Source organism: Phytohabitans rumicis (assembly GCF_011764445.1).
Classification (GTDB): Bacteria; Actinomycetota; Actinomycetes; order Mycobacteriales; family Micromonosporaceae; genus Phytohabitans; species Phytohabitans rumicis.
This window is the reverse complement of sequence record NZ_BLPG01000001.1, coordinates 1,664,559-1,719,197: the sequence shown is the minus strand read 5'-3', so window position 1 is coordinate 1,719,197 and position 54,639 is coordinate 1,664,559. Positions and strand designations below refer to the sequence as shown.

Genomic DNA, 54,639 nt, shown 5'->3' with positions numbered 1-54,639 from the left:
CGGTGGGTCGGTCATGCGGCGATCCCTTCGGTAGCAACGGATTCGTGGCGGAAGCCGTCCGCGATCGCGGCGCGGGTATCCCGGTCGCTCTGCCCGGCGGCCCGGCCGGCTTGGTAGAGCACGATGTAGGCGTCTGCCGGGGTGATCGCGTGCGCGGCGACCATCCGGGCGACGCCGCGGGCGACGCCGTAGAGCGTGGTGCGGCGCCGTCCCTCGGGTGCTCGGGTAAGCGCGTCGAGGTGGGCGGCCAGTAGTGCGTCGGGGGATGAGATGCCCCGCCCGCCCGTCGTCGGGGTCGGCCCGGCGGGCGGGGCGACGGCTGGCGGCGCCTCGGCGGGGCGGCAGGCGTCGATCAGCGGCGGGGGCATCTCAATCACTGGCCGGTCCCCCACCCACCGGTACGGCTGCCCGGTGGCCGGGTGGATCGACGGCGGCGCGACGACGTACCCACCGTCAGCCTTGATGTCGATCCCCGGATGCCCGTGCACCTTGCCGGCGAGCCTGCCGCCGGGGTGCTGGTAGTGCAGGTGCCAGCCGCCGGACCCGGTCCGCGCGCACCGGGTGGGCGGCATCAGCTCGGGCAGCACCGTGCCGCCGTTGCGCGGGTCGATGTCGATCACAACCCGCCCGGATGTGGTGCCGGTGCGGATGGCGAGCATGCCGCCCGGGACTGCGGCATGCATAGCGCCGATGCGGTCCGGGTCCGTGGTTGCGGCGTAGAACCCGTGACAGGTCAGACACTGGCATGCCTCGGGGTCGTGGGCCGGGTCGTCTTCGACCTTCGGGCAGGCGGGGCAGTTGGCGACCGGACGTTTGGTGCGACCGAGCCAGAACACCGGCATGCCCTCGCGGGCCATTGCGAGCGCGGCTGGTAGCAGCTCTGCCCCTGCATCGTGCCCGCTGGCGCCCTGGTTGGGCCTAAGGCACGTCGGGTGGGTATCGCAGCCGATGGCGGGGTCGACGGGCCAGCCGCAGCCGCGTGTACACATCTGCCAGCCGGGCCGTAGCGCCCGAACCGCGGCGGCGACCTCGGTTGACCGTTGGTCATGCCGGTGCCGAATCGTAGGGATCTTGGCCTCTTTGGCCAGCCTCGCGCAGCCGGTGGCACCGGGTGACCGGTCATGGATGAACGCCAGGCACAGTTCCGGCGCGGTGGCCACCATTACGGCGTTGCGGACGTGGCCAGCGTGCCGGCCGATCGACCAGTCAGCCGGCCACCGCTCGACCCGAACCCCGCGGCGACGGCACCAGGCATCCGCCATGGCGTCGGCGCCGCGCGGGCAGGCGCCGTGCACGATGGTCAACCGCCCGCCGTGCTGGTCGTGAAGCTCGTCGAGCGCCGTCGTGATGTCGTTCGGTCGTGGCCAGGTGCGGGAACCGGTGACCAGAACCCGGTACGAACGCGAGACGTCCGGGTCGGCGGCGGAGGTGGGCGGGTTCATGCCGCCGCCCTGCTTTGCTGGTCATCGGCGATGGTGGCCAGCGTCCCGGCCGCGTGCCGCAGCGTGCTGCGGATGGCCTCGGCGGCCCCGCCCGCGGTGTCGAGTGTGCGGATGACGCGTTGCCGCTGGCGGTAGGCGGAGCGTCCATCCTCGGGGTTGAGTAGCCAGGTCACCATGACCCGTTGCCGGATCGGCTCGGCCCACGAGGCTATGACGTCGCCGAGGTGGCCGGTGATGCCGGCCAGGGCGCGGACCAGCGCGGCGCCGTGGTCGGCGTCCACGGGCTGGCTCAGCGCCTCTACCGCTCGTAGCAGCGCGGGCTTGATGCTGCGGGCGGTATTGAGACCGGTGTCGGTGTATTCGGCCGGGCTGATGCTGTGCGGATTGACGCAGGTGAGCACGATCCCGACACCTCGGCGGGCCAGCGCGAGCCCCGCACAGCAGTCGTATTCGCCGCTGTGGTCGCGTTCGTCTTCGCAGGGGCAGTTGCCGTACAGCCAGTAGGCGCCGTGGTGGGTGGACAGGCTGCCGTGGTAGGTGACTGGCTCAAACTCGGCGATCATGTGGCGGCAACTGCGGGCCGCGCCATCCATGGCGGCGGCGAGGTACTCGGCATCGCGGGCGGCCTTGTCCATGTCACTGAGGAACGTGTTCCACCGGCGGTCGCGTCGGGTGCGGTCCCGTTCGTGCTCGCGCGGGCAGATCGCGTTATCCAGCGCCGGGATCGCCTCGGCGACCCCGGTGACCGCGGTAGCCAGGGCGGACAGGGCGGCCTGCCGACCGAGCGCGGTGCGGACGGCGCCCTGGTGCTGGTCGGCGGCCAGGGCGCTGAGCAGGTCTTTGACGGTAGCGGCGTTGAGTCGGGTCATGTCGCCTCGCTCCAGTCAGACGTGATCAAGAACGGGGGTGGTTACGCCGCGCGACGCGGCCGGCTGTGCTGGCCCTTCGGCGGCGGCACGAGACCGGCGGCGACGTCAGCGGCGTACTTGTCTTCGCCGTGGTCGGTGCACAGCAGTAGCTCGCCATCGGGTCCGATCCGTCGCCGCCGTGCGGTGCGGATGTCGATGGGGCCGCCGCCACGGCGGGCGTGAACCACGGCAACGCAGTGCATGCACTGCACACGCCCGACGGAGCGGTAGCTGTACCACTGGACTTTGACCACGGGCGGCGACGGGACCGCTGGCCGGTCGGGCTCACCGAACAGCGGCAGGGTCTCGAACGTGTTCACGAGGTTTCACCGCCCTTCTCAGCGCAGGTGGTAGACGGCGGTACCGAGGACGCCGGCCAGAGCGACGACGAGGCCGGCGACGGCGGCGCGGGGCAGGCCGGCGGATAGTTCCCACCGGTAGCGGCGGGCCAGCCACACCGCGGCGGCGAGGGTGCCGGCGAGGACCGCGAGCATGGTGAGCCGGGGCAGCCACCACGCCGCGGTGCGGACGGCGACCCAGCCGGCGACCGCGAGTGCGGCGAGGATCAGCAGGGTGGGCAGCACCCGCCGGATCAGCCAGCGGATCAGCTCGTACGCGGCGAACCAGGCCCAGAGCCGGCGGCCGAATTCGTAGGCGGCGCCGCGTCGGGCGAGGCGGAACCAATCCATGATCGGGTGTCACTTTCTGTAGATGGTCCGGGTGGCTTCACGGACTTCACTTCACGGACTTCACGGAGGCTTGCGCGCGCGCACGCGCACGCGTAGCCGCGGGTTCCGGGCGCTCGCGTGAAGTCCGTGAAGCGCGTGAAGCGCATGCAACACACGCCCGCACGCGTGACGGTGCGTGACGGGTGCGGGTGGGTGCGGGTGTGGGTTAGCCGTTGCCGATGCACTTGCGGCAGCCGCCGCCGTACCGGTGGAAGTACCGCGGCGAGCGCCAGTGGTGGCAGTGCGGGCAGAGCATCTTGACGATGCGGGCGCCGGGCCGGGCGCCGGGCCGCCACGCGGCGACCCGGCGGACCCGGCTGGTGATGGTGGGCGTGCGCATGCGGCAGCCCTCCTTTCGGGCCACAGGGTTTCGGAAGGTGTGAGCGGCGCGCGAGCTTAGGCGGCCGGGGCGAGCGCTGGGCTCGGGCTACCCTCGCTCGGGAGGATCTCGTAGACGCCGCGATCGTCGGACCGGCGCAGCAATGGCTGCGGTCCTTGGCAGAACTCGCCGAGGATCTTCGTCAGGGTGGGCGGCTTGAGTCCTTCGTCGCCGACCTTGTCCACGATCGGGGCGAAGTTGGACGGCCGCACCTGCCGCACACCCTGGTCGTAGGCGGACAGGATCGCGGTGCGGACCAGCCGCCGGATCTCCACAGGGCTGTACTGCCGGCCGTCCTCCGGGTCGAGGCCGAGCGGGATCCGCTCCCGCGCGGGGACGGTGATGGGCTCGTACGGGTCCGCGTCGGGCAGGCAGTCCGGGTCGACCGGCGGCGGCGCCAACTCGGGGTCCTTGTCGACGTCCGGGTCGTCCGCCTCGTCATCGTCCGTCCGCTGCGGCATCGCCGCGCGGGGCATCGGGGCAGCCGGCGCCGCGACCGGGATGGTCTGGCCGGCACGGGCCAGGTGAGCGACCAACTCGGTGATGACCGCTTCGCGGTCGGGGCGGTAGGTGCGGCCGGGTAGGGACCAGTCGTCCGGGTCGGTGCCGGGCAGCTCGGCGTACAGGGCGCCGGGCTTGCGGTTCTTCCACCCCGGGTCGGCACCGGCCTCGATGGTCTCCTCCGAGAGCACGCGGGCGCCCTCGCCCACGTCGCGTACGCCCATGCAGATCACACCGCCGACCGTGGTCCGCACACTGGTCGGCATCCGGTCGCCGGTCGCGCGCTGGATGCCCAGCAGGACGAACTCGCCGACCGAGCGCACCGACTCGGCCAACTCGACGAGGGTGTCTTCGGACTCGACGAACTTGCTGGCCTCGTCCACGATCACGACCCGGAACGGCGGGCACCGGCGGCACCCGGCGGTCCACTGCTCATGCCCGTGCCCGCCGATCTGCCCGGCCCGTATGGCCACGTCCGGGATCAGGCCGTCGAGGTAGCGTTCGCCCTCGTCGGCGCGGTGGATGAACACGTGCATCGAGTCCCGGAACGCCGCGGGTAGTTGCAGCCCCTTGCGGCCGTCGATGTAGACGACCTCCGCGTCCGCGCGGGAACGGGCCTCGGCGGCGAGCATGAGTTGCAGCTCGGTCTTACCGGACCCGGACTGCCCGAGCAGCAGCATTACCCCGATCGGGTTCTGGCCGGCGGCCGGGTTACCGGGCAGCAGCAGCGGGATCGGTGAGCCGGTCTGGTAGACCGCCAGCCGGATCGGTAGGCCGATCGTGCCGCCGGGGGCGGACAGGCCGGGCCAGGCCGGCGGGTGTTCGAGCATGTCCACCGGGGACACCTCCATCCGCCCCACCCGGGGCGTGTTCCGGTTACGGACCATCCGCACCCCACCCGGCGGCACGTCCAGCGCCGAGGCGATCGCGGTGCGAACTTCGGCTTTGGCCAGGTTGTTGAAGTCGGCGCCGGGCACCATCTCCGTGTGCGTCACGATCCGCCCGTCGACGACCTTCGGCCGGCCGGTCTGGCCGATGTCCTGCAACTCCTTGACCCGTTCGCCGAGCTCGCCGAACACGTTCGCGCGGGCGTCGGCGCCGTCCCCACGTAGGAGCTTGGTGGTGGCGAGCAGGATCGATGCGGTGACCATCACCAGCAGGTAGACCAGCACCGAATCGCGGGACCAGCCGCGGAAGGTGAGCACAAACAAGCCCACACAGGAGCCGGTGGCCATCAACAGCGACGCCACCCGCAGTTCCATCTTGCGGGCGCGGCCGACACCCCAGGTGGTCCACACGATCGCCGCGGAGCAGCCGAGCACGAGCGCGGCCCGCCACGCGACCTCCCACACGGTGGGGTCGGCGTAGGCGCCCCACATCAGCGACAGCACCCCGGACAGGATCAGATTGGTCACGGCGGCGATCGGTGGGATCACGTACGGCCACGGGCTGTGCGCCACTTCGCGGTAGGCGCCTCGGGCCACGTCGCCGCCGCGGATACCGCGGCTTTGCCGGGGCATCAGGCAGCCCTCCGACCGCTGTCGCGGGAGCGGACGGTGAACTCCCCGGCGCCGGGCTTCTCGTCGTCCAGCGCGATCAGGAACGCCTCGAACCGGTTGCGGCACACCCGCGCGTACGCGGCGACCGCCAACATCTCGTCGGCGGCGCGCACGAGGGGCGGGCGACCTGGCGGCCCCAGAACTTTGCCCGGATCCGGGACAGGCCGTTGCGGCGGCCGTACCGCTCGATCTTTACCCGGATCAGCCCGGCCAACTCGTCGATCTCGTCGTGTCCGGCGAGCCCAACGGCACGGATGCCCTCTAGCAGGTTCAGCAGGTCTTCGTCGTTACGGATGTCAGCGTCAGGGATCAGACGGCGAGCCATCAATGTCCTCTCGAAGTCAGCCCATGGGCGCCGGATCCAGGGTTGGATCCGGCGCGTTGAGCAGGGAATCGGGCGGGGATGTTTCGCGGGGACACGCCGGCCACAGCGCGACGGGTCCCCGCGTAGGGGTGTCAGCGTTCGCAGTAGAGCTGCCCGGTCTTGGTGGTCCGGACGATGACCGCGTTGATCCACACTTCGGCGTCGCCGGGCAGTATCAGCTTGGCGCTACCGGTCCACGACTGGCGGGCGTTGCCGAGGTCAACGGTGTCGTCGTCGGTCAGGGCGTAGAGCGTGCCCTCGCGGTGCAGCTCGGCCAGATCCTCGAACAGGATCATGCCGAGTAGGTAGGTCAGGGTCAGGCCGTGACTGGTCTGGCCGAGCGCGCGCAGCACGCGGTGCGGGTCGTTCGCGTAGTAGCTCTCGCCGGCCTTGGACAGATGCAGGTACATGTTCCGGCGGTGCGTCTTGATCAACCCCGGGGTGAGGTCGATCTCTTCACCGTTGAGCCTGGCGTGGATCAGGCCACGCTCGGCCAGGTCGCTGACCGCTTCGGGGCTGGCGTCCTGCGACTTCAACATGTGGTTCAGTCGCGCTCGGGCGCCGCACAGGGAGATCAGGCGTCCCAGAATGCGCCACTGCTCAGGCTCCAACGTCTTCATCAGGCTGCGCTCTCCGATCGATTCAATAGCGCGTTCGGTCACGGCCGTCCGAACGGCCGACAGCAGGCGTTCCCGAAGGTGAATGTCTTGCCGGATCTTGTGCAGTTCGGCCACCGGTGCGCGGGCGGCGGCCCGCCGGTCGTACCAGGCCCACGAATCGGCGATGAGACCACGCGTTGTGGACATCCACTCCTCGGCCACGTCGACCTCGATAAGCCCTCGGACGTAGCCCGCGATGAACCGCTCACCGAACGCGTGCGTCCTCTGGCGGCAGGTTTGGCAGATGTCCCGATCGGCCGGCAGGTCCCCGCCGAGGGCGAGCACCGGGGCCAGGCAGTACCGCGCATCCCGCCCGTCCCGGCCACCCGGAAAGAAGTTCTGGCACTGGCCGACGTGCGGCCCGCCCGGCGCACCGATCAACGCGGTCACCGCACCACCCGCCGCCCACTCGACGCGTCACTCATCAGAACGGCGGCTCGTCGCCGAACGAGCCGCCACCGGTGGCGGCCGAGGCGGCCGGCGTCGACCACGGGTCGTCACCCTGCCCGGCCGGCGAAGCGGCGGCGTTGTTGGCGCCAGTGCCGCGGGTCATCCGCTTCACCGCCACGGTCGCGTAGCGCAGCGACGGGCCGATCTCGTCGACCTCCAGCTCGAACACGGTGCGCTTTTCGCCCTCGCGGGTCTCGTACGAGCGCTGCCGCAACCGACCCTGCACGATCACGCGAGTACCGCGCTTGAGCGACTCGGCCACGTGCTCGGCCGCGTCGCGCCAGACGTTGCAGGTCAGGAACAGCGGTTCCCCATCGCGCCATTCACTCGACTGCTTGTCGAAGGTGCGCGGGGTCGAGGCCACCCGGAACTTGGCGACCGCGGCACCGGACGGGGTGAAACGCAGCTCGGGGTCGTCGGTCAGGTTCCCCACGACCGTCATCACAGGTTCGTTAGCCACTGTGGACAATCCCCCTTTCAAGGGGTCGGAACAGGTGCGGGCGCAGCCGGCAGCCACGCCCGCACACGGGCGGAACAGAATCGACTGACTAGGCGTCCCTTGTGGACACGCGGGCGACGGCGCCGATACCGGTACGTTGCGCCGGTGGGCGTCCCTCCCGCGCTACCGCGGCGGCGATGACGCGGACACACGAGCCGCAGCGGGCGGTGTTACCGCAGGTACAGGTCTGCGCCGGGGTACGGTTGGCCATCGGATCGAATCCCCTTTCGGGTTCGTGATGGTGGACCGGCGGCGCGGCACGGTTTCTCAGGCCATGGGCCGCGCCACCGGGCAGGGCTACTCGTTGCTGCCGGGCACGTTGCGTACCGCGGCGGCGTGGTCGTACGGCCGCTCGGGCAGACCGAGGCGACCGGACCATGCGTGGATCCGATCGGGGCCGGTCTCGCTGACCCATGCCAGCGGGTCACCACAGACAGCGCAGCGACCGGGCTGGGCGGGATACATCGGCGCGACCAGGACAGGGGTTGCAGCGGTGCCGTCAGACATACGGGCCTCCTTCGGGGTTATGCGGCGACCGCCAGGGCGGCGAGCGCGGCGGCGAGCAAGACAGCGACGGCGGCAAGGCGGATCCCAGCGCGCTGCCAACCAGCGGCGAGGGTCCACCAACCCCAGGTGAACACCCAGGGACGGCGGCGGATCCTGGCACCGCGGCGCCAGAACGTCGCGTCCGAGTAGCGGCGCCCGTCCATCGGCTGGCCAAGCAGGAACCGCCAGACCAGACGGCCCCGCTGCGGCGGGCGCGGCGGGTACGCGATCGGCGGCGGGCCATCACGCGACCGCCGCGTCACGCCGCTCAGACAGCTCCACCACGCGGCCCGCCCGGGTCTTGTCAGACTCGACGGCGGTCGACACGCTGTCGACAGCCTGTCGACGGTGCCGCCTGACCGTCGCCTCCGACAGACCGAGCCGCGCGGCGATCGTGGCGTCACTGGCCCTCGGGCTACGCGCGATCGCTTTCGCGACCCGATCAGCCGCACTCGGCTGACGCTTCCCTGTGGCCCGAGCCGGCTTGACCGCTTCCGCGGCCTGCTCAATCAGCCGCGCGGCCTGAGCTTCGGCCTCGCCGAGCCGGGCACGCAGTTCCTCGTTCTCCCGTACCAGCGCAGCCGATGATTCAACCGCCCGTGCCGTCTCCGCCTCCGCCGCCTGGCGGCCCTGCCGAAGGTTCGCGACCTGCGCGGCGAGGTCGTTCAGGCGGGCGTCGGCGGCGGCGCGGCGTTGCCCCTCCGCGTCGGCCCGCGCCAACGCCGTAGCGGTCTCGGCCTCCGCCGCGGCGCGGCGGTCGTGCTCGGCGTTCAGCGCCTCAACCGCGGTAGCGACCTCGGCCGACAGCCGGTCGGCTTCCGCCCTGGCTGTGTGTGTGGCGGCTCGCGCGGCGGCCTCGGCCTCGCGCGCCTGCTCGATCTGTGCGATGAGGTCGGCGTCGGTGTTGACCAGCCGGGTCGGGTGCAAATCGGTCCCGATGAGCAACGTCAGGGCGTCGTAGTCCGCGCTCGCCGCGAGGCGGGCGGCGACCTCGTCCATGCTGTAGGTCGCGCACGCGATGTCCGCGGTCAGCGGGTCGACCACGGCGCGGATCTTGCGATGCAGCACCTTGGCGATCGCGGCCTGCCGCCGCTCCGCCCGGACCTGCGTACGGGCCGCGTCAAGCGACGCGTACAGGCCGAGGTCGGGGTTGGACTTGGCAAGGCTCTTGGCCCGCAGGGTCAGCGCCGGGTGCCGCAGCCAGTGGCCGAGCAGCTCGTACGCGGGTGTGGTCGGTGGCAGGTCGCCGGTCGCGCGGAGCCGGTCCCGGCGCTGGTTCTCGGTGTGCATCAGCCACACCAGGTAACCCAGCGCGGACATGCCGGCGAAGAATGCGGCCATCAACGGGTTGCTGTGGCTGACCAGGTTGAACGCGACCGCGCCGGCCGCGATGAGCGCTGACAGCAGCCGGGAAGCGGTAGCACGTTCGCCGAGCCGGCGACGTACGTCCGCGTTGGACAACACGACGATGCCGCCCAACTCCAACGCGGCGACCGCGGGGATCGCGAACCCGATCGGGATGCCGAGCGCCTCGTGTGCGCCCAACACCTGACCGGTCAGCGCCACCAGCAGCACCACGACGTAGAAGACTTGCCGGACAACGGATGTATGCCGGGCCGCGCGGGTCAGGTCCGCGTCGACACCGGCCGCGTACGGGTTACGGGTCATCTCAGGTACTACCTCCAGTCACTGCCGGGACATCGAGCCGGCTGGTCACCTTTGCCGCGCAGGTGGCCATGACGTCGGCCGGGTCACAGCCGAGGGAATCGATCGCTACGAGAGCGGCGAATGCGACGTCGGCCAGCTCTTTGGCCACGTCGCCGTAGGTGTGGGTGACGCCCTTGCGAGGGTTTCGCCCCGTCGCGCCGATCCACGCGGCGGCGACCTCGCCCGCTTCCTCGGTGACCTTGAGAATTTGGGCCATGAGTTCGGCGTCGCCGCCGCCGTTGTGCTCATCCAGCCAATTCGCCGCGGCGTGCACCGCCGCGTAGACGTCGGCGGTCATGACAGCCGCAGTTCACTGGCGTCCCGGAAACAGGCCGGGAATAGCGGTTCGCCGTCCGGGTCGTCCGGGTCCGGCTCGGCCAGCTCGGGCAGGCCATCCACGACGAGGTGCCACTCATCCGGCCCGCACTGCCCCAACACGTGACCGGCCACCCAAGGCCAGTCACCGCGGGCAGTGCCGTCCGGCGTGCTCGGCAACGGGAATCGGACCAGCACGGCGGCCTCGTCGGGGAACCGCCCATCGTTGTCCGCGTAGAGGCTCATCAGGCGGCCGGGCGCAGGTCGGCTGCCGGTCGGGTCGCTCGGGTCGCGGTACGGGTCAACCGGGCAGCACTGCGGCGCGTACGGCGCCAATCCAGCTCGGTCGGGCCGCCACCGTCCGCGGCGGACAGCGCGCGGATCTCCGCGTCCAACTCGGCCAACTCGGCCTCGATCTGCGGCCACTCGACCTCAATCGCAGCCAGGTCGCCGGGCGAGGGTTCGGCGTCGTCAAAGTCGATCAACATCGGTCGGGAAGTCCTTCCGGATCAGGCGGCCCGAGCCGACCGGCGGCGCGTGACGCGCCGCGATCCGGGTCGGCAGGCCGGGCAATGGGTCTCATCCGGCGCCAGCGCAGCAAGGCCGGTACAACCGGTGCACTCGCGCCAGCAGGCGCCCTGACGTGCGGAAACTCGAAGCAACTCAGCGAAAGCAGCCATGGCGATGCACCGCCTAAACATCGAAGGGAGCGCGGGGCACGACGCGCAAGGCGCCGTGTCCCCGCAAAGCAGCAAAACGGCCCGTGAACAGGGCAGACATCTCGCGACCCTCGGTTGGGCGGGGCGGGCGGACAAGTCTTGCGGCCGGACAGGTCAAACAGCCGACACCCGCGCGCCACCCCTAGATCGCACGCATCGGGACCAATCGGGGAGACGGATCTCCCTGTGTCCCGGTCCACTATGGAGTTTTCACGTGATCCGGCAGCCGTAGGCGCAGCAGAGCCGCCTTCCCGGAGATCCACTTGATCACGTAAGACGTAAGACGTCTTGTCGATAGACGGTAGCGGGCACGCAGGGAACACGCAAGACGTCTTACGTGTTTCCTTGTGAGGTGATCATGTTGTCGGACGCGTAGGGTGACTCGTAAGACGTCGTACCAGGAGGGAAGTGGCCTGAGTTGGCCATGGTTGAGACACCGAAGTCGCAGTACGCTCAAATCGCGGATGAGCTGCGAGCACGCATCGATGGCGAGACCTACGCGCCGGGAAGCCCGTTGCCGAGCGAAGCTCGCTTGGCCGACGAGTTCGGCGTCTCTCGCGTCACGATCAATAAGGCGATCACGCTGCTGCGGGCGTCCGGCGACGTCAAGGTGCGACGCGGGGCGGACACCCGCGTACGGAGCCTGCCGCGCATCCCACGTGACGCCAAGCGGCGCTACGCGGCCAGGCAAGAGGGCACGGGCGCGGGTGAGGTCGAAGCACGCAAGCTAAGCCTTGAGTCCACGACGACATACCGCGAGATCGCGCGGGTGCCCGTGCTTGCCGGGGCGGGGTCGCTAAGGCGCTCCGGCTGCGCAAGGGCGAAGACGCGCTCGTGCGGCGTCGCGTGCTCTACGCCAACGGCGAGCCGACGCAGATCGCGGACTCGTACTACCCGTGGTCAATCGTCAGGGGCGACAAGGCGCTCATGCGTCCGGAGGTGGGCAAGGGCGGCTCGTACTCACGCCTCGCCGAACTTGGGTACGGTCCGGTCCGCTTCACCGAGGACGTCACCGTGCGCGTGCCTGACGATGCCGAGCAGCGAGCCCTCGAACTCGAAGCCACGCAGCCTGTTTTCGAGATCTGGCACGTCGCGTACGCGGCCGACGACGTACCGGTGGAAGTATGCATACACGTGATGCCTGGCCATCTCTGGACGCTCAAGTACGACTGGGACGACGTCTCGGCGCAGGACGGACCGTGATGGAGGTTCGCTTCGCCACCGAAGCGGCGCCGGGGCGGCCGGTCAACGAAGACGCTGCCCTTGCGGTCGGCTCGCTTGTGGCGGTGTTCGATGGCGTCACCCAACCAGACGGGCTCGACACCGGCTGCCCGCACGGCCCGGCGTGGTACGTGCAGCGCCTTGCCGCGCGACTGGTCGAGGCGTACCTAGCGCGGCCCGTCGAGTCGCTGCCGCACTTGCTCGCTAGCGCGATCGAGTCGGTTCGGGCCGATCACGGCGGCGGTTGCGATCTCAGCCATCCCGGCACACCCGCGGCGAGCGTCGCGGTGCTACGCGATGCCGGCGACCGCGTCGAGTACCTGCTGCTCTCGGACACCGTCGTTGTGCTCGATCGTGACGGTGCGTTGGACGTGGTCGCCGATGGGCGGTTTGAGCAGACCATCGCACAAGTCCGCCGAGCGGCACTCGTGCCCGGCGCGATCGGCACCGACGACCACGCTGCGCGTACCCGGTGGTCGATCGAACAGAAGTGGCGGCACACCAACCAGCCAGGCGGGTACTGGATCGCTGCGGCCGACCCGCAGGCCGCGCTCGAAGCCGTCACCGGAAACGCAGTTGTTCGCCGGGCGGCCCTCCTAACGGACGGCGCCTGGTGCGCTGTCGAACCGTTCGGTCTCTTCGACTGGCCGGGCGCACTGGACGTGCTCACACAGCGCGGCCCTGCGGAGTTGATCCGGCGGGTGCGGGCGGCCGAGTTTGCCGATCTCGACGGTGCGGCACAGCCTCGGTACAAACGCCACGACGACGCGACGGCCGCAATCTGCATCTTCGACTGGGAGGTCCAATGAACCAGAACACCCGGCACTCAGTCAGCGTCGCAGCCGTGGTCACCGACGACGAGGGCCGCGTGCTGGTCGTGCAACGCCGCGACAACGGCGAGTGGCAGATCCCGGGCGGCGTGCTCGAACTCCACGAGTCGATCCATGCTGGCCTGCGGCGCGAGGTCCAAGAGGAAACCGGCCTGCTAGTGGAGCAGCAACGGCTAACCGGTGTGTACAAGAACCTTCGCCTTGGCGTCGTGGCGCTCGTCTTCCGCGCTCACGTGATCGGGGGAGCGGCAGGGCCAACCGAGGAGAGCGCCGCTGTCGGATGGTGGACCGCTGACGAGGTAACCACGCGCATGGGAGAGACCTTCGCGGCACGCGTGCTCGACGCGTTGGATGCGGCCGAGGTTGCCGTAAGGCTTCACGATGGCGTCCGGCTACTGACAGAGGACCTGTCCCCGGTGCCGCCGGACATGCCCTGACTTGCGCAAACGCTAGATCAATCCGGGGGCACCTTGATCACGGGGTGTCCCCGGATGGGTCCTGACCTGCGAAACGTCAAGGGCGGCGGCCCGCGATCTAGGGCCAGGGGATCTGAAGAAGCTCAACCGCAGCGGCAGTGCCAGCGGCCTTCGCGAGACTGTCGCGCACTGTCGCGCCGATGGTCTTCAGAATGGGCCACCGAGGCGCCGGCTTCTCCAGCTCGTGGCTCATCATGGCCAGGTCCGCCTCAGCTTCAGATCGCGTGTCCTGATCCATGGCCTCGTGGACAAGGAGCTTCCGGGCGGCTGCGACGAACGCCTCGGCGCTCTCTCGCTGGTTGATCTCGAAGTGTCCCGTCTGGCTTGAGCCAGGACTGCCCTGTTGCAACTGCGAACCGATCACAGAGCCCTGGATGTTAGTGATGTTGACGAGGGGCACGAAGTGCTCGGTCCGTTCGGTGGGCGCGGAGTGGGCCTGCTCCATCTCGCGGATACCCTCGTGGGTCAGCTGGACTGACGGCAACCCGCCCATGGTCCAGTGAGCCTTGATCAGGTATTCGCCCTCCAAGTACCTGACCACGTCCCTGATGTCGGCCTCAGTCGGCGGCTCTCCGGCCCATCCATCCGGCACCTTGAATCCGGCGGGACGCCCCAGCTCATCCTGGCTACCTCCCGTGGTCTCGAACAGCCAGTTCATGAAAGCGGTCCGGAGCTTGCGCTTGGCATTGATGTCCATTGGTCTCCTGACGATTTGGGGAGGGATGTGACCGTCTGTCCTTTGGCACAGACGACCAACACCCGATCATATGTTCGACGTGTGCCGCGAGCAGGTAGCGACACACGCTGACCTCTGACCAGCGGAAACCGTGAGACGAAAGGGGGCGGGTGGGATGGGCACACATCCCCCGCAAGATGTGTCCCTGGTGTCCCTGAACATGCCTTGATCTGCGCAGACGCTTGATCAATCCGGGGGCACCTTCATCGCAGGTGTCCCCGATACGCCCTGATCTGCGGAAACGCCCCAGGGCGAAGCTGAAACAGGAGGGGCCGAACCCGCGCACTCTATGTTTCAGCCTGCATATGACCGGCCCGGATCCTTGCGCAAGATCAACAGCCGTACTTTGAATGAGCGTGGGAAACGGCCCACCTCGGGCGCGGCGCCCGCAGGTCAGGGGCGGGTACACGGTTGGGCTGTAAGTCCGCCTACCAACGACTGTCGGATACGCGTCGTTACCCGAGACACGCCTGAATGCGGTTAGGCAGCATGACCTCCGTGGCTTGGGGAGTGGCTGTCTCCGGCGGCGACTGTCGTTGGCGCGTTGGCAGGAGCCAGCGTTTGGTGTGGTGGGAATTCTGGTGGGGGCGCGCACGGCCCGCCGTGGTCAGGAATTGCAGCAGGAGGGGCGTCCGGATTCGCCCGGCCCACCGTAAAAAGCCGTGGCGCGGTACACGATCTCAAGCCATCTGAGCCCGGCAGCGGGAGGGTGCCTGTGCGGCCATTCAAGCGACTTGTCGGATGGTGGATGTCCTTTAGTCTCCTGTTAAGGAGGGTCGCCTTGGCGCTGTGGGCGAGCGGCACACTCTTGGCGGCGTCGGGTGTTGTTGGCGACCGGCGGGAGTGGTGGACGGAACAGCCCTTCCTCACAAATCTCGTCTCGTCAATAACTGGAGCATGCTTCGGAATCCCAATCGCGTTGTTGGTCCTTCAGGCCCTGTCTGCTGCCCATGCAGAGAGGCTTGAGATGCGAAGCACGGCGCGCCTCGCTTTACGAACAGTCAAGAACATGTGCCGATCCTCGCGGCGGTTGTTGCCCAACGGTGAATCGGAAGGTGCGGGGCACATAAAAACAGCGTTGTCCGAGTTACGATCAATTTCAATAATCGAGCCGCTTAGGTACAAGGGAATCGCTGATATCCGCACGCTGGAGCAGGCGATGATGAGGATCGTGACCTGCTTTCCCGAGAAGGGAGACCTGACCGTCTCGGTGCACGAGCTTCAACGTACCTGGGACTTTTTGGTCAGCGATATTCGATACCGTCTTGCCGAATTGGATTTGCCCTGGCTACCAGCGAAGACCGTCGCCGATATGGATGCATTGCTAAATACCATCACTATCGGTGATTTCGCTTGGCTGGTAGAGCTTCAGGGTGAGGGGAACATCAGTAGCTACTTCAAGGGAGTAAAGGAAAGCCGTGTTCTTGAAATAGACCCCCACGCATGGGAGGTTCTGCGCGAGATCGAGGGCCACTTCGAGCAAGTGGGTCGCTGTTGCGGTGCGGCTGAAATGCACGTGGCTAACGTCCAAATGCTGGTGAAGATGTGCGACGCCATCGAAGATGCCATAGGGGAGGCATTGGCCGGATACTTGTCGGCTCATTCCGGCATTTAGTAGCGTAGTCAGATGCCCATTTGATGGTTGGCGTGCCGCATCTGTGCAAGATGCGCCGAGACGGTATCGGGGGAGCGGCGAGGACTTTCGAGTTCACGAACGAATCCTGTCGACGCCGACTGAACGGCGCGGGAAACCGCGCTCGTACGGACCTGTAGCCAGCTGCGGGTACCTGGGACATGCCGAGCTGCGCCCGCGGGGACCACGGGGGACCACACGCTGTGCGCGATGCTGAACGTCGAGCGTTCGACTATACGTGAGGAATGCTCATGAACGCTACTTGAGCTGCGAAAACGACTAACCCAACGTCCTGGGGGTCAAGGGGTCGTCGGTTCAAATCCGGCCGTCCCGACGCAGCTCAGAGGGCATAATCCATTGATGGATATGCCCTCTTGTTGTTCCTGTGTGACTAACTGGGTGACTAAGCATTCTCCCCAGCCCCGAAGATGTCATCCATGGCGACGGCGCCGGTCAGGAGCACCGGACGGAGCTGGTGGCGGTACACGCGCTCAGTGACGGTCGTGCCGCTGTGGCCGCAGAGATCGGCAATGTCTTCAATCTTGACGCCGTTGTCCGACAGGAGCGAGACGAAGCTGTGCCGCAGCTCACGCGGGGTCCATTCCCGGGCGTTGAGGCCGGCCGCCTTGGCGACGCGGCGGAAGGCGCGTAAGACGTTGTGCCGGTCAAGCTCGGTGCCTTTCGAGGTGGCGAACACGAGTTGGTCGCCGACCGGTTCGCGGTGACGCTTGTGGTGATCCTTGAGTGCGACGACGCACCGCAGGGGAGCGCGAGGGTGCGACGTGACTTCCTGGTCTTGGTGTCGCCGTGCTCGCGGACCGAGCGCCACACCATGATCGATGGCGGTACGGGCGGATCGTCGTCCGGTTTGCCGTCCAGGTCGACGTGTGCCCAGCGAAGCGCGCGGAGCTCCTCGGTGCGTGCTCCGGTCAGGAGCGAGACGACGACATAGGCACGCATCATGCCGGTCTCGTTCTCGGCCGCGACGAGGAGCGCCTTGGCTTGGTCCAGGTTGAGGGACTTCGACTCCCGGCCGGCGATGCCTTGGGGGATCTCGCATAGCGCGACGACGTTTCGCTTGACCTTGTCGCGGGCCATGGCGCGGGTGATCGCGCGGTTGAGGATCGAGTGCAGCAGGCGCAGTGTTCGCGTGCTGAGCGACTTCTTCTTGGCGGCAAGCCACTTGTCGACGTCGGTAGCGGTTAGGTCGCGAAGCTTCCGGGCGCCGAGCGCGGGATGATGTGCCCCTCGGCGAGGTTGGTGTAGTTGTCGATGGTGCCCGTGGACTTGCCGCTGAGCCCGTATGTCAGCCAGTCGGTGACGGCGTCGGCGACGGTATATCCACTGTGGGCGATCAGGAGTCCGTCTTCGTACTCCCGGATCTTCTGTCGGAGCTTGTTGTGAGCTTCGGTCTTGGTCTTGCCGCTCGCCTTGCGAACGATGCGCTTGCCGGCCGGGCTGTAGCCGACGGTGACTGAGGCGATCCAGCGTTGCCGCTGCTCGTCCCAGTGCAGGCCGCCGTCTCCCCGGCTGCGGCGTTTGGTCATCAGGCAGCTCCTTCCAGGGTTTCGGTTTCGAGCAGGGTGACGTACTCGGTGATGGCGGTGGCGGGTACGAGTCGGGTGCGTCCGCGTGTGACGGTGCGGAGCCGACCGGCCCGGATCTCTTGGTAGATCACCGATCGGGACAGGCTGAGCAGCCGCATGGCTTCCGGAATGCGGTAGAGAGCCTTGGTGTGGGTGAGCGTGATCACCTCCTGTGTGGACGGTGCGGGCATAACGTGGAGCCTCCTTTCGGGTCGAGGATCAGGCGACCGCCAGCAGGGCGCCGGCGATGGTGGAGCCGATTTCGTGGGCGAGTTCTTCGCGGGCGGCTTGGTGTCGGGCGCGTGCCATGGCGGCGGAGGTGTTGGCCAGGAGGGCGTCGCCGGTGGTGTGCCAGCCGGATCCGGCGTAGGTGAGCATGCCGACGGTCAGCGTGGTTTCCTCGCTGAGATGGTCGGCGAGGCGGATGACGCCGTCGGCCTGGTCCTCGTGGTGTTCCTGTTCGCGGCGGAAGGTGATGCGTGTGTCGCGCAGGAGTTGGAAGGTGACCGAGTAGCGGCGTGCCTTGGTGAGGAAGTGGCCGCCGAAGCCGAGCATGTGTGCCCATCGGCGTAGCCCTACCCAGATGGTACGGCCCTGGGTGTTCGGGGTTTTGGTGTCAAGGCTGGCTTGACGCTCGGCGGCGCAGTGTGGGCAGGCGGCATATCGGGTGTGGGTGCCGCAGACGCGGCAGGTCCAGGGGCGTAGAAGCCGGGCTTGGGTCGCTGTAGTGGGGGCCGGTCGGCGAGGCGGATGACGTCGGCGGTGTGGTCCTCGTGGTGCTCCTGCTCGTCTGTCTGGCCGTCGTCGCTATCGTTGTCGTCATCCGCCTCGCGGGTGCTGGTGGGTCCACCGAGGCGCCAGCAGGCGTCGATGAGGCGGGCGGTGTGGTCGCCGTCGGGGTCGGCGTGGTGGCCGACGGTGTCGGCGTCGAGGCGGGTGGAGGTGTGGCCGGTGGCCTCGGTGGATTTGGTGGCGTACTTGGCGAGGTAGCCGGCGACCATGCCGTCGGTGACCTCTCCGCGTCCGGTGAGGCTGATGTGCCGCACGTCGACCTGTTCGCCCCAGGTGATGGGCCAACCGCCGGGCATGTCGGGGTGCTCGGGTGTGTGGAACGCGACCTGTTCCACGGCGTGCCGGATGGCGTCTTCGAGGTCCACTGTGGTGATTCCGGCCGGTGGGGGTACGACGGCGGTGGGGTCGGCCGGGTTGACGCCGTCGAGGCGTAGCAGGGCGTGGAAGTGGACGGCGCCGCGTGCCTGGAATTCGGCGGCCTTGCCGTGTGAGATGCGGACCGGTGGGAGACGGCGAATCTTGCCGGTGCTGGTGACGATCGGAACGGTGCGGATGCCGCGCGTTTTGGCGAGCCGGGCGAGGAACCTTTCCGCGGCTTGCTTGGTGCGTCGCCACAGCTCGCCCGCCATGAGGTTCCAGACGACCTGGTGGTCGTACTGGTAGCAGTCGAGGCACAGCGGCTGTCCAAGGACGGCGTCGGTGGGTTCGTGGCGGGCCCAACACACGGCCGGCCGGTGGTGTTCGCAGAGGCCGGTGTCGCGGCGGGCGTGGCAGGGTTCGGGCCGGCAGTCGCAGCGTCGCCGGTTGGTGCACGTGTGCTTGCGGACGGTGCGGGCGTGCACGGTGCCGAAGCCGGGCGCGGTGAGGGTGGCGAACACGGCCGGGTGCCGGGAGACGGTGTCCGGGACGCCTTTGCCACCGACCAGACCGGCCCGCAGGAGTTGGTAGGCGTCGGCCTGGTAGGTGCCGGCGCAGCCTGGGCAGACGCGGGCACGGCGGTTGCCGCATGCCTTGTAGATCGCGGCGTCGGGCATACCAACGGTGTGCGCCCGGGACAGCCGCTCACCCGTTGCGCCGTCGATGGTGTCGATGGCACCGACCAAGCGGATGGGTCGGGTGCAGCCGGCAGCCGCCCGGACATGAGTGAGCCAGGCGGGGTAGTCGGTGGTGCCGGCGCGTTGCAGGGCGGAGCCGGCGGCGGTGTAGGTGTGGATGGGTGCCGTTTCGTCGTAGGCCGTCGCACCCCGGCCCGGGTGGGGTCGGGGTGCGGGGGTCAGCGTCGAAGCGGTCACGCAGCGACCTCGGTGTGGAGGTGGGTGCTGGTGACGGTGTGTTCGGTGACGATGATCCGGCAGGCGCCGCATTGCCGCTGGCGCGGTTCGTGGCGTCCGCAAGGGATCTGCACGGTGGTGTTGCCGCAGCGGATGGTGACTGGTGTGCGGCAGGGGCCGCCGTCGAGGATGGCCAGCACGGTGCGGCGGGTGTCGATGACGTGCGGGTCGGGGTCGGCTGGGCAGGTGTGGGTGGTGTGGTGGACGGCGATGACGTGGATGGTCATGACCGATCACCGCCGATGGGCGGGTACTGGTTCCAGGTTTCGCCCAGGAGGGTGCGGCCGGCGCGGGTTTTGCCGTAGCGGGCCATGTAGACGGCACCAGGGGGTGCCGGCTGGTCGGGGGTTATCTGGTGGCGGGTGCCGTCCGGGGCGAGTACGGCGCGGCCGGTGCCGCGTCCGGGGATGCCGCGGTCGGGTGCGACGGGTGCCCAGGTGCCCCATTGCTTGAAGAAGAACGGAATCCGGGCGCCGACGCATTGGTTGCGCAGGTTGATGGCCCAGGCGGGATGCATAGGTCGGGCGGCCGGACCGGACTCGCCGCCGACAACCACCCAGTCGATGCCGCCGTCGACGTATGCGTCCTTGTCGGTTCGGTTGAGGTCGACCGGGCCGAGTAGTGGTTCGCAGGACAGCCAGCGGACGGCGGCCGGGGTGTCGAGCAGGGCGGGCACGCGTAGGTCGGCGCGTTTCTGGTCCTCGACGGAGACGCCGAGCCAGACGTGGGGTAGCGGCCATGGCGGCGTCCAGATGTTGCCGTGCGGGCTTGGTGTGGCGGTCCAGCCGTCGCCCATGCCTTTGGTGCGAACGCCGGACCCGATCATTTCGGAGGCGGCCTCGGCGACCTGGTTGAGGAAGTCGGGGCGGGACAGTAGTGAGCGCATGCGGCCGTGCCGTTTGGTCAACAGTTGGTAGGTGTGCTGCCGTGCCAGGGCCATGGCGGCGAAGACCTCGGCGATGAAGTGGTCCGGTACGCGTTCGTGGAACAGGTCGCTCATGGAGTTGACGAACACGCGTCGGGGCCGGCGCCAGCGAAGCGGGTCGCGTAGGCGTTCTGGGCGCAGGGTGAGCGTGAAGCCGTTGGGGAAGGCGGGGGTGCCGGCGAACCGGGTGGCGATGGCGTCGGCGTAGCAGTGGTCGCAGCCGGCGGACACGGGGGTGCAGCCGGTGACCGGGTTCCAGGTGGTGTCGGTCCACTCGATGCCGGTGCTGGTGTTGGTCATGGGTGTCCTCCTGGGGATGGATGGGGTGCGGGGTGGGAAGCCCACACCGGTGTGGGTGGGCTTCCCGTACTCGCGTATAGGTGTTAGTGATCGGCCGGGAGACGGGCGCCGTTGACCCGGGCCGGCAGCGCCGGCATGTTCGGGGTGGCGGGTTCGCCAAGCTCGGTGAGGAGCTGGCCGGCGATGTCCGGACTGATGCTCAGTCGGGCGCCGAGCTCGGCGGCCGTGATGGGCTGGCCGGTGGTCTGCCGATGGTTGACCATCGCGTACCGGGCGGTCGGCAGCAGATGCATCGGGACGTCCGGCGTGAACGCCGACACTGGGGTAGCAGCCGGTACGAGTGCCGGTTCCGGTTCAGTAGCGACCGTGCTGGCGTGCGGAGCGTCCTCAGTGGAGTTGGCCTCGTGGACAGTCGTGGCGTCCGATGTGGAGGTCTTGACCGGGGCGAGGACGAGTTTGACGAGGGCCATGAAGGCCAGGGCGGGTACGGCGGACAGCAGCCAGCCGGAGGGGCCGACTTCGCCGACCGCGACGCCGAGTTGCGCGGCGAGGGACAGGCCGGCAGCGAGGACCAGCAACGCCATGGGGTAGAGGATCGGTCCGCCGGTTCGCTTGCGGCGCCGGATGGTGAGCAGGGCGGCGATGGGGACGAGTTCGGAGATGACGGCGTTGGCCCAGCCGAACCAGGCGCCAGTACCGGTTGGTGAGTTGTCGAGGGTCCAGTCTTTGACGTGGGTGAACGAGGCCGCTCCGGCGGCGGTGCCGACGGCGATGACGATGAGGACCAGGACCACGCCCTCGAACCGCTGCGCGCGGCCGGGGTGGTTAGTGGTGGTGGAGGACATGGAGGTTCACCTCCGGTGGGGTGTGCATGTTGATGAGGTCGACCACGCCGGAGCAGGTGGGGCAGAAGACCGGGGCCAGGTGTTGGCGGATGAGGTTTTCGACCAGGCAGCCCAGGCAGGCGTAGTCGGCGGGGAACAGGCCGTAGCCCCGGCAGCCGTTGCACTGTGCGAAGCAGTAGGGGCAGGGGATGTAGACGGGGCCGAGGAGGGGTGGATGCCGGCGGGGGTGTTGCCCTCGAAGCACCAGTGGCAGTTGGGCATGTCGGGGGTGGTCATCAGTTGACCTCCGGGTTGCAGTCGAGGCATTCACCGGAACGGCGGGGGATGTAGTAGCCCTTCACCTGTTCGCAGGTGGGACAGGTACGCCGGGCGATTAGCGCTTTGGCGACGGCGGCGAGCTGTGCCGGGGTGGCGACGCGCTTGGGCTTGGCCAGGTCCCGCCGGTAGAGGTAGGCGTGGCGGGTGTTTTTCTTGTGCCGCCACAGGATTTGCGCGATGACCGGCTGACCAGCAGGGCGTAGGCCGGCGGCGCGAAGCTGGCGGCGGGTGACCAGGCCGTCGGGTGCGCAGTGGTAGGGGAAGGTGGGGAACCCGAACCGTTTGCCGTCCGGGTCGTAGAACTCCAGGAAGAAACCCTTGTAGTCGACCAGGAAGTCCAGGTCCCGGTTCCGCAGCATCACGCCGGCCATGACGGTCATGGGCGGTCACCGCCCGGTGTCGCCGGCTGGGTGTCGAACTGGTCGACCAGACGCCGGATCTCGGTCAGTGCCTTCACTGCGCTGATGGGCGGCAGGTTGGGGAAGCAGGGGTCAACCTGGGTCAGGTCGAGCCAGCCTCGGATGCTGCCGATGAGGCGGGCGTAGTTGCAGGCCCGCTCGAACGTCGCGTCATAGAGGCCGGCGTGAGCGTCGTGGGTCATGGTTTGTCACCGCCCCAGCGCTGTTGGGCGGCTTGGCGGGTGATGCCGAGTCGGGCGCCGATTTCTGTCCAGGAGTAGCCGTGTTGGCGTAGGCCGTTGACGGCGTTGGTGATGGTGGTGTCGAGGAGGGTGGACAGGGCTACGAGGTCGGTGAGTGCTTCGACGTCGCCGGCGGCGACGCGGCGGCCGTGAGCCTTGATGATGCGCTTGGCGAAGGCGGCGAATTCGTCGTTTTCCACGACCATCCGCCGACGCGGCCCGGACGTCCGGGCGGTCAAGGTGGGCTTGACGGTGTTCATGCGTTCTCACCGCCCGGCAGGGTTAGGACCGGGAGCGGTGCGTGGGTGCGCTCGTATTCGTCGGCAGCGCCGAGGAGCGCGGCGTGGACTTGGGGTAGGGGCGGCCGGGTTCGTCGTTCCAGTCGCCGACCGTGGGGCCTTCCCAGTCCTCCTGGTCGTCGGTGGGTCCGGGCTTGGCGCCGGTCATGGTGAGGTAGTCGGAGAAGAAGTTCGACGCACGCTGGTAGTCGCGCCACTCGGCGCGGTGGTTGTGCTCCATAGCGTCGGCCGGGATGCGCTGGCCGAACGCGGCCATTCCGATCCCGCCTTGGATGCACGCCGCCGGGGTCGGGTTGGTCCGGTCGTCGGCGTAGAGGGAGCCCTGGTGCCAGCCGTGCCGCTGGAGGTAAAGAGCGGCGCCGCGCAGGATGACGGCCGGCGTCGCCTCGGTGACGTCGGCTGTGGCCGAGATATGTTCGACCGTGATGCCGAGAAGGCCGGCCAGGCGGGGCGGGCGGGGTCCGTTGACGTTGGTGGACTGTTTTTGCGTAGGCTTCATGGCAGCCACGTCCTTTCGGGATGCGGTGGAGGTCGACAGCGCCGGGTTTGCTTGCTAGGGCTTGGTCCGGTGCTGTCGGCCGGCTTGCTTTCGGGCAGTGAGTGGGCCGGCTATGCGGCCTTGTCCCAGTCGCCGCGAATACCGATCGGTTCGGTGAGTGCGGTGGGGCGGCGGATCCATTCGGCGTAGTCGACGATGTTGTAGATCTGTTCGTCGGTCAGGTAGGCCGTCTTGATGAGGCGGGGTAGGCCGCCTTCGGCGAGCAGCAGTGCGGCGCCCGGGTTGGTGGGTGGGATGTCGACGGCGTTGTAGCCCCGGTCGGCCCAGTCCTGGCCCAGGACAATGTCGGAGCTGTTGCGGCTGGTGCACCGGTATGCGGCGCGGTAGCCGAACTGGTCGCGCAGGCTGGCCGGGATGATGTCCCACGACGGGCGTTGGGTGGCGGCGACGACCGGCATGGCGCAGGCGCGGCCGAGGAAGACCAGACCCCTCAGTAGGGTGGCGAACTCTTCCTGTTGGGCCTTGGTGCCCAGCAGGGTGCAGTACACGGCGAGTTCGTCGATGATGGTGAGGATGACGGACAGGTCATCGGTGGGTAGGACCTTGCGGCGCCGTTGACCGAGTAGCCAGGTGTAGCGGTTGTTGGCGACGGTGAGCAGTCGACGCAGGACGGACAAGCCGTGGTCGATGTCTGGACCGACGAACGCGTCGGCGAGGTCGCGGTAGGCGCCGAGCTCGACGAGCTTGCCGTCGAACAGGGCCATGCGGGTGTTGGTGGCGAGGGTGGCGGTGCAGGCCACGTTGTTGAGCAGGCCGGACTTGCCGCCGCCGGACTCTCCGCCGGCGAGCAGGTTGTGGTAGACGATGTCGAGGTAGACCGGTTCGCCGAATTCATCGATGCCCGCGAACATGGGATCGAACATGGACAGTGACGGCCCAACCGGTACCCGGTCCCTGCCAAGGGGATCGGCGGTGATCATGGCGTTGGTGCTCCCTCGTAGAGGCGAGCCGGGGGTGCGAGAAACCCCAACAACACAGGGTTTCTCGCGCCCGGTCGAGAATGGACAGATAGAGGGTGACGTGACCTGTCGTCAGATCCAGTCGCTGATGTCCTCACCATCGGCGCGGGTGGCCGCAGCAGCGGCCGGTGCGGGGTGCGGCCGGGGTGAGGGCCGGGGCGCCGATGCGGTGGGGGTGTCGGCTGGCACGTCGGGCAGGTCCAGACCGCCGACGGTGGCGGTCGTTGCTGGCCTACGGGTGCGGGGGATGCCGAGGTCGTCCGGGTCGACCATGTCGACCAGCGGAGAGCCGACCGTGGCGGTCAGCACCTGACGGCGTTTGATGTCGACCCGCAGATAGGCGGCGTTGGTGGTAGAGGCGCGTTCGACGGTGACCGTGGACGCCCAGCAGGCGACGGCCATCTTGTCGAGCCGGGCTTCCAGGTCCTTGGCGGACAGCCCGGGGCGTAGGTAGATCCACACCCGTTCCCCCACGGGCGTCGGACGCGCCCAGAGGATCAGCGGGAGGGAACCGGAACGGTTGGCGATGATGAACTGTGCGAAGCACACCCGCAGCCGATGGCGGACGATGACGCACCACGCGACCGCGACGATGCGGCGGCGGATCGGGCCGACAGCTGCCGGGACGCCCAGCAGGACGGCGACCACGGCCAGGCGCACGACCAGGCTGGTGTGTGTCGCCAGGGCGACCCACCCGTACACGACGCCGATCGCGAGACTGATTTCGGTGGTCCACCACCAGATCACTCGCAGCACCGGCCAGATCAGCACGACCGCACCTACCAAGGCGCCGACAGCGGCGCCGAGGAACAGACCCAACAGCAGGCCCAGAACGGGGTGCATGTACGAGGAGGCGACCGTGATGGCCAGGACGGCCACGATCACAGCCGTGAGGATGAACGCCAGCTTGGCGTTCCGGACCGACGAACGATGCACCCGGTCTTCGATGACCGTCACCGTTGCGCCTTTGCCTCTGCCGCCGAACAGGCGACCAGGGTTAGACTTGGACAGCATTGAGTCCTCCCTTGGACTGGGATGGATGGGCGTGGGGTCGGCAGGTTTGCAAGCCAGTGCCGGCCCCTCGCCACGTCTGACAGAAAACTGCGCGATCACCGCTGGTGTGATCGGTGGACCGGGAACGTCGGAAGCCAGATCCGTTCCCGAGCCGTCTGGATTTGATGGTCAGCGGACCGTCAGGCCGCTGCGTGTGCGGTGCATGCCACGGACAGCGATAGCGAACACAGCACGATGTGCGAGAGACTTACTTGGCCGAAGCCCCAGCCACGGTCTTCAACTCGGTCGCGCGGTACGCGATGCCGGAACGCCCGTTGGTCGCCCACGGGATCGCCTCCCACTGGATCGGGCTCACGAGCTGCCCCACCGTCACGTTCGGCTTCTCTCCCGCCGTAGTGATGGTGATGACCTCGCCGCCGGTCTCGTCCAGCACGAAGACCTGAGTCGACCACATGAGCCGGCCCGTACCCTTCTCCGACCGCTGATTGCCGTTCTGGTCGTTCTTCGGCGTCGGGTCCATCGACACCGTCACCTGCTTGCCCTTGCCATCCACGTACAACTTCACGATGTACCCCTCCTTGGGTTGAGCGCGTCCCCGTTGGACGACTGCTCTGAACCGTTGAAGCCATCGTGCGCGCGGCTGATGTTTCCTCTCCACGCCGCCTATGTCGTGTCCTAAACTTCGATGTATCTGACTGTCTCGTCTGTGTCTCGTCTGTGCTAACATTGACTATCTTGATCGCGTGGCCGAGGGATGGAGAATCGCGTGCCGGGTTCGATCCTGCTCAAGTCGCTATTGCAAGAACGACACTGGCAGACGTACCGAACGTTCTGTGTCGAGTACGACAAAGCCGCGCGAAAGATCGACCCACACCTAGTAGGCACGTGGCCGAGTCGGGCACAACTTCATCGCTGGTTGTCGGGGAGCTTGAAGGGGCTTCCTTACCCCGATCACTGCCGCATTCTTGAGACAATGCTCCCCGGCCATTCTGCTCAGCAACTGTTCGGCATGTCAGGGGGCCAGGGAGCCGGGGGGCACACCGCGTCCGAACCGGCCGACATCTTCGAGGCAGTCGCGGAAGGGCTCGACAAACCGCCTGAGCAGGACGTGGAGTGGGGCTGGAGGCGGCCTGAGGCCAACGTGGTGGGCAATGGCGGGGTCGCAGCGATACCGGTGCGGATGGCCACGCCGGACAGCGAGGTCACGCCAGCCAGCCGCGAGCTAGGTCAGAAGCTTCTTCAACTCCAGAAGATCATGCGCCTATCGGAGGAGGAAACACACCTCCTCGCTGGCCTTGCTGGCAGCGTGGTTGAGATGTCGATGCGCGTGCATATCGACATCAATGCCGACGGATCAGCGCGTGTGGCCTACCAGCACGAGGTACTGAACCTGACGACCAGACCAATCACACGAATTCCGCGTGAGCTTTGGTTCCGGTACACGAAGGGCCACCTATCGATCGCACCGGTAGACAGCGGTGGTCGGCGTGTCGCCATTCAGCGCGTTCACGAGACGCCGACGATAGTGAAGTTCGCGTGCCAGATATCCCCGGCTATCCAGTCGGGCGATTCGGCCGTGCTTGGTTACGAGTGCGAGGGAGGCCAGTTCCTGGAACAGTTGTACTGGCGGCAGTCGATCCAGAGGTACACACGTCACCTCACAGTCCGTGTTCGCCATCGGGAAGCCGGCGTGCTGGGCCAATGCTCAGCAGTGGAGGAACGCCCGGACGGATCAGAGAGCTTCGCATCGGAAGATCTGTTGTGGGACTACGAGGGCAATGACATTGTGATGACTGTGACCCGTGACTACCTACGCCCCAACCAGAGCGTCACCTTGCGATGGGATGTCGACCGTGCGACTGCGTGACGAGGTAGAGGCCACCCTGCGTTCCTGGGATGCCTACGAGCGCGAGCGTGGCACAACGCCCATCATCGATTACGACTGTCACCCGGCCGCCGATCCGGCGGAACCAGCAGCAAGTCGCCTGCACGTCCTCACCACCCTTCAGCGGCTCTACCACGCCAGGGGGGACCAGGCCGACGATCCGATAGGACCTCGGCTCCGCGCCGACATTGCCTACCTCCGGGCGCTCCTGGGCGAACGAGTACCGCTTGCGGAGTACATAGGCCAGACGCAGGGATGCGGAAGCGCGGGTTGGCCCCAGGAGTACGTCGCCAGAAGAGAAGCCGACGCCCGGGCCAGCGTGGAGCGGCTCGGCGTGGCGTGGGGCGCCGACACGCTTGACCACCTTGCGGAACGCGAGGGGCGACTAGCCCCGGACGAGGCACCCGACGCCATCCGACGTGCGGCGGTCGAGTTGGAGCCGATCGTGCGGAAGATGGTGGACACCGACGCCCCGTTCAACCTCAGCATTGAGGCCGCAAACATCGACGCCTACTGGGCCTACTGGCTAGACGGCAGCGGCACGAATGCCAGACTGCGCCTCAACCTTCGACATGCTCAGTTCACTCAGGTGCAGGCGCGAGTCTTCGCGCTACATGAGGTCCTCGGCCATGCTCTAAAAGGCGCCAGCTACGCCGAACGGTGCACGGCCGAGGACGTGCCCTGGGTACGGGTGCTTTCCGTCCATGCCCCTCAGCAGGTGCTCTTAGAAGGACTCGCCCAGGCGCTACCACTGTTCGTCATACCCGACGATGAGCAGGTGGTTGCCCGGATACGGCTGGCACACTTTACCCAGCTCGTACGTGCAGAGCTACACCTTGCCGTCAACCTGGGCGCCACCATCGAGGACTGTGCCGACCTGGCCCGGTCACGAGTGCCGTTCTGGTCCAATGAGGACATCGCTGACACCCTAACCGACCGAAGCGTTAGCCCACAGTTGCGGTCCTACCTTTGGTCCTATCCGGCAGGGATCGATTGGTTCGTGTCCCTCGCGGAGGAAGGCGGTCCCAGCACCAACGAGGTGCTTCGTGCCGCATACCGGAAGCCCTCACACCAAGCGATCTCGCGGCACTATGGCCGAGCGGCCCAACAATTGGAGGGCCGGGGACGCGCTGATGCCGGGAACTTGGGCCGGCCGGCTGCCGGCGATGTTGTGAGAACTTTCTGTACGTCTTCAAGGCGGCCCGAAACGGGCCGCTCGCGCCGCCGACTGGGCGCGTGCCCGCCCTCCCTCGGCCGGTCGGGGCGGGCACGCCAAACGCCCGTCGGCTGGCGCGAATTGCAAAGACCCTCGGGACCGCCGAAGATCGACAGATCCGAGGTTTCGTGATGTTGATTGGCCGGCAGCCGGCCGGCGAGCTGGGCGCGCGGCGTGGTCGCCGCGCGGGCGTCATCGGCGAGGTCGCACGCCGTCGCGGTTGGGCCTACTGCGCCTCCGGCGGGGGCGCTCCGACTCCGGGATGCCGGAAGATCGTCGGCGGGTCACGGTCCGTGGGTGGTCGCTCAGCTATCCCGTCTGCCGTCGACCCGGGCAAGCCGAGCAGACCGCCGCCCGGGGCGCCAGCCGCCGCCCGACTGTCAAGGTCCGCTTGACGTGGCGCCCCGGGCGGCGGCCCGCTCCACCAACGGCGCGGGTCGACGGCAGACGGGATAGCGGCGATGCACTGAGACGGAGTTACACCACGTCTTGAACTGAACCGTTTTGCTCGGACTCAGGTTGTTCAGGCGCGTGCACCACAATCCGAAGTGCGCCCATCAAGTTATTGTCGACAATCACGTCCACTACATAGAAGCCCTCTTTAGTAATACGGAACGTCCTAAGAGGGATCGACACAGGGACGTTCCCCAAAGGGGCGTCCACTTTTCTTACTTGATCCTCCGGGACCTCAAATTGAGCGCGAATCTCTCCAAGGCGATCGTCCGTATCCTCATGCCGCAACACGACCGACAACCAATGCTCGCCGACGTCTTCCGCCTCAATAGTGAGCAGGATAGCAACATCCAGCATCAGCGGGGAGGGAAGATTCTGCGTGACGGTAGTTACACCGGCACCGAGAATGTGCAGCAATCCCTCACGGACCGTCGCCCTGTCACAAATGGTCGAAATCGAGAGCTTCACCGCTTAATGACTTCCTGAAGACGAACTGGAATGTATGCGGACGCCGTGCCGTCTGTATAGCCAGTCCAGTCCGCTTTGACCTTTAATACATCCACGACTCTCGTCGAGGAACGCGAGCCAGCGCCCGATCGAATGTAAGTAGGACGCCTGAGAAGACGTATTCTCTCACTCGGGATCGTGCGCCGTCTCTTTGCCCACTTGATTCTGCGAAGCCTAGCGAGCACGCTGTTCTTCACTGTTGGAACCTCGACTGGACGCGTCGGGGGTAGACAAACACGAGAGGATCTACAGTCAAAGAGTTTTTGGCAGCGTTTGGCGCTGACAGCAGAATGACATGATAGTCATCAACAAGCGTCGACCAGTCGACATCGAGGGACAAGAAGCCACGCTCTTCGTCCACCCTTACGACTGTTGCGACTGCCGCCACTTGATCATCTGGCTCGAAGACGGTGACTTCGTCGCCAGCCACAACCGGCCGATCCGCTTTGCGCAGCCGCGCGCGGACGTAGCCGTCCCTTCCGCGACTGTTCAGGTCGATCTCGATTCGTGCCCGAGGTTGTCCTCGCAAGCTCAACTCCTCCATGCGGGGTTCCTCCTCTTGTTGGGCTCGAACAACCGAACAAGCTTCCATATGTCGGCTTCGACCGATTCGCTGCCTAGGATGACGTCGTAGTGGTGTGGAGGGGGCTCCGAGCGTCGCACAGCTAGGCCAGCTGACGAAAGATCCCGCTCGGTCGTTAGCCAGATGTTCTTGCCGCTTACCGGGGCTTCCTTGCAGATTTGGATCACGAGATCATCGATACCTGTCTCAACATTTGAGCGTACGAGCCCAAATGTTGAGATCGAGTACACGAGAGATTCCCCACGTGCAGCGCAGTCGTCCGCCTCCTCCTCTGCTTGCGCCTTCAGGCGGTCGAAGCTCATGGGAGAAAATCGCACGATCAACAGCTCCCCCTCAGGAACCTCGACCACGCAACCATCCTGATCTCTTGTCGACTAGTGACGACCCCTTGCCCGTTCTGTGCTCTCATGGTAGCGCTCACGCCTTAGCCGGCAGGTAGCAGTTGCGCGACAGGTGGTAGCAGCACGCACGGGAGGACGCGAGCGCTTGGCACTGCATAGGAGCCGTGCCCGTTGCGTGCCCGATCCAGCGGTCAGCAGGGGTCGACATCGGACAGCCCGTCACCGCCGTCCGTGACGTCGCCGAGGTCGCATCTCCCTCCGGACGACGCTCCGTGATGATCAAGACGTCTTCTAAGCAGTTGGTCCTGTCCGGGGTACCGTGACCGGCATGACCGTGCGCGGTGATCGATGTCTGGCGCGGATCCGCCTGGGTGATGACGAAGTCGGCTGGCTGTCGACACGCCCGCTCGCCGCACACGTGGTCGAGGACGATTTGTACTGCGAACTTGAGATGGGTCATCCTGGCCCGCATGCGACCATGGGCCAACAGGGCTACAAGATCGCATGGTGGGTCCGATGGACCCTTTCCGCCTCAGAGATCGTCGAGACAACCATGTGTCCAGCGGAGAGCGACGAGGTCGACCAACTCGGCGAACACGACCTATGTCTGTTGTACCAAGGTCACCCAGGCCGACACTCCTTTGAGTACGGCGTTGAGTGACTAACTGGGTGACGACGGGGGAGTACCTGGCTGGACTCCCATGGACGCAGGTGGACACGTCTGCCCAGCTCAAGACCATTGCCGGGCAGGTCCGTAGGACCATGATCGTTGCCTGGGGGTCAAGGGGTCGTCGGTTCAAATCCGGCCGTCCCGACAGCGAGAGGGTTTCCGCAGGTCAGAGCCTTGCGGGAGCCCTCTTTTCATTGCTCGGCATGAATGCCCGGTCTAGCACGCCGCTGTTGGACCACTTGACTCGCCGAGGTTTCTGTCATGTCGAAGCTGGACCTGAGTAAGCTCACCGTCGATCTGTCCCCGGTCTGGGCCGGGTTCCTGGGGGACTGGGACCGCACCCTGCGCGCCGGCAACTACCCGGCCACTACCCGCTGCAACTACCTGCTCGCCGCGGCCCAGTTGGGCAGGTACCTGGCCGAGCAGTCACCCGACCCGGACGCGGACACCGCGGCCGCCGATCCGTGTGCGGTGTCCCGGGCGCATGTGGAGTCGTTCCAGGCGTGGATGATCGAGACCCGGTCGGCGTCCACCGCGTTGAACAAGCCGGCGGCGACACCGGCGACCTGATGCTGCTGCTGGGCTGGGCCTCGGACGACATGCCCCGGCACTACGGGGCCAGCGCGGCCGCTGAGCGGGCGCAGGCGACGCAGGCGCGGCTGGGCATCGGTGAGCGTGTGTAGCTCGGGTGGCTGATCGACACAGTGGGCCGGGTGTGGTTGCGTCGTTATCGGTAGGCCGTCGGGCTTGGCGAGGAGGGGCACGATGACCCGGTACGCGATCGACGAGAGCCGCGGCGAGCTGTTAGCGACGTGGGAGACCGGCTGGGGTGCGGTCGCGATCCGAGTGGCACCGCTGGCGGCCAGCCTCGAGCCGCGACAGCGGCTGGCCCTGGCGGCCGAGATGTCGGGCCTGTCCGAGGCGCTGTGGCGCTGCTACACGCACCCGGCGAGCGCCGCGGACAGCCTGGAGATCAACACGGAAGGGTGGCGGCGGGAACAGACCAGGAACGAGTTCGCGTCGGTGACGGCGAACATCGGCAAGCCGAGCTTGCCCGACAGCGACGGCATGCTGATGGTGTCCTACGACCCCGTGGAGGAGCGCGCCCACCGGGTAGGCCGGTGCCTGCACGCGGCCGCGGACGGGGATCTGACCGCTGCGGTGATCGCCGATGTGGAGGCCGAGATCGCGGCCGTAGAAGGTGCCGAACTGGGGGACCTGTCGGGTCGCTCGGCGCAGGCCGTGCAACTCACCCGGCAGGACGCCTCGCCGGTCCAGGTCGCCGCCGCCGACCGGATCCTGACCGACGACCCACTCGGCGCCGACGAGCTGTTTCTCGATCTCGATCCGACTTCGGCGTGCGTGGCGGCGGCGCACTGGCTGCAGGCGGCCGCCGACGTCGCGGCGCGGGCATCCAGCGGTGCCGCGACCGGCGTGCTAATTGAGGCCGACGACATCGAGGCGCTGCCGTACGCGACGCCCGCCGCGGTGCTGGAACTGATGGAGATCGGTCTGTCGCCGACGGACGCGGTAACGAGCCTGATCCGCGATGCCATGGCGGTCGCCGAGGGTGAAGCGCCCGACATCGATGAACTGCGCGACAAGCTTGAGGAAGCCGACGAGCAGGCCGAGCGGTACGGCGTGGATGATCCCGAGGCGGTGGGCGAGTTCACGACGATTCGGTTGACCACGCTGGACTCGGACACAGCAATTGCCCACCAACCGTATCCGCGTCGTTCGATCTCACGTGGGCATGTGGCTCCCCCTCGCCTGACGGGGGATCTCGCGGCGGGGCAGGCGCGATGGCCAGCCGTCGAAGACGGTTACGTCGTCCACGTCGAGGCGCCAGGTGTAGTTGGTGCAGACCACCGCCAGCTCATGCCCCCGCTGGAACGCCGCCAAGACGTCCATGGCGGTCGTGTCCGCGTCGTGTTCAGGGTCGAGATGCCGTAGCTGCGGAACGTGCGCAGCCAGGAACATCAGCACCTGGTCCTGGCGGACATACACGTTGCGCCGACGGTCCTGCCGCCGGACCTGGGCGCTGGTGTGCCCGTGGCGGCAGCGGTAGCCGGCACGGCCGTGTACCCAGTGCGCGGTCAACCGCCGCCCGCAGATCTGGCACAACAGCAACCCGGACAGCGCGAACTCGCGGCTGGTGCCGTCGGCGGGCTGCGGCGTGCAGTAGATCGCCTGCACCGCGACGAAATCCTCCTCGCTGACCAGCGGCGGGTGAGCGAGCTGCTCGGAGATCACCCAGTCCTGCAGGCTGTTCCGCCGCCGAGCCTCCGCCCGGCCCAAGATGTCGTCGGCGGTGTCGAGGGGCCGGAGTCGGTGCGCTGCCGGTTCCATGTCTGCCGCCCGGTATACCGCGGATTGGCCAGGATCGCAGCCACCGTCTGCCAGATCCACGCCCGCCCACTGCGATGCCGGTTCCGTTCGGCGTCCACCTGGGAGGGGCACGGCACACCGCGCTCATTCAGATCCCGGGCGATCGCGGTGATACTGCGCCCGGCCAACCGCTGTGCAAACATCCACGCAACGTGCGGCGCGGTCGCCGGATCCGGATCCAGCCGCAGCGCCCGCCGCCCCCACCGGGCATGCGCCCTGTTCGGATGCGGACCGGCGTCCACCAACCGATACCCGTACGGCGGGCGGCCACCCAGGTTGCGGCCCTGACCCTCGACCTGCGCCCGCATCGCCGCCTTCGCCCGGAACCGGGCCCGCTGCACCTCCCGCCGCGAGTGCACCCCCAACATCCGCAACAACGACACATGCAAAGCGTTAGAGAGATCGGCAGGGCCGTCCAGCTCGGGCAGCCACATCTGCACCCCGTGCGCGGCGAAGACCGGCGCCATCTGCTCGAACTGATCGCCGTAGAACGCCCGCTCGAACTCACCGACCACGACCGCTTCCCAACCGCGCTGCGGGTCAGCCAGCTGCGCAGCCGCCCACGGCCGGCGTCCCCAATCCCGGGAACGGCTATACCCGACATCGAAGAACTCCGCCACAATCACCCCCCGCCCGGCGATCAACTCCTCAGCGAAATCCCGCTGCCACCGCCCCGACGACCCAGGATCCTGCCAATCCTCGGTGGAGATCCGACCGTAGAACGCAAACCGGATACCGCCATCCACGGCCGCAGTGGACAGACGGCGGCGGGCGTGCCGACCCCGATCCCGCTGGATATACCAGCCGAGCAAGTCCGGAACCGGCCCGTCCGCCGTCGAGCGCGCACCGGCCCTCGCGGCGGCGGACTTCGAAGGCATGCCCCAATCGTCACGCTGACCCAGATTCGACACCAATGCCCCAGAAGAGTGGGTGACTGCCGGCTCGAGGACAGACCCCTCTATTGCGTGTCAAGGGGGCGTCGGTTCTTGTACCTGATCGAGGATCATGGCGTTGAACCCACCGCGACACCTGTCGGGGCGGTCCATGGAACACTGTGGACGTTCCTGCCCTGGGTCGTGCCGGCCTGGAACGGCGGCAATGACGTACGCGGCTTCGCACCAGCGGGTCCTTTGTGGACTTCGGCCGCGTCCCCGCCTGCGCAGCGTGTACGTCGTCGACCTGTTCGGGAGCCCGGCACGAGCACGCCATGCTGATCGCCCTGCCGGCGCTGCAGATCAATGCCTCTGCGAGCCGCCGTGAGTATCGTCGAGCCACTGTTCGCGGTCGATCAGCGGTTAGCTTGCGGTGCAGCTGGTGCTCACGCCTGTGTCATAGGACGCCAGCCAGCTACGGCTTACGTGCGCCCGTATCCGCTGCGCTCTATGGCGGCGAGGGCGGCCAGGACGGAGCGGCGCATCAGGAGCGCGACGAGTTCGCTGTCCCGTTGCTGGAGTGCTTCCAGGGTGAGTTCGGCGTAGTGGAGGCTTTCCGTGAGCCGTTCCGGTTGTGAGAGGGTGCGCCGCACCGACAGGGTGCGGACGAACAGGGAGTTCAGGATTCCCTTCATGGTGATGTTGCCGGCGATGTCGGCGATGACGTCGAAGAACTTGAAGTGTGTCCAGCGGTAGTTGGCGTCGTCATTGTTGGCGGCGTGTTTTTTCAGCGTGTCGACTATCGAGCTGAGGGTGGCGAGGTCGTCGTCCGATGCTTGCGTGGCGGCCAGTTGCCCGGCCATGGACAGTAGGTGGGCCCGAACGATGAATACTTCGCGAACCTGTTGCGGGCTGAACGATGCCACCCGGGGGCGGCGGCGGGCCCGCATTTCGACGAGCCCTTCCGACTCCAGCAGGGCCAGTGCTTCTCGGACCGGGGTTCTGCTGGACTGGAACCGGTTGGCCAGGTCGACGCTGTTGAGGTCCTGACCGGGACGGAGCCGGCCCTCGATGATGCCGAGGGCGACCCAGACAGCGATCTCCACGACTGCTGGCTCGCGTCGGTCCGACAGCTCCAGCAGTTGGATCAGCTCGTTGGCCGCTTCTGTCGACGGCGTGCTCTCGTCCATCGTCTGTCATCTTTCCATGAGTGGGACAAGGTGCCTTTCAGCGTTCGAGCGCCGGGCGGCGTCGATGACTCGCATCGTGGCCAGGCCCTCCTGTGCCGACACCGGTGGCGCGGCGTCCTGGCTGATCCAGGGGACGACGGCATCGTAGAAGGCTTGCCACCGCCCGCGCTCGGCGTGGACAGGGGCGGGTGGCTGCGGTCCGGTTCGGATGACCCAGTCGTGGGCGTCCGGCATCCCCACGTGTCGTCGCCGGGTGCGAGTCCTTCGGCGAGCTGTTCCTGTTGGCGGTCGGGGGTTCCCAGGGTGATCCGGGTGCCACCGGCGGTGAGCTCGAAGCGGGGGGAGTGGGCGTCGCCGACGGGTCCCATCGACAGGTGGGACAGGCTGCCGTCCGCGTGTCGCAACGCGAGGAATACGTCGTCTTCGGCGATCGCGCCGGGCCGGCGGGCGTCGAGTTCGGCGTACACATCGACGACCGGGCCGAGCAGGGTGATGGCCTGGTCGATGAGGTGTGGACCGACCTCCAGCAGGATCCCACCGCCGGTCGGATGGTTTCGCCAGCTGTCCCGGACGGTGGGCTGCCACCACTGTAGTCGCGACTCAAGGCGTGCCGGGCCGGCCCATGCCCCTTCGCCTTGCAGCCTCCTGAGGGTCAGGAAGTCGCTGTCCCATCGGCGGTTGTGGAATATCGCGAGTGGCGCGTGGCCCAGGAGCTGCTCGGCTTCGCGTAGGTCGGTGGCCATCGGCTTGTCGACCACCACGTGGGTGCCGAGATCGTGGAGCTGGTCGACGATCCGCGCCCGAGAGGCGGGAGGGACCGCCACGACGGCGACGGCGCAGCCCTTCGCCGCGGTCAGGTCGCTGCCGACCTGGGCCGCCGGAAACCGCGCCTTCGCGGCTCGCTGACGCTCCTGGTTCCTGGTCACGACGACGCTCAACGCGAATGCTGAATGGGCGCCGACCAGTGGGGCGTGCAGGCCGGCTCCGGCTCCGCCGAAGCCGATCAGCGCGACGGGCAGCGGGTGCTCAGACATTCGACAGTTCCGAGATCATGCGTTGGTGCCCCCGCAGTTGCGCGAAGGTGTCGGGCGAGCCGTCCCAGAGATGGCCCTCGTACTCGCTCATCAGGTAGCCGTCGAACCGCGTTCGCTTGAGCATCGTGAGCACCTGTCCGTAGGGGATGGACGGCTCCCGGCCGCCGTCCATGTCGAAGAACTTTCCGTGGACGATCCGGGTGAACGGCAGGACGTCTGGCAGCCAGCCGGTGTCAGACCGGTGAAACAGTCGATAGGCGCGTTGCGCGAAGGCGGTGGCGGTCGCGCTCGGCAGCGCTGGCGGCGGCAGACCGGCGGACCAGCTCTCGGCGATGTGACGCACCGCGTCGGCGGGCAAGCCGGCGGCCATCATGTGGCGTACGAATCCGGGTGGCAGCGCCCGCATCACGCAGGAGAGGTCGAGGATCAGGCCCAGGTGCGGGGATCGCATGGCGTTCAGGTGTTCGAGCAGGGCTTCCACGCCAGGGTCGGCGGACGTCTGCGCGTGCAGTTCACTGAGGACGGTCAGATCGCGCTGCTCGGCGGCCACCGCGAGGTGGTCGAGCAGCGGCCGGCGGGGTGGCACGTTGAGGCGGACGTGGGAGCAGCCGAGCGCCGCGGCGATGTCGAGTTCCGCCTCCGCCAGGGCCATGATGGCGGCGTCGTCGCGGGCGGCGACCGTGGTGCGGCCGGGGTCGAGGAACGCGTCGTAGCAGACCGGCTCCAGGCCGGTCGCGTGCAGCTCACGGGCGAACCGGTCGAGCCATCGCCGCTCCGGCGCCGGGTAGCCTTCGACCACCTGGGCGCCCAGGAGCTCGAGCCCCGTGTAGCCGCCGATGGCCGCGATCCGCTGGAGGCAGGATCGCAGCGACCGGCCCCGTCGCAGCTCGGCGCCGAGGCTGAAGGTGCACACACCGAGCGGCCACGGCGCGTGGCCGGGGTCGGACACCCGCACGGCGCCGCAGGCGACCCGCCTCGACCAGTCGCCTCCGTTGCCGCCGCTGTCCGGCAGCCGCAGGGTCAGCTCGACCGTGACGGCTGCTTCCGCGCGCGGCACGAGGCTTTCGCCGCGGACGCCGATCTGCAACGTCTCGTCGACCGACCAGTAGCGGGTCGGCATCGCGTGCAGATCGGACAAGGGCCGGTGCTGGCCGTCGAGGCGGAACAACAAATCCCGGTCGGCGACCGCCTGCCCGTCCACGAGGACCGCCGCCCGCTCGATGCAGGACACCGGCAAGGCCCGGAACCAGGGCAGGCGAAGGCGGATCGACCAGGCGATTAGGCCGTGGTCGTCATGCCGCGTCGCGGAGGCGTCGAGGGTGTACGCGTCGATCATGACTTGATACCGCCGGTGAAGCCCCGGACGAGCTGCTTCTGCGTGACGATGAAGAACACGAGCACGGGCAGGATCGAGATGACGACCCCGGCGAAGACGTAGTTCCACTGGGTGGCGAACTCGCCGACGAAACCGTAGATGGCCACGGGAAGGGTCTGGTTGTCCGTGCCGGCGAGAAACACGAGCTGGTTGAAGAAGTCGTTCCACACGAACAGCGCGGTGACCACCGCGACGGTCGCGGTGATGGGCGAGATGAGGGGAAAGACGATGCGCCAGTAGACCCGGAACGGCGCGGCACCGTCGACGAGCGCGGCTTCCTCGTACTCCCTGGGAAACGCGCGGATGAAACCCGCGTAGAGGAAGATCGCCGTCGGCAGCTCGAGCCCGGTGTAGAGGAGCACCATGCCGGCGTAGCTGCCCACGAGGCCCAGCTCGCGCAGGGCTATGAAGGCGGGTATCAGCCCGAGCTGGTACGGCATCACGATGCCGAGCACGAACGTCACGTAGAGGACGTTGTTGAGGCGGGAAGCGTGGCGGGCGATCGTGTAGGCGGCGAGCGAGCCGAGGACGACGACCACGAACACGCTGCTGAGCGTGATGATGACGCTGGAAAGTAGCCCTCGGCCCAGGTTGGCGCCGGCGCCGCTCCACGCTTCCTTGAAGTTCTCCAGCTCCGGGTGCGTGATGGGCAGTGCGAGCGAGCGCTCGGTCACCGCTTCGTTGTCCTGCAAGGACAGTGCCACGACGAGATAGAAGGGCACCCACCACAGGGCGGCGGCCAGCAGCATGAGCGCTTCTCTGGCGAACGTGCGCTTGCGGTACTTCAGTCGGCTCATGTGGGTTACCGCCGCCTCAGGATGAAGATCTGCGCCAGGGAGACGACCGCGATCACGACGGTCAGCATGAGCGCGATCGCCGCGCCGTACCCGTAGTCGCCGCTGACGAACGACTGCCGGTACACCTGCGTGGCAAGGGTTTCCGTGGCCTGCGCCGGGCCGCCGTTGGTCAGGCCGATCACCTGGTCGAAGACCCGCAGCGTCATGATCGTCGGTAGCGCCACCGCCACGACGATCGCCGGGTTGAGCAGCGGCAGCAGCACGTGGCGGAACGTCGCGAACTGTCCCGCCCCGTCGAGCTCGCTCGCCTCGATCACCTCTTCGGGAACTCCCTGGAGGCCGGAGAGGTAGATGATCATGCACAGGCCGGAGAGCTGCCAGACGAGCACGACCAGGATGGTCCAGATGGCGGTGTCCGGATCGCCGATCCACGCGTGGCGCCAACTGGAGAGCCCGACCCAGCCGAGGGTCCGGTTGAGCAGCCCGTCGTAGTCGAGGATGTAGGCCCACACGTACGAGACGGCCAGCGGCGTCATGGCGAACGGTGCGAAGAACATCGACCGGAGCAGCTGGCGTGTCCTGAGTAGACGGTTGAGGCTGAGCGCGAGCAGCATCCCGAAGACGTTCGAGAGGATGACGGCCGTGCTCGACAGCAGGAGCGTGTTCCAAACGGCCTGCCGGGCCACCTCGTCGGAGAAGAGCCGGCGGAAGTTGGCCAAGCCGACGAAGTCGGCTTGGACGCTGACGCCGTTCCAGCTGGTGAATGCGTAGTATGCGCCGACGCCGACGGCCAGGTAGCGCAGGAGGAACACCGGTATCAGGGCCGGCAGCGCCCAGAGCCTCGACAGTCGCAGGCCCGGAATCGTGCGGCGGGTCGCTTGGACGGCGCCGCCCGTGCCGGCGGGAGCTGAGTCCACGCCGACACGGCTCTCGCGCGTCATCACTTGTTCGCGGTGTTCCATGCCTGGTCCGTGTCGGCCAGTACCTGTTCGGCCGTCTTCTGGCCGGTGAACAGTCCCTGGACGCTGGTGGCCAGCTGCTGTGCGACGTTCGCGTTCGGCCATGAGAGGTAGTTGAGGGTCAGCACCTTGTCCGTTGCCATGTAGGGCTTGAGCGGGGTCAGGATGTCGGTGTAGACATCGCTGCCGTCGGGGCCGGCTCCCGGGGCGATGGTTCCGGCCGTGTTGGCGTATGCGGCGCGCTGGGCGGGTGTGCTCAGAAAGTCGATGAGCTTGCGGGCCGCGTCGCTGTTACGGGCCTTGCCGTTGACCACAAGGGCGATGCCGCTCGCGGCGGACACCCGGGTCTGCGCGGCGGTGTCGGCGGGAAACGCGAAAGAGGAGAACGTGAGGTCCGGCGCCGCGTTGCGCACCGAGTTGATCGCCTGTGCGGGCATCACGTACATCGCCGCCTTGCTGGCCGCGAACCGCTGCATGTGTACCGGCGCCTTGACGGCGGCCACGTCGGATGCGAAGCACTTCGCGTCGATCAGCTTCTTGACGTCCGACACCGTCTTCTGCCAGCCGGCGGCCGAGGCGAACGTGGTGCTGTTGGCCTTCCGCTCGGTGTTCCAGTCCGGATCCGGGCCGAACACGTTGTTGGCGGCGATGGCCTGCACCAGGATGCTCGTGTTCTGGTACGACGCCCCGGCGAGGCTGATCGGCGTGACGCCGGCCGCGCTGAGCTTGGTGCACGCGTCGGTCAGTTGGGCGAACGTGGTCGGTGCCGAGAGCCCCGCGTCGCTGAACAGCTGAGGGTTGTAGGCCACGAACAGGGGAGCCACGTCGGTCGGGTACGCGTAGACCTTTCCGTCCAATGTGACCAGAGGCTTGCTGCTGGCCGGCATCGAGCCGACCCAGGACATGTTGGTCAGGTCGGCCAGGCGGCCGCCGGCGGCCAGTGTCAGGGCGGGCAGGCCGCCGCCGGTACCAGGTGTGGTCTGTATGACGTCCGCGGCGTTGCCCGCCTGCAGCTGCGTCTGCATCAGCTGGGGGTACGAGTCATTGGGCGTGTACTGGGCATCGACCTTGATGTCCGGATGCGCCTGCTCGAAGGCTTTGAACTGCGCATCCCAAATGTCCTTCTCCTGCGTCTGGCCGGCGAAGGTGACGGTGGTGGAGCTATCCGAGGAGCCGGACGAGCAGCCGGCCAGCAGACCGGCGACCGTAACGGCCGCCAGCGCGAGGCGGGCTCCCTTCTTCTCGATCATGTCGGCGTGGGCCTCCGCTCGGGAGCTGCCCCGGCTGTCCCGGGGCGGGTCGTGGGAAGGCTGACTGTACGAGCCGCGTGGCCTTCTGTCCACACCTTGCGCTGGTCCGGATCATTTCTCCTGGCATTTTACGCCTGGCGGTTGTCAAGTGTCGACTCTATGGCCTACGGTCGGCTCCACCGATGTGACCCAGTGAGACGAGGTTCAGTTTGTTCCCAGAACGCCTGCTTGAGGCGGAGAGCTTGCGCCCGGTGCCCGGTGGCTTCACCGCCGCACTCCGGTTGACCTGGTACCGCGCGCTGCCGCTGTCCTGCATCGAACGCATCACCGTGACCATCGACGGGCAGCAGGTCGAGCAGGACGCGGTCCGCTTCAGCCTCGGCCCGGTCGGCCCGCTGCCCGTGGCCGCACTGGCTCCGCTGACCGACACCTGGTGGTACGTGCTCGACTCGGCGCTGCTGAGCGTGGAAAGCGCGGCGGCGGGCGAGCCCGGCGTCCACGAAATCAGCGTCGTGATGGGACTGCACATCCCGTACCTGCCGGTGGGCGGAAAGCCGCTGGTTAACCTCGACACCTGCGCCAAACAACTGGAGGTGGCGGCATGAAGCTCGGCACCACGCTCTACAGCATCACCCGCGACTTCCACGGCCGGCGCATCTCGTTCGAGGAGGCGGTGCGACGGGTCAGCGAGCTCGGGTTGGGGCCGGGTCTGGAGGTCGTCGGCTTCCAGAGCTTTCGGGGATGGCCGCACCTGTCGAACGAGCAGATCCACGCGTTCCGTTCGCTGATCGACGAAACCGGCCTCGTCCCGGCGTGCATGGGTGCGAACGCGGACGCCGGAATCCGGCGGGATCGGCTGCTGACGCCGCAGGAGCTCGTCCCATACATGGAAGCGCAGATCGTCGCGGCACGGCAGCTGGGCTTTCCGGTGGTGCGGGTGCAGTTCTCGGTCACCCCGGACGACATGGAACGCCTGCTACCCATCGCGGAACGCGAAGACGTCAAGCTGGGCTTGGAAATTCACGCCCACCACTCGCCCCACCATCCGATCATGGTCGCGCTGCGAGAACGGTACGAGAAGCTCGACTCACCACGCCTGGGATTCATCCCCGACTGGGGAAGCACCATGCGCCGGATGCCACCCAGCCTGCTCGAAGCCGCCCGGCGCCGCGGCCTTCCCGACGGATATCTGCGCCGCATCGAGCAGAGCTGGCTGGCGCAGCACGAGCGGGGGCCGATCCTCGACGACTCGACGCTGCCGGACATGTACCGCGCCGTGTACCAGATCCTCGAGGAGGAGGGGGTCGGGCCGGACGGTCAATCCATCGCACGCAACTCGATCGGACTGTTCGGCCACGCGAGCCCTACCGACTGGGAGATGGTGGCGCCGTGGACCGTACACATGCACGGGAAGTTCTACGACATCGACGCCTCAGGGGACGAACCCGCGGTGCCGGTGCGGGACATCCTGCGCGTGTTCCTCCGGTCCGGCTACACCGGCTACATCTCCAGCGAGTGGGAAGGCTGGCACTGGAACCTCAACGACGACCCGTGGGACATGATCAGCCGGCACCACCAGCTGCAACGGCGCACCATCGCTGCCCTGCGGGCGGAAGGGCAGGCCGGCCCGAGCGAGGCGATCGAGGATGGACACTGACGTCGATGTGCTCGTGGTCGGCAGCGGGCCGGTCGGCGCCACCTTCGCCCGGGAGCTCCACGAGGCGGCCCCGCACCTGACCATCCTGATGGTCGAGGCGGGGCCCCGGCTCACCGATGGCGTGGGTGCCAACGTCCGCAACCTCGACCTGGAGGACCGGCGCTGCGTTCAGCGACGGGCGACCGCATGGACGGGACAGACCACATCGGACACCGGCCGCGCCGACGGCCACCTCGCCAGCCGACCAGGCACGTTCCTGGTACGGACAGCGGACGTTAGCGGCGACGACCAGACCGGCATGCCCGCGGCGGCCATGTCCGCCAACGTCGGCGGGATGGCCGCCCACTGGACCTGCGCATGCCCTAGACCCGGCGGCTCAGAGCGGATCGCCTTCCTCGGCGCGGCGTTCGACAAGGCATTCGACCGTGCGATCGACCTGCTCAACGTCACCAACGCGGCCTTTCCGGCGACGGAGGCCAGCCAACGCCTGCTCCAGAAGCTGTCGACCGTGTTCGACCGCGGACGGCCACCCGACCGGCGAGTCCAGCCGATGCCACTCGCCTGCACGCCGACCGGACAGTCGCTGCCGCACTGGTCCGGTGTGGACACCATCCTGGGCCAGCAGCAGCGGCTCACTATCGTCCCCGACACCGTCTGCCGCCGCCTCCTGCACCGCGACGGCCTAGTGTACGCCGCACTGCTCGCCGGTCGACACACAGGCGAGACACACACGGTCCAGGTGCGGGCCGTGGCGGTCGCCGCCGATGCGCTTCGGACACCCCAGCTGTTGTGGGCCTCCGGCATCCGGCCACCGGCCCTCGGGAAACACCTCAACGACCAACCGCAGATCGTCAGCGCCCTCGCGCTCCGCGAGAACGGCGTCACCACGCCGCCCGGCCCGGCGCGCGAAACGGCCGACCGCCGGGACCTGCTGACCGGCGTACTCTGGATCCCTTTCCACGAGCCGGACTTCCCCTTCCACACCCAGGTCATGCAGGTCGGCACCACGCCAATCGACGTACCGGGTGCCGCTGTTCTCGACCGGCCGGTCGTGACCTGGGGCCGGTTCACCACCAAGGAGATCCGACCTGAGGACCGAGTCGAGTTCTCGGACACCGACCTCGACGACTTCGGCATGCCCAGGATGTCGATCCACTATGGACTGACCGAGCGTGACCGGGCCACCATCACCCGGGCCAAGCGAGACATGGTCGCGCAGGCCGAAGCCGTCGGCGACTTCTTCCCCGGCAGCCAGCCACGCCTGCTGCCGGCGGGCAGCTCGCTGCACTACCAAGGCACCGTACGGATGGGACAGAGCCACGACGGCGCATCCGTCTGCGACCCGCACAGCCGCGTGTGGGGGTTCCACAACCTCTACATCGGAGGCAACGGCGTCATCCCGACCGCGACAGCGTGCAACCCGACGGCCACGGCCGTGGCGTTGGCCGTCATCGCCGCCGGACACCTGACCGCAAAGCTCGAACGGTGACCCTCATGTACCAAGTCCTGTCCCTGCTGCGCGACGAAGGGCCGATGTCGCGTACCGAGCTGGCGGATCGGTTGGACCTGTCGCGACCGCGGCTGGGCGTCGAGATCGGTCGCATGACCGCGGCCGGGAAGGTCCGTCAGACCGGTCCGGCACCGTCGCACGGCGGGCGACGACCAGCCCTGATCGAGCTGGATCCACACATCCGGTTCGCCGCGATCGACCTCGGCCTGACCTCGATCGACGTCGAGATCACCGACGGCTCGCTGCGGCCGGTGGCGTCATACTCCGAGCCGGCCGACGCCGCGCGCGGGCCCAGGCCGATGCTGACGCGCGTCGACGAGATCCTCGCCTCGTTCAAGACAGACGGTGTGTACGAACGGCTCTCCGCGATCGGCATCGGGATGCCGGCGCGGGTGAGGGTGCACGGTGGCCTCCCGATCTCGCCGAGCCTTCCAGTTTGGGACCGCTATCCGCTGTGCGAATCCCTGGGCCGCCAGCACGGCTGTCCGGTCGCGGTCGACGAGGGCGTCAGGGTAATGGCGATCGGCGAGCGGCACGCCGGAGTCGAAGGCCCGGTCGACAACCAGCTCTTCGTGAAGATCGACACCGACATCGGCTGCGGCATCCACGTCGGCGGCGAGGTGTACCGCGGTCCGGACGGCCGGGCCGGCGACATCGGCCATATCCAGGTCGACCCGCACGGTCCGGTCTGCTCCTGCGGCAACACCGGTTGCCTGGCGGCGGTGCTCAGCTCCCTTACCGCCAAAGACATCGCCCGCGGCGCGGCCGAGGGCGACCTGACGTCCATCAACCTGATCCGGGAAGGCGCCCGCCGGCTGGGCACCGTACTTGCGATGCTGGTCAACTTCCTCAACCCGTCGATGATCGTGATCGGCGGCGGCGTCGCCGGCCTGGGCACCCTGATGCTCGCCGAGATCCGCGGCGCCGTGTACCGCCGGTCGTCGCCGCTGGCCACCGGCAACCTGCCGGTCGTGCTGTCCCAGCTCGGCCCACGCGCTGGGGTCGTGGGCGCCGCCGTGCTGGCAAGCGAGGTGGCCTTCGGCGCCCCCATGGTCATGCAACGACCGACGCCTTCCGGCCGGTCCGTGCCCTGGAACGTTGACGTGGTATGGGGGTGCGCTGATGCGGTTCGTTCATGACACACTGCCGCAGCGGGTCCGGTTCGCCACCGGCGAGGCCGCCACCCAGCTGGCCGAGGAGATCCGGGAGCTGGGGGCCTGCCGGGTGATGGTGATCGCCGCCAATGCGGAGCGAGGTCTGGCCGAGCGGGTCGCCGGCGGCCTGGCACGACGAGGTCGTCATGCACGTGCCGGTCGACGTGGCCGAGCGGGCCCGCGCGGCCGCCACCGCGCACGACGTCGACGCGCTGGTCCCGGTCGGCGGCGGCTCGACGACCGGGCTGGCGAAGGCGATCGCGTTGACCACGGGCCGGCCCATTGTCGCGGTGCCGACCACGTACGCCGGCTCCGAGGCGACCAATGTCTGGGGGCTGACCGACGCCGGACGCAAGACGACGGGCTCCGACGGCCGTGTCCTGCCCCGGGCGGTCGTCTACGACGCGTCGCTGACCCTCGGCCTGCCGGTGCCGATGTCGGTGGCATCCGGTCTCAACGCGTTGGCGCACTGCGTCGACTCGCTGTGGGCGCCGCGGGCCGATCCGATCAACGCCGCGCTGGCAGGGGAGGGGATCCGTGCGCTCAACGCCAGGCTGCCGGCGGTCGCCGCCGACCCCACCGGGCTTCCGGGCCGGGAGCAGACGCTGTACGGCGCATACCTCGCGGCTGTCGCGTTCGCCTCGGCGGACTCCGGGTTGCACCACAAGATCTGCCACGTCCTCGGCGGGCTCTTCGACCTGCCGCACGCGCAGACCCACGCCGTCGTGCTGCCACACGTGCTAGCGCTCAACGCCCCCGCCGCGCCGGAGGTGGAGCAGCGCATCGCCGCCGCGTTCGCCGCCCACTCCGCGAGCGAAGGACTGGCCGCGCTGCGCGCGGCGCTGGACGCCCCGATCGCCTTACGCGACTACGGGATGCCGCGGGACGGCATCGCGAGCGCCGTGGAGGCGATACTCGCCGCCACCCCACCGGACAACCCCGTGCCCGTCACACCTGACAACCTCACCGCCCTGCTGGATGCGGCCTGGGAAGGAGCCCCGTCCCGATGACTGGACAGATCAGCGCCCAACAGCGGGCCCGCGAGGACGACCTGGTCGAACGCGTCGTGCGCTCGTTCGACGCCTGCACCGACCCGCGGTTGAAGCAGCTGATGGTCGGCCTGGCGCACCACGTGCACGCCTACATCCGGGACGTCCGGCTCACCGGCGAGGAGTGGAACGCCGCCGTCGACTTCCTCGCCCGCTGCGGCCGCATCACCGACGACAAGCGGCAGGAGTTCATCCTGCTCTCCGACGTGCTCGGCGCCTCCATGCAGACCATCGCAGTCAACAACGAGGCCTATCGCGGCGCGACCGAGGCGACCGTGTTCGGACCGTTCTTTGTGGAGGGTTCGCCCGAGGTGCCGATCGGCGGCGACATCGCGCACGGCGCGGCCGGTGAGCCCTGCTGGGTCGAGGGGACCGTGACCAACACCGACGGCGAGCACCTGGCCGGTGCGCTGATCGAGGTGTGGGAGGCGGACGCGGACGGGTTCTACGACGTGCAGTACGACGACGACCGAACGGCTGCCCGCGCCCACCTGCACACCGACGAGCGGGGGAGGTACGCCTTCTGGGCGGTCACCCCCACGCCCTATCCCATCCCGCACGACGGGCCTGTCGGGCAGCTTCTCCAGGCGACCGGCCGTTTGCCGATGCGCGCCTCGCACCTGCATTTCATGGTGAAGCATCCGGGCCGGCGCACGCTCGTCACGCACATCTTCGTCGACGGCGACGAACTGCTCGGCTCGGACACGGTCTTCGGCGTCAAGGAATCGCTCGTCAAGCGCTTCGAGCGGCAGCCGGCCGGCACGGCCACCCCCGACGGCAGGGCGATCGAAGGCCCTTGGTCGACGGTGCGGTTTGACATCGTGCTCGCGCCCGCCGGGGTCTGACCCTCGTGACTACAACTCGGCTTCGGGGTCGTAGCCGTAGATCCAGCCGTTGGCCACGAGCGGGTCGTCCTTCGCGAGCGCGCCGTCCCGGGCCCGCTGCTGCGGGCCGTCGGGCAAATGGTTGACGTGCGACCGGGCGTGGCTCACCTGCTGTATCCGCGACGTCCGCGGGATCCGCAGCTCCTCGTACCGCCGCAGAGCGTCGGCCGGATCGGCCGGATCAACGGCCAGGCAGCGGGCCAGCACGGCCGCGTCCTCGATCGCCTGAGCCGCTCCCTGCGCGAAGAACGGAAACATCGGGTGCGCGGCGTCACCGAGCAGGGTGACCGTGCCGTACGTCCACCGGGGCAGCGGCGCCCGGTCCAGCAGCGCCCAGCGTCCCGGTGTGCCAGCCGATCGGATCAGGTCGACGAGGCGGGCATCCCACCCGTCGAACTCGGCGAGGAACTCCTCGACGGTCGCGGTCGCCGTCCACGACTCGACGGAATAGTCGCCCGCCGGGGCGAAGGCCACGAGGTTCACGAACTTTCCCGCGGAGATCGGGTAGTGCACCAGGTGGTGACCCGGGCCGATCCACAGCGTCTGCGCGCGCCGCCGGGCGAACGGTGGCGCCTGCTCGGCCGGGACCAGGGCGCGGAAGGCGCAGATGCCGGAGTAGGCCGCTGGCACCGCCGGGGCGAGGGCTCCGCGAATGGCCGAGTGGACGCCGTCCGCCCCGACCACCACATCGGCCTCGGCCACCTCGCCGTCGTCGAACCGCAGCACGGGCCGGTCCGCACGCGTGACCACGTCGACGCAGCGCTTGCCCAGCCGGATCGCCTCGTCCGGGACGGCGCGCCTGATGACCTCCAGCAGATCGGCGCGGTGGGCGGTGTAGGTGTGCTCGCCGTACAGACGTTCGCAGGACGATTCGAGGTCCTCGGCCGACAGCACCGTGCCGTCGCGCCACCGCCGAAACTCCCATCCGACCTCAAGGCGCACGCACCGGCTCAGCAACTCGTCCATCACGCCGAGCCGGCGAAGCAGACGGGCGGCGTTGGGCGCCACGACCACGCCGGCGCCGACCTCCTTCAGCTGCCCCGCCTGCTCGTACACCGTGACCGGGAGCCCGGCCCGGTGGAGGAACGCGGCGGCCGCAAGACCGCCGATACCGCCCCCGACGATTGCGATCATTTCCGTACTCTGGCGGGGAAACCACGGCGACGGGCGTGCGTGGCCATCCAATGAACATGTCGAAGGGATGGGACGCGGAATGCCTCGCACCGGTGAACCCGGCCGGAGTGTGAGCTCCCGCCTGCTGGAGGTGCTGTTCGCGTTCACGCCCGAGCAGCCCCATCTGAGCCTCGCCGAGATCGTGCGGAAGACGGGTCTGCCGCACGCGACGGTCCGCCGCCTGGTGGTGGAGCTTAGCAGCGCTGAGGCGTTGAGCCGGCGGGATGACGGCCGGTTCACCATCGGCTTGCGCCTGTGGCGGCTCGGCACGCTGGCGCCGCTGACCGAGTCGCTGCGGACGGCGGCGCAGCCGTTCATCGAAGACCTGTACACGGCGCTGCACCAGCACGTCCAGCTCGCGGTCCTGGAAGGCGAGCAGGCGGTCATCATCGAACGGCTGTCCGCACCGGCCGCGCTCGGCCTGGTCTCCCAGGTCGGCGGTCGGCTGCCCCTGCACTGCTCAGGAGTGGGCAAGGTGCTGCTCAGCCACGGCGGCGCGGAGCTGGTCGAGAGCGTCCTGTCCGGCCCACTACGACGCTACACGCCACAGACCACAGTGGACACCGCCGCGCTGCGGAAAGAGCTCGCCGACTGCCGACTGACCGGCACGGCGACCGTCCGCGAGGAACTGACCCCCGGCGCCGACTCCGTCGCCACACGCATCATGGACGGCCAGGGCCGGGTGGTCGCCGCGCTGTCGGTGGTCGTGCGGTCCGGCTCGGTAAGCCACCAGGCGGTGCTGCCCACCGTCATCGCCAGCGGACTCGGCCTGTCCCGCCGGCTCGGCTGGCACCCCGGCATCAAGGCCTCCTCCGTTGTTCATTGAACGAACAGGTGCGTAATCGCGGCCCAACGAGCGCTGGACACTCACGGGGCAGCCGACCCCGGGAGGAAGCGATGCCAGCAATCTCCGATCTCTTCATCGACGGCAACCGCGTCCCCGCCGAAGGCGACCGCTACGTCGAGACCGTGCAGGCACTCACCGGCGAGCCCATCGCGCGGGTCGCGGCGGCCTCCGTCGCGGACGCGGAGCGTGCCGTCGACGCCGCGGCCGGGGCGCTGGCCGAGTGGTCAGCCCTGCCGCCGGCCCGCCGCCGGCAGGTGCTCGAACGGGCCGCGGCCCTGCTGGGTGAGCGGGCCGACGAGCTGTCCGCGCTGATGGGCCGGGAGATGGGCGCCACCCGGCCGTGGTGCATGTTCAACGTCCACGTCGCGAAGGGGATGCTGGTGGAGGCCGCCGCGCAGGCGTACTCCGCCGTCGGCGAGGTGATCCCCTCGGACGTGCCCGGCCTTACCGCTCTCGGCATCCGGCAGCCCGTCGGCGTGGTTGTCGGTATCGCACCGTGGAACGCGCCACTGATCCTCGGCGTACGCGCGGTGGCCATGCCACTGGTCTACGGCAACACAGTCGTCCTCAAAGCCTCCGAGCAGACACCCTGCACACAGGCGGCGATCATCGAGATCCTGCACGAGGCCGGCGCACCGGCCGGCGCGGTCAATCTCATCACCAACGCTCCGAAAGACGCGGCCACGATCGTGGAAGCGCTCGTCGCGCACCGGCAGGTCGCCCGGGTCAACTTCACCGGCTCGACCCGCGTCGGCCGGATCATCGGCGAGCTGGCCGGCCGGCATCTGACCCGCGCCGTCCTGGAACTGGGCGGCAAGGCGCCGCTCGTCGTGCTCGCCGACGCCGACCTGGACGAGGCCGCCGCGGCCGCCAGCTTCGGCGCGTTCATGAACGCCGGCCAGATCTGCATGTCGACCGAGCGGGCGATCGTCGATCGCGCCGTCGCCGACGACTTCAGCGCACGATTGGCCGACCGGGCCGCCAAGCTCGTCGTCGGCCCACCCGACGACCCCACCTCGCAGATCGGGCCGCTCGTCCACGCCGGCGCCCGCGGCCACGTACTGGCCCTGATCGACGAGGCACGCGAGCTCGGCGCCGAGATACTCACCGGAGGCACGGCCGACGGCCTGTACGTCGCGCCGACAGTGCTGCGCGGCGTGACACCGCAGATGCGCATCCACAGCGAGGAGTCTTTCGGCCCGGTCGTCGCGATCATCGAGGTCGACGGGGCCGACGACGCCGTCCGGGCGGCGAACGACACCGACTACGGACTGGCCGCCGCCGTGTTCACCCGCGACGGCACGAACGGTCTCGACGTCGCCCGGCGGATCCGGTCCGGGATATGCCACGTCAACGGTGCGACGGTGCACGACGAACCGCGGATGCCGTTCGGCGGAGTCGGCGCGAGCGGCTGGGGACGGTTCGGCTCCCGCGCCGCGCTCGAGGAGTTCACCGAACTGCGCTGGATCACCATCCAGTCGGGCGAACGCCACTACCCGATCTGATCGGCCGCCGGAGGAAACGACAGTGATGACTGGCATGACCGTCCGGGACGCCGTCTTCCAGACGATGCGGCACTTTCGGATGACGACGATCTTCGCCAATCCCGGCTCGACGGAGATCACCTTCCTACCGGGTCTACCGGACGACATCGACTTCCGGCTCGCCCTGCACGAAGGCTCGGTCGTCGGCATGGCGACGGGATGGGCGTTGGCGATGGGAAGGCCGGCGTTCGTCAACCTGCACACCACGGCCGGGCTGGCCAACGCCGCGGCGGCGCTCGCCTCCGCCCGTACGAACCGAGCGCCGCTGGTCGTCGTGGTCGGCCAGCAGGATCGGCGGCACCTCGCACACGAGCCGTTTCTGGCCGGCCGGCTCGACGGTCTCGTCGGCGACTATCCAGTGTGGACCGGGCAGCCGGCGCGCGCGGAAGACGTCCCCGCGGCGATCGCCCGCGCGCACCACGAGGCGGTAACCGGCGCCGGACCGGCGATCGTCGTGGTGCCGATGGACGACTGGAGCAAGCCCGCAGCGGCCGAACGCGGCGCCGCACCGCTGGAGGTGCGGTGGGGGAGCGCCGCCTTGACAGACCGCGTCGATGAGTTGTCCACTGTGGTCGACCAGGCGCGCCGGCCCGCCATCATTGCCGGCGCGGGAGCCGACGATCAGGCCACCTGGAGTGCTCTGGTGGATCTGGCGGAACGGTTGGGAGCGCCGGTCTGGCAAGAGGCGTTCGGTGCTCGCGCGGGCTTCCCACAGGACCATCCGGCGTTCGCCGGTCATCTCCCGCCAGGGCGCTCCGCGGTGCGTGACGTGCTCGGCGGACACGACGTGGTGCTCGTCATCGGCGCACCCGCGCTGCGGCAGTATCCATTCGAGCACGGAGACCTCATCCCGGCCGGCACGACGGTGCTACAGGTGACGCAGTACCCGGATGAGGCGCACAACAGCGTGGCCGACGTCGCGGTGATCGCTGACCCCGCCGAGACCTGCCGGCAGCTCGCCGTGCGCGTCCGCTCACGCGGGGTTGCCGCAGCGGGCCGACCCGCGCTCGCGGCGGCACCGCCCCGGCGACCGGTGAACCCCTGCGACCCGCACATGTCTTCGACCTGCTCGCTGCCGGGCTGCCAGCCGACACGATCCTCGTCGAGGAGTCGCCCTCCAGCCGTCCCGAACTCCACCGCCGTGTTCCCGCCCGGACTCCGTTGGGCTTCGTCAGCGCCGCCGCCGGCGGACTCGGCTTCGGCCTTCCGGCCGCGATCGGGCTCAAGATGGGCCAGCCAGCCCGCCCGGTGATCGCGGTCCTCGGTGACGGATCCTCCCTCTACGGCATCCAAGGACTGTGGAGCGCGGCGCACTATCAGGTCGGCGCCCTGTTCATCGTCATGGCCAACGGCGGCTACGCCATCATGGACCGGCTCGCCGAGCGATCCGGGCTGGGCAAGGCACCATGGCCGTCGTTCACGGAGGTGCGTGTATCGGAGGTCGCCCGAGGACTCGGCTGTCCGGCGATCCGGGTCGACACGTACGAGAAGCTCGTCGAGGTCCTCGGGAGGTCCTACCCGGACTCGCCGGACGCACCAGCCCCCTGCTGATCGACATAGCGGTCGCACCGGACCGCTCCTATGGCTGACGCGTGACGGCGACCATCTGCGCCACGACGGACCAGGCGGTGTCGGGTGTCGAGGACGGCTCGACGATCCTCGTCGGCGGCTTCGGAGCGGCAGGCATGCCGGCGCAGCTCATCGACGCGCTGATCCGCCAAGGCGCCACCGACCTCACGATCGTCTCGAACAACGCCGGCAACGGCGACACCGGCCTGGCCGCCCTCCTCGCCGCCAAACGCGTACGCAGGATCGTCTGCTCCTTTCCGCGGCAGCCTGACTCGTGGGTGTTCGACGGCCTGTACCGCGCAGGAGAGATCGAGCTGGAACTCGTGCCACAGGGCGCAACCTGGCCGAGCGGATCCGCGCGGCCGGCGCCGGCATCGGTGTCTTCTTCACACCCACCGGTGCAGGCACTCCCTTGGCGGCGGGCAAGGAGACGCGGGAAATCGACGGCCGCACCCACGTTCTGGAGTACCCCATCAAGGGGGACGTCGCGCTCATCGGCGCCCACCTGGCCGACCGCATGGGCAACCTCGTCTACCGCAAGACAGCCCGCAACTTCGGCCCCGTGATGGCCACGGCGGCGACGGTCGTCGTCGCCCAGGTCTCGCACGTGGTCGCGGTGGGAGACCTCGACCCGAGGTGATCGTGACCCCCAGCATCTACGTCAACCGGGTGGTGGCGGTATGACCGCGATAGCCGCTGGTGGCGCCTCACGGGGCAAGCATGAGCTCGCTGCGGCGATCGCCGCGGACATACCCCGCGGCGCCTACGTCAACCTCGGCATCGGCCTACCGACACTGGTGGCCGACCATGTGGCCACCGACGCGAACGTCGTCCTGCACACCGAGAACGGCATGCTCCACATGGGACCGGCCGCCGAAGGCAGCCACGTCGACCCCTGATCAACGCGGGCAAAGCTCCGATCAGCGAACTGCCGGGCGCGTCGTACTTCCCCACGCCGACAGCTTCGCCATGATCCGGGGCGGTCACCTCGACGTGTGCGTGCTCGGCGCGTTCCAGGTATCGGCGGCCGGCGACGTCGCCAACTGGCACACCGGCAACCCGGACGCGATCCCGGCAGTCGGCGGCGCGATGGATCTCGCCATCGGCGCCAAACAGGTCTGGGTCATGATGACGCTGTTCGCCAACGACGGCAGCCCCAAGCTCGTGCCGACGTGTACCTACCCCTCACTGGCGTGGGCTCGGTGACCCGGGTCTACACCGACCTGGCCACCTTCGACATCGCTCCCGACGGGGTGTACGTGCGGGACCTGCACGGCGTCTCATTCGACCAACTGGCACAACAGCTGGCCGTCCCCCTCCACACATCCGGCCGCTGACCACGCCGGATTGGCCCGGCTGTCGTGGCGACGGCCCGATCTACCCCCGAACCCGCGGATCCAACTGTGCGGGACTGACAGCGCCGGTCACCTCGCCGAACCCAATGCTTACACCGTTCCGCGCCGGGGCTCGGGCCGCGATCGCGACGTGGTCGCCGTCCTGAAGGAATGTGCGTGTGGTGCCATCGGCAAGGTCGAAGGGCTCGGCGCCGTTCCAGCTGAGTTCGATGAAGGAGCCACGTTGGGTGCGATCGGGACCTGAGATGGTTCCGGAGGCGAACAGGTCCCCGGTTCGCAGCGACGCGCCGTTGACGGTCATGTGGGCGAGCATCTGGGCCGGTGTCCAGTACATGGCGCGGTACGGCGGTCGGGACACGACATGCCCGTTGAGCCGAACCTCCAGCTCGATGTCGAGGCCCCAGACGTCCGGGTCGCGCAGGTACGGCAGCGGCTGTGGCTGCTGGGGCGGCGGCGTCACCATCGCGGCGTCCAGGGCATCAAGCGGAATTACCCAGGGCGATACCGATGTGGCGAAGCTTTTGCCGAGGAACGGCCCTAGCGGGACATACTCCCAGGCCTGCATATCGCGCGCGCTCCAGTCGTTTACCAGTACGACGCCGAACACGTGATCGCGGAACCGGTCGATCGGCACTGGCTTGCCTAGTTCGCTGGGCATGCCGACGACGAAACCGAGTTCGGCTTCGATGTCCAACCGTTCGCTGGGGCCGAAGGCGGGCGCGGCCTCCAATGTCCGTTTGCATTGCCCGCAGGGACGCGTGACGGGGGTGCCGGATGCGACGACGGTGCCGGCCCGACCGTGGTAGCCGATCGGCAGCCAGCGCCAGTTCGGCGTCAGCGGCTCCTGATCGGGACGGAAGATCCGGCCCAGATTGGTGGCGTGGTCAACCGATGCGTAGAAGTCCACATAGTCCGCGACCTCGAACGGCATATGCATGGTGACCGACGCCTGCGGCAGGAGATGGGGCTGCACGACCGGCCGGTGCGCCGGGTCGGTGAGCAGATCGGTCACGTGGTTCCGGATTTGCTGCCAGCGGCGCCGGCCTTGGCCGAGGAACCGGTTGAGCGTGGGCTCGGCGAAGACCGGTTCGTCGAGTACCGGCGCCAGATCCAGGATGTGGTCGCCGATGGCGACGC

General features: G+C 68.3%; 63 protein-coding genes and 5 pseudogenes (1 of these 68 cut by a window edge). 25 read left to right on the top strand and 43 right to left on the bottom strand.

Going from position 1 to position 54,639, the window contains the following annotated elements; all coding sequences use genetic code 11:
- Positions 1-11 precede the first annotated feature (11 nt).
- From Prum_RS54435 to Prum_RS07060, 15 genes are all read right to left on the bottom strand, one after another.
- Complete coding sequence (locus Prum_RS54435; protein WP_218577130.1) at positions 12-1,442, bottom strand: bifunctional DNA primase/polymerase; 1,431 nt, start codon at positions 1,440-1,442, stop codon at positions 12-14.
- Complete coding sequence (locus Prum_RS07125; protein ID WP_173075015.1) at positions 1,439-2,311, bottom strand: hypothetical protein; 873 nt, start codon at positions 2,309-2,311, stop codon at positions 1,439-1,441. Before Prum_RS07125 ends, Prum_RS54435 begins: the two co-directional genes overlap by 4 nt.
- A gap of 41 nt (positions 2,312-2,352) precedes the next feature.
- A complete protein-coding gene (locus Prum_RS07120) occupies positions 2,353-2,670 on the bottom strand; it encodes a hypothetical protein (RefSeq protein WP_173075013.1) in 318 nt (105 codons plus the stop codon).
- Positions 2,671-2,688: 18 nt separating this feature from the next.
- The gene (locus Prum_RS07115) at positions 2,689-3,039 is read right to left on the bottom strand and encodes a hypothetical protein (protein WP_173075011.1); all 351 of its coding nucleotides are present in this window, start codon (positions 3,037-3,039) and stop codon (positions 2,689-2,691) included.
- Between the two features lie 205 nt (positions 3,040-3,244).
- Entirely contained in the window at positions 3,245-3,418 is a 174-nt protein-coding gene (locus tag Prum_RS07110) for a hypothetical protein (RefSeq protein WP_173075009.1), read from the bottom strand.
- Positions 3,419-3,474: 56 nt separating this feature from the next.
- Positions 3,475-5,478 carry an ATP-binding protein gene (locus tag Prum_RS07105; protein WP_173075007.1) on the bottom strand — a complete coding sequence of 668 codons (2,004 nt, stop codon included), beginning with the start codon at positions 5,476-5,478 and terminating at the stop codon, positions 3,475-3,477.
- Positions 5,478-5,630 (bottom strand): hypothetical protein, encoded by a 153-nt coding sequence (locus Prum_RS51095; protein ID WP_246277708.1) that lies wholly within the window; start codon positions 5,628-5,630, stop codon positions 5,478-5,480. The genes Prum_RS07105 and Prum_RS51095 overlap by 1 nt, the downstream gene beginning before the upstream one ends.
- A 343-nt stretch (positions 5,631-5,973) precedes the next feature.
- Positions 5,974-6,930: a hypothetical protein gene (locus Prum_RS07095; RefSeq protein WP_173075005.1), complete on the bottom strand. Its 957-nt coding sequence runs from the start codon at positions 6,928-6,930 to the stop codon at positions 5,974-5,976.
- Positions 6,931-6,964: 34 nt separating this feature from the next.
- Complete coding sequence (locus tag Prum_RS07090; RefSeq protein ID WP_173075003.1) at positions 6,965-7,432, bottom strand: single-stranded DNA-binding protein; 468 nt, start codon at positions 7,430-7,432, stop codon at positions 6,965-6,967.
- 354 nt (positions 7,433-7,786) lie between these two features.
- Positions 7,787-7,996, bottom strand: coding sequence for a hypothetical protein (locus tag Prum_RS07085; protein ID WP_173075001.1), 210 nt, complete (start codon positions 7,994-7,996; stop codon positions 7,787-7,789).
- Between the two features lie 17 nt (positions 7,997-8,013).
- Entirely contained in the window at positions 8,014-8,298 is a 285-nt protein-coding gene (locus Prum_RS07080) for a hypothetical protein (protein ID WP_173074999.1), read from the bottom strand.
- Entirely contained in the window at positions 8,279-9,703 is a 1,425-nt protein-coding gene (locus tag Prum_RS07075) for a hypothetical protein (RefSeq protein WP_173074997.1), read from the bottom strand. The genes Prum_RS07080 and Prum_RS07075 overlap by 20 nt, the downstream gene beginning before the upstream one ends.
- Position 9,704: 1 nt before the next feature.
- Positions 9,705-10,040 carry a MazG-like family protein gene (locus tag Prum_RS07070; protein ID WP_173074995.1) on the bottom strand — a complete coding sequence of 112 codons (336 nt, stop codon included), beginning with the start codon at positions 10,038-10,040 and terminating at the stop codon, positions 9,705-9,707.
- Complete coding sequence (locus tag Prum_RS07065; RefSeq protein WP_173074993.1) at positions 10,037-10,303, bottom strand: hypothetical protein; 267 nt, start codon at positions 10,301-10,303, stop codon at positions 10,037-10,039. Before Prum_RS07065 ends, Prum_RS07070 begins: the two co-directional genes overlap by 4 nt.
- Complete coding sequence (locus Prum_RS07060; protein ID WP_173074991.1) at positions 10,303-10,545, bottom strand: DUF6284 family protein; 243 nt, start codon at positions 10,543-10,545, stop codon at positions 10,303-10,305. The genes Prum_RS07065 and Prum_RS07060 overlap by 1 nt, the downstream gene beginning before the upstream one ends.
- Before the next feature lie 655 nt (positions 10,546-11,200).
- Between Prum_RS07060 and Prum_RS54980 the strand changes: the two are divergent.
- The 4 genes and pseudogenes from Prum_RS54980 to Prum_RS07045 all read left to right on the top strand — a co-directional run.
- A pseudogene (locus Prum_RS54980) lies at positions 11,201-11,401 on the top strand (GntR family transcriptional regulator); the annotation flags it as partial.
- Between the two features lie 125 nt (positions 11,402-11,526).
- Positions 11,527-11,979 (top strand): UTRA domain-containing protein, encoded by a 453-nt coding sequence (locus tag Prum_RS51090; RefSeq protein WP_281369116.1) that lies wholly within the window; start codon positions 11,527-11,529, stop codon positions 11,977-11,979.
- Positions 11,979-12,806 carry a hypothetical protein gene (locus Prum_RS07050; protein ID WP_173074987.1) on the top strand — a complete coding sequence of 276 codons (828 nt, stop codon included), beginning with the start codon at positions 11,979-11,981 and terminating at the stop codon, positions 12,804-12,806. Before Prum_RS51090 ends, Prum_RS07050 begins: the two co-directional genes overlap by 1 nt.
- The gene (locus Prum_RS07045) at positions 12,803-13,264 is read left to right on the top strand and encodes an NUDIX hydrolase (protein ID WP_173074985.1); all 462 of its coding nucleotides are present in this window, start codon (positions 12,803-12,805) and stop codon (positions 13,262-13,264) included. The genes Prum_RS07050 and Prum_RS07045 overlap by 4 nt, the downstream gene beginning before the upstream one ends.
- Before the next feature lie 97 nt (positions 13,265-13,361).
- Here the strand turns inward: Prum_RS07045 and Prum_RS07040 are convergent, their stop codons facing one another.
- Positions 13,362-14,000, bottom strand: coding sequence for a hypothetical protein (locus Prum_RS07040; RefSeq protein ID WP_173074983.1), 639 nt, complete (start codon positions 13,998-14,000; stop codon positions 13,362-13,364).
- An 820-nt stretch (positions 14,001-14,820) separates the two neighbouring features.
- Between Prum_RS07040 and Prum_RS07035 the strand changes: the two genes are divergently transcribed.
- Positions 14,821-15,654, top strand: a complete 834-nt coding sequence (locus Prum_RS07035; protein WP_173074981.1) for a hypothetical protein — start codon at positions 14,821-14,823, stop codon at positions 15,652-15,654.
- Between the two features lie 421 nt (positions 15,655-16,075).
- On the opposite strand, the pseudogene Prum_RS07030 reads toward Prum_RS07035, so the two are convergent.
- The 14 genes and pseudogenes from Prum_RS07030 to Prum_RS06965 form a co-directional block, all read right to left on the bottom strand.
- Positions 16,076-17,219 (bottom strand): annotated as a pseudogene (locus Prum_RS07030) (tyrosine-type recombinase/integrase).
- Positions 17,219-17,425: a helix-turn-helix domain-containing protein gene (locus tag Prum_RS07025; protein WP_281368857.1), complete on the bottom strand. Its 207-nt coding sequence runs from the start codon at positions 17,423-17,425 to the stop codon at positions 17,219-17,221. Before Prum_RS07025 ends, Prum_RS07030 begins: the two are co-directional and overlap by 1 nt.
- A 52-nt stretch (positions 17,426-17,477) precedes the next feature.
- Positions 17,478-19,327, bottom strand: a pseudogene (locus Prum_RS07020) (replication initiator).
- Between the two features lie 11 nt (positions 19,328-19,338).
- Positions 19,339-19,608: a hypothetical protein gene (locus Prum_RS07015; RefSeq protein WP_173074976.1), complete on the bottom strand. Its 270-nt coding sequence runs from the start codon at positions 19,606-19,608 to the stop codon at positions 19,339-19,341.
- On the bottom strand, positions 19,605-20,606 hold the full coding sequence (locus tag Prum_RS07010; RefSeq protein ID WP_173074974.1) for a DUF5131 family protein: 1,002 nt from the start codon (positions 20,604-20,606) through the stop codon (positions 19,605-19,607). The genes Prum_RS07015 and Prum_RS07010 overlap by 4 nt, the downstream gene beginning before the upstream one ends.
- A gap of 83 nt (positions 20,607-20,689) precedes the next feature.
- A complete protein-coding gene (locus Prum_RS07005; protein WP_246277706.1) occupies positions 20,690-21,451 on the bottom strand; it encodes a hypothetical protein in 762 nt (253 codons plus the stop codon).
- Positions 21,432-21,695, bottom strand: coding sequence for a hypothetical protein (locus Prum_RS07000; protein WP_173074972.1), 264 nt, complete (start codon positions 21,693-21,695; stop codon positions 21,432-21,434). The genes Prum_RS07005 and Prum_RS07000 overlap by 20 nt, the downstream gene beginning before the upstream one ends.
- Before the next feature lie 31 nt (positions 21,696-21,726).
- Positions 21,727-22,128, bottom strand: a complete 402-nt coding sequence (locus Prum_RS06995; RefSeq protein WP_173083475.1) for an RRQRL motif-containing zinc-binding protein — start codon at positions 22,126-22,128, stop codon at positions 21,727-21,729.
- A 17-nt stretch (positions 22,129-22,145) separates the two neighbouring features.
- Complete coding sequence (locus Prum_RS06990; protein ID WP_173074970.1) at positions 22,146-22,370, bottom strand: hypothetical protein; 225 nt, start codon at positions 22,368-22,370, stop codon at positions 22,146-22,148.
- The gene (locus tag Prum_RS06985; RefSeq protein ID WP_173074968.1) at positions 22,367-22,669 is read right to left on the bottom strand and encodes a hypothetical protein; all 303 of its coding nucleotides are present in this window, start codon (positions 22,667-22,669) and stop codon (positions 22,367-22,369) included. Before Prum_RS06985 ends, Prum_RS06990 begins: the two co-directional genes overlap by 4 nt.
- Before the next feature lie 22 nt (positions 22,670-22,691).
- Complete coding sequence (locus tag Prum_RS06980) at positions 22,692-23,207, bottom strand: DUF6197 family protein (protein WP_173074966.1); 516 nt, start codon at positions 23,205-23,207, stop codon at positions 22,692-22,694.
- A gap of 110 nt (positions 23,208-23,317) precedes the next feature.
- Positions 23,318-24,187, bottom strand: coding sequence for an FtsK/SpoIIIE domain-containing protein (locus Prum_RS06975; protein ID WP_173074964.1), 870 nt, complete (start codon positions 24,185-24,187; stop codon positions 23,318-23,320).
- A gap of 111 nt (positions 24,188-24,298) precedes the next feature.
- Positions 24,299-25,183 (bottom strand): hypothetical protein, encoded by an 885-nt coding sequence (locus Prum_RS06970; RefSeq protein WP_173074962.1) that lies wholly within the window; start codon positions 25,181-25,183, stop codon positions 24,299-24,301.
- 304 nt (positions 25,184-25,487) lie between these two features.
- A complete protein-coding gene (locus Prum_RS06965; protein ID WP_173074960.1) occupies positions 25,488-25,805 on the bottom strand; it encodes a hypothetical protein in 318 nt (105 codons plus the stop codon).
- Between the two features lie 201 nt (positions 25,806-26,006).
- Here Prum_RS06965 and Prum_RS06960 point away from each other — a divergent pair, with 201 nt between their 5' ends.
- Together Prum_RS06960 and Prum_RS06955 are read left to right on the top strand one after the other, a co-directional pair.
- Positions 26,007-27,107, top strand: coding sequence for a hypothetical protein (locus Prum_RS06960; RefSeq protein WP_173074958.1), 1,101 nt, complete (start codon positions 26,007-26,009; stop codon positions 27,105-27,107).
- Positions 27,094-28,473, top strand: coding sequence for a hypothetical protein (locus tag Prum_RS06955; RefSeq protein WP_218577129.1), 1,380 nt, complete (start codon positions 27,094-27,096; stop codon positions 28,471-28,473). Before Prum_RS06960 ends, Prum_RS06955 begins: the two co-directional genes overlap by 14 nt.
- 345 nt (positions 28,474-28,818) lie before the next feature.
- Here the strand turns inward: Prum_RS06955 and Prum_RS06950 are convergent, their stop codons facing one another.
- The 3 genes from Prum_RS06950 to Prum_RS06940 all read right to left on the bottom strand — a co-directional run bounded on the left by Prum_RS06950 (position 28,819) and on the right by Prum_RS06940 (position 30,234).
- Positions 28,819-29,262 carry a DUF6941 family protein gene (locus Prum_RS06950; protein ID WP_173074956.1) on the bottom strand — a complete coding sequence of 148 codons (444 nt, stop codon included), beginning with the start codon at positions 29,260-29,262 and terminating at the stop codon, positions 28,819-28,821.
- Positions 29,263-29,494: 232 nt separating this feature from the next.
- Positions 29,495-29,845 (bottom strand): hypothetical protein, encoded by a 351-nt coding sequence (locus Prum_RS06945; RefSeq protein WP_173074954.1) that lies wholly within the window; start codon positions 29,843-29,845, stop codon positions 29,495-29,497.
- Positions 29,833-30,234: a hypothetical protein gene (locus Prum_RS06940; protein ID WP_173074952.1), complete on the bottom strand. Its 402-nt coding sequence runs from the start codon at positions 30,232-30,234 to the stop codon at positions 29,833-29,835. The genes Prum_RS06945 and Prum_RS06940 overlap by 13 nt, the downstream gene beginning before the upstream one ends.
- 319 nt (positions 30,235-30,553) lie before the next feature.
- Between Prum_RS06940 and Prum_RS06935 the strand changes: the two genes are divergently transcribed.
- The 3 genes from Prum_RS06935 (at position 30,554) to Prum_RS51085 (ending at position 32,848) form a co-directional block, all read left to right on the top strand.
- Entirely contained in the window at positions 30,554-30,886 is a 333-nt protein-coding gene (locus Prum_RS06935; RefSeq protein WP_173074950.1) for a hypothetical protein, read from the top strand.
- A 270-nt stretch (positions 30,887-31,156) separates the two neighbouring features.
- Positions 31,157-31,465 (top strand): phage integrase N-terminal SAM-like domain-containing protein, encoded by a 309-nt coding sequence (locus Prum_RS06930; RefSeq protein ID WP_246277705.1) that lies wholly within the window; start codon positions 31,157-31,159, stop codon positions 31,463-31,465.
- A gap of 195 nt (positions 31,466-31,660) precedes the next feature.
- Positions 31,661-32,848 (top strand): hypothetical protein, encoded by a 1,188-nt coding sequence (locus tag Prum_RS51085; RefSeq protein ID WP_246277704.1) that lies wholly within the window; start codon positions 31,661-31,663, stop codon positions 32,846-32,848.
- Positions 32,849-32,926: 78 nt separating this feature from the next.
- Here the strand turns inward: Prum_RS51085 and Prum_RS51080 are convergent.
- From Prum_RS51080 to Prum_RS06895, 8 genes and pseudogenes are all read right to left on the bottom strand, one after another.
- Positions 32,927-33,244 (bottom strand): annotated as a pseudogene (locus Prum_RS51080) (recombinase zinc beta ribbon domain-containing protein); the annotation flags it as partial.
- On the bottom strand, positions 33,145-34,161 hold the full coding sequence (locus tag Prum_RS06925) for a recombinase family protein (protein WP_246277703.1): 1,017 nt from the start codon (positions 34,159-34,161) through the stop codon (positions 33,145-33,147). The gene Prum_RS06925 and the pseudogene Prum_RS51080, both read right to left, overlap by 100 nt.
- 476 nt (positions 34,162-34,637) lie before the next feature.
- Complete coding sequence (locus Prum_RS06920; RefSeq protein ID WP_173074948.1) at positions 34,638-35,345, bottom strand: GntR family transcriptional regulator; 708 nt, start codon at positions 35,343-35,345, stop codon at positions 34,638-34,640.
- Entirely contained in the window at positions 35,303-36,379 is a 1,077-nt protein-coding gene (locus Prum_RS06915; protein ID WP_173074946.1) for a Gfo/Idh/MocA family protein, read from the bottom strand. The genes Prum_RS06920 and Prum_RS06915 overlap by 43 nt, the downstream gene beginning before the upstream one ends.
- A complete protein-coding gene (locus Prum_RS06910; protein WP_173074945.1) occupies positions 36,372-37,715 on the bottom strand; it encodes a TIM barrel protein in 1,344 nt (447 codons plus the stop codon). The genes Prum_RS06915 and Prum_RS06910 overlap by 8 nt, the downstream gene beginning before the upstream one ends.
- Entirely contained in the window at positions 37,712-38,551 is an 840-nt protein-coding gene (locus Prum_RS06905) for a carbohydrate ABC transporter permease (protein WP_173074943.1), read from the bottom strand. The genes Prum_RS06910 and Prum_RS06905 overlap by 4 nt, the downstream gene beginning before the upstream one ends.
- A gap of 5 nt (positions 38,552-38,556) precedes the next feature.
- Positions 38,557-39,468, bottom strand: coding sequence for a carbohydrate ABC transporter permease (locus tag Prum_RS06900; RefSeq protein WP_218577128.1), 912 nt, complete (start codon positions 39,466-39,468; stop codon positions 38,557-38,559).
- 23 nt (positions 39,469-39,491) lie between these two features.
- Complete coding sequence (locus Prum_RS06895; RefSeq protein ID WP_173074939.1) at positions 39,492-40,760, bottom strand: ABC transporter substrate-binding protein; 1,269 nt, start codon at positions 40,758-40,760, stop codon at positions 39,492-39,494.
- Positions 40,761-41,011: 251 nt separating this feature from the next.
- Between Prum_RS06895 and Prum_RS06890 the strand changes: the two genes are divergently transcribed.
- From Prum_RS06890 to Prum_RS06865, 6 genes are all read left to right on the top strand, one after another.
- Positions 41,012-41,365: a C-glycoside deglycosidase beta subunit domain-containing protein gene (locus Prum_RS06890; protein ID WP_173074931.1), complete on the top strand. Its 354-nt coding sequence runs from the start codon at positions 41,012-41,014 to the stop codon at positions 41,363-41,365.
- Positions 41,362-42,417 (top strand): sugar phosphate isomerase/epimerase family protein, encoded by a 1,056-nt coding sequence (locus Prum_RS06885; protein WP_173074929.1) that lies wholly within the window; start codon positions 41,362-41,364, stop codon positions 42,415-42,417. The genes Prum_RS06890 and Prum_RS06885 overlap by 4 nt, the downstream gene beginning before the upstream one ends.
- On the top strand, positions 42,407-43,906 hold the full coding sequence (locus Prum_RS06880) for a GMC oxidoreductase (RefSeq protein WP_173074927.1): 1,500 nt from the start codon (positions 42,407-42,409) through the stop codon (positions 43,904-43,906). The genes Prum_RS06885 and Prum_RS06880 overlap by 11 nt, the downstream gene beginning before the upstream one ends.
- Positions 43,907-43,911: 5 nt before the next feature.
- Positions 43,912-45,066: an ROK family transcriptional regulator gene (locus Prum_RS06875; protein WP_173074926.1), complete on the top strand. Its 1,155-nt coding sequence runs from the start codon at positions 43,912-43,914 to the stop codon at positions 45,064-45,066.
- 104 nt (positions 45,067-45,170) lie between these two features.
- The gene (locus Prum_RS06870; RefSeq protein ID WP_218577127.1) at positions 45,171-46,091 is read left to right on the top strand and encodes a maleylacetate reductase; all 921 of its coding nucleotides are present in this window, start codon (positions 45,171-45,173) and stop codon (positions 46,089-46,091) included.
- Positions 46,088-46,975 (top strand): hydroxyquinol 1,2-dioxygenase, encoded by an 888-nt coding sequence (locus Prum_RS06865; protein WP_173074924.1) that lies wholly within the window; start codon positions 46,088-46,090, stop codon positions 46,973-46,975. Before Prum_RS06870 ends, Prum_RS06865 begins: the two co-directional genes overlap by 4 nt.
- Before the next feature lie 9 nt (positions 46,976-46,984).
- On the opposite strand, the gene Prum_RS06860 is transcribed toward Prum_RS06865, so the two are convergent.
- Complete coding sequence (locus Prum_RS06860) at positions 46,985-48,148, bottom strand: FAD-dependent monooxygenase (protein ID WP_173074922.1); 1,164 nt, start codon at positions 48,146-48,148, stop codon at positions 46,985-46,987.
- Between the two features lie 109 nt (positions 48,149-48,257).
- Between Prum_RS06860 and Prum_RS06855 the strand changes: the two genes are divergently transcribed.
- The 9 genes and pseudogenes from Prum_RS06855 (at position 48,258) to Prum_RS55725 (ending at position 53,484) form a co-directional block, all read left to right on the top strand.
- Entirely contained in the window at positions 48,258-49,013 is a 756-nt protein-coding gene (locus Prum_RS06855) for an IclR family transcriptional regulator (RefSeq protein ID WP_218577125.1), read from the top strand.
- Between the two features lie 71 nt (positions 49,014-49,084).
- Positions 49,085-50,539: an aldehyde dehydrogenase family protein gene (locus Prum_RS06850; RefSeq protein WP_173074918.1), complete on the top strand. Its 1,455-nt coding sequence runs from the start codon at positions 49,085-49,087 to the stop codon at positions 50,537-50,539.
- 34 nt (positions 50,540-50,573) lie between these two features.
- Complete coding sequence (locus Prum_RS06845) at positions 50,574-51,830, top strand: thiamine pyrophosphate-binding protein (RefSeq protein ID WP_218577123.1); 1,257 nt, start codon at positions 50,574-50,576, stop codon at positions 51,828-51,830.
- Entirely contained in the window at positions 51,740-52,129 is a 390-nt protein-coding gene (locus tag Prum_RS49325; RefSeq protein ID WP_218577122.1) for a thiamine pyrophosphate-dependent enzyme, read from the top strand. Before Prum_RS06845 ends, Prum_RS49325 begins: the two co-directional genes overlap by 91 nt.
- A 41-nt stretch (positions 52,130-52,170) precedes the next feature.
- A pseudogene (locus Prum_RS55745) lies at positions 52,171-52,425 on the top strand (CoA-transferase); the annotation flags it as partial.
- Complete coding sequence (locus Prum_RS55740; protein ID WP_246277702.1) at positions 52,422-52,787, top strand: 3-oxoacid CoA-transferase subunit A; 366 nt, start codon at positions 52,422-52,424, stop codon at positions 52,785-52,787. The pseudogene Prum_RS55745 and the gene Prum_RS55740, both read left to right, overlap by 4 nt.
- Before the next feature lie 40 nt (positions 52,788-52,827).
- On the top strand, positions 52,828-53,046 hold the full coding sequence (locus Prum_RS55735) for a CoA-transferase (protein WP_281368856.1): 219 nt from the start codon (positions 52,828-52,830) through the stop codon (positions 53,044-53,046).
- A 70-nt stretch (positions 53,047-53,116) separates the two neighbouring features.
- Positions 53,117-53,353, top strand: coding sequence for a CoA-transferase (locus tag Prum_RS55730; protein ID WP_281368855.1), 237 nt, complete (start codon positions 53,117-53,119; stop codon positions 53,351-53,353).
- Positions 53,341-53,484, top strand: coding sequence for a hypothetical protein (locus tag Prum_RS55725; protein WP_246277701.1), 144 nt, complete (start codon positions 53,341-53,343; stop codon positions 53,482-53,484). The genes Prum_RS55730 and Prum_RS55725 overlap by 13 nt, the downstream gene beginning before the upstream one ends.
- A 40-nt stretch (positions 53,485-53,524) precedes the next feature.
- Here Prum_RS55725 and fahA read toward each other — a convergent pair whose 3' ends face one another.
- On the bottom strand, positions 53,525-54,639 hold the 3' portion of the coding sequence (fahA, locus tag Prum_RS06830; protein WP_173074916.1) for a fumarylacetoacetase. It continues 94 nt past the right edge of the window; only the last 1,115 of its 1,209 coding nucleotides appear in the window; the start codon falls outside the window, past its right edge; the stop codon is at positions 53,525-53,527.

Coding starts and splice junctions, on each gene's coding strand:
- Prum_RS54435 (WP_218577130.1), bottom strand. CDS start 1,442: ATGAACCCGCCCACCTCCGCCGCCGACCCGGACGTCTCGCGTTCGTAC.
- Prum_RS07125 (WP_173075015.1), bottom strand. CDS start 2,311: ATGACCCGACTCAACGCCGCTACCGTCAAAGACCTGCTCAGCGCCCTG.
- Prum_RS07115 (WP_173075011.1), bottom strand. CDS start 3,039: ATGGATTGGTTCCGCCTCGCCCGACGCGGCGCCGCCTACGAATTCGGC.
- Prum_RS07110 (WP_173075009.1), bottom strand. CDS start 3,418: ATGCGCACGCCCACCATCACCAGCCGGGTCCGCCGGGTCGCCGCGTGG.
- Prum_RS07105 (WP_173075007.1), bottom strand. CDS start 5,478: ATGCCCCGGCAAAGCCGCGGTATCCGCGGCGGCGACGTGGCCCGAGGC.
- Prum_RS07090 (WP_173075003.1), bottom strand. CDS start 7,432: ATGACGGTCGTGGGGAACCTGACCGACGACCCCGAGCTGCGTTTCACC.
- Prum_RS07085 (WP_173075001.1), bottom strand. CDS start 7,996: ATGTCTGACGGCACCGCTGCAACCCCTGTCCTGGTCGCGCCGATGTAT.
- Prum_RS07075 (WP_173074997.1), bottom strand. CDS start 9,703: ATGACCCGTAACCCGTACGCGGCCGGTGTCGACGCGGACCTGACCCGC.
- Prum_RS07070 (WP_173074995.1), bottom strand. CDS start 10,040: ATGACCGCCGACGTCTACGCGGCGGTGCACGCCGCGGCGAATTGGCTG.
- Prum_RS07065 (WP_173074993.1), bottom strand. CDS start 10,303: ATGAGCCTCTACGCGGACAACGATGGGCGGTTCCCCGACGAGGCCGCC.
- Prum_RS07060 (WP_173074991.1), bottom strand. CDS start 10,545: ATGTTGATCGACTTTGACGACGCCGAACCCTCGCCCGGCGACCTGGCT.
- Prum_RS07050 (WP_173074987.1), top strand. CDS start 11,979: ATGGAGGTTCGCTTCGCCACCGAAGCGGCGCCGGGGCGGCCGGTCAAC.
- Prum_RS07045 (WP_173074985.1), top strand. CDS start 12,803: ATGAACCAGAACACCCGGCACTCAGTCAGCGTCGCAGCCGTGGTCACC.
- Prum_RS07040 (WP_173074983.1), bottom strand. CDS start 14,000: ATGGACATCAATGCCAAGCGCAAGCTCCGGACCGCTTTCATGAACTGG.
- Prum_RS07015 (WP_173074976.1), bottom strand. CDS start 19,608: ATGACCATCCACGTCATCGCCGTCCACCACACCACCCACACCTGCCCA.
- Prum_RS07010 (WP_173074974.1), bottom strand. CDS start 20,606: ATGACCAACACCAGCACCGGCATCGAGTGGACCGACACCACCTGGAAC.
- Prum_RS07005 (WP_246277706.1), bottom strand. CDS start 21,451: ATGTCCTCCACCACCACTAACCACCCCGGCCGCGCGCAGCGGTTCGAG.
- Prum_RS06995 (WP_173083475.1), bottom strand. CDS start 22,128: ATGCTGCGGAACCGGGACCTGGACTTCCTGGTCGACTACAAGGGTTTC.
- Prum_RS06990 (WP_173074970.1), bottom strand. CDS start 22,370: ATGACCCACGACGCTCACGCCGGCCTCTATGACGCGACGTTCGAGCGG.
- Prum_RS06985 (WP_173074968.1), bottom strand. CDS start 22,669: ATGAACACCGTCAAGCCCACCTTGACCGCCCGGACGTCCGGGCCGCGT.
- Prum_RS06980 (WP_173074966.1), bottom strand. CDS start 23,207: ATGAAGCCTACGCAAAAACAGTCCACCAACGTCAACGGACCCCGCCCG.
- Prum_RS06975 (WP_173074964.1), bottom strand. CDS start 24,187: ATGATCACCGCCGATCCCCTTGGCAGGGACCGGGTACCGGTTGGGCCG.
- Prum_RS06945 (WP_173074954.1), bottom strand. CDS start 29,845: ATGGAGGAGTTGAGCTTGCGAGGACAACCTCGGGCACGAATCGAGATC.
- Prum_RS06935 (WP_173074950.1), top strand. CDS start 30,554: ATGACCGTGCGCGGTGATCGATGTCTGGCGCGGATCCGCCTGGGTGAT.
- Prum_RS06930 (WP_246277705.1), top strand. CDS start 31,157: ATGTCGAAGCTGGACCTGAGTAAGCTCACCGTCGATCTGTCCCCGGTC.
- Prum_RS51085 (WP_246277704.1), top strand. CDS start 31,661: ATGACCCGGTACGCGATCGACGAGAGCCGCGGCGAGCTGTTAGCGACG.
- Prum_RS06925 (WP_246277703.1), bottom strand. CDS start 34,161: ATGCCTTCGAAGTCCGCCGCCGCGAGGGCCGGTGCGCGCTCGACGGCG.
- Prum_RS06920 (WP_173074948.1), bottom strand. CDS start 35,345: ATGGACGAGAGCACGCCGTCGACAGAAGCGGCCAACGAGCTGATCCAA.
- Prum_RS06915 (WP_173074946.1), bottom strand. CDS start 36,379: ATGTCTGAGCACCCGCTGCCCGTCGCGCTGATCGGCTTCGGCGGAGCC.
- Prum_RS06910 (WP_173074945.1), bottom strand. CDS start 37,715: ATGATCGACGCGTACACCCTCGACGCCTCCGCGACGCGGCATGACGAC.
- Prum_RS06905 (WP_173074943.1), bottom strand. CDS start 38,551: ATGAGCCGACTGAAGTACCGCAAGCGCACGTTCGCCAGAGAAGCGCTC.
- Prum_RS06895 (WP_173074939.1), bottom strand. CDS start 40,760: ATGATCGAGAAGAAGGGAGCCCGCCTCGCGCTGGCGGCCGTTACGGTC.
- Prum_RS06885 (WP_173074929.1), top strand. CDS start 41,362: ATGAAGCTCGGCACCACGCTCTACAGCATCACCCGCGACTTCCACGGC.
- Prum_RS06880 (WP_173074927.1), top strand. CDS start 42,407: ATGGACACTGACGTCGATGTGCTCGTGGTCGGCAGCGGGCCGGTCGGC.
- Prum_RS06875 (WP_173074926.1), top strand. CDS start 43,912: ATGTACCAAGTCCTGTCCCTGCTGCGCGACGAAGGGCCGATGTCGCGT.
- Prum_RS06870 (WP_218577127.1), top strand. CDS start 45,171: ATGCGGAGCGAGGTCTGGCCGAGCGGGTCGCCGGCGGCCTGGCACGAC.
- Prum_RS06865 (WP_173074924.1), top strand. CDS start 46,088: ATGACTGGACAGATCAGCGCCCAACAGCGGGCCCGCGAGGACGACCTG.
- Prum_RS06860 (WP_173074922.1), bottom strand. CDS start 48,148: ATGATCGCAATCGTCGGGGGCGGTATCGGCGGTCTTGCGGCCGCCGCG.
- Prum_RS06850 (WP_173074918.1), top strand. CDS start 49,085: ATGCCAGCAATCTCCGATCTCTTCATCGACGGCAACCGCGTCCCCGCC.
- Prum_RS06845 (WP_218577123.1), top strand. CDS start 50,574: ATGACCGTCCGGGACGCCGTCTTCCAGACGATGCGGCACTTTCGGATG.
- Prum_RS55735 (WP_281368856.1), top strand. CDS start 52,828: ATGACCGCGATAGCCGCTGGTGGCGCCTCACGGGGCAAGCATGAGCTC.
- Prum_RS55730 (WP_281368855.1), top strand. CDS start 53,117: ATGATCCGGGGCGGTCACCTCGACGTGTGCGTGCTCGGCGCGTTCCAG.